This is a genomic window from Mycobacterium sp. (genome assembly GCF_019247635.1).
Classification (GTDB): domain Bacteria; phylum Actinomycetota; class Actinomycetes; order Mycobacteriales; family Mycobacteriaceae; genus Mycobacterium.
The window spans coordinates 1-57671 of sequence record NZ_JAFBAR010000124.1; the positions used below are offsets into that span (position 1 = coordinate 1).

52 protein-coding genes and 1 pseudogene (1 of these 53 running past the window's edge) are annotated in these 57671 nt (G+C 64.6%); 25 read left to right on the plus strand and 28 right to left on the minus strand.

Annotation, left to right across the window (positions count from 1 at the left end; all coding sequences use genetic code 11):
* From JO236_RS20620 to JO236_RS20630, 3 genes and pseudogenes are all read right to left on the minus strand, one after another.
* Nucleotides 1-213 (minus strand): annotated as a pseudogene (locus JO236_RS20620) (HNH nuclease); the annotation flags it as partial.
* Between the two features lie 405 nt (nt 214-618).
* Nucleotides 619-3270: an FHA domain-containing protein gene (locus tag JO236_RS20625; protein WP_293335056.1), complete on the minus strand. Its 2652-nt coding sequence runs from the start codon at nt 3268-3270 to the stop codon at nt 619-621.
* Between the two features lie 84 nt (nt 3271-3354).
* The gene (locus tag JO236_RS20630) at nt 3355-4794 is read right to left on the minus strand and encodes a serine/threonine-protein kinase (protein WP_293334864.1); all 1440 of its coding nucleotides are present in this window, start codon (nt 4792-4794) and stop codon (nt 3355-3357) included.
* 554 nt (nt 4795-5348) lie between these two features.
* On the opposite strand from JO236_RS20630, the gene JO236_RS20635 reads away from it, so the two are divergent.
* Genes JO236_RS20635 through JO236_RS20655 form a run of 5 tightly spaced genes read left to right on the plus strand, consistent with a single transcriptional unit; the run spans nt 5349 to nt 8656 of the window.
* Nucleotides 5349-5993: a TetR/AcrR family transcriptional regulator gene (locus tag JO236_RS20635; RefSeq protein ID WP_293334867.1), complete on the plus strand. Its 645-nt coding sequence runs from the start codon at nt 5349-5351 to the stop codon at nt 5991-5993.
* The gene (locus JO236_RS20640; protein ID WP_293334870.1) at nt 5990-6508 is read left to right on the plus strand and encodes a VOC family protein; all 519 of its coding nucleotides are present in this window, start codon (nt 5990-5992) and stop codon (nt 6506-6508) included. The genes JO236_RS20635 and JO236_RS20640 overlap by 4 nt, the downstream gene beginning before the upstream one ends.
* Nucleotides 6505-7032, plus strand: coding sequence for a carboxymuconolactone decarboxylase family protein (locus JO236_RS20645; RefSeq protein ID WP_293334873.1), 528 nt, complete (start codon nt 6505-6507; stop codon nt 7030-7032). The genes JO236_RS20640 and JO236_RS20645 overlap by 4 nt, the downstream gene beginning before the upstream one ends.
* Nucleotides 7029-7838, plus strand: a complete 810-nt coding sequence (locus tag JO236_RS20650; protein WP_293334876.1) for an MBL fold metallo-hydrolase — start codon at nt 7029-7031, stop codon at nt 7836-7838. The genes JO236_RS20645 and JO236_RS20650 overlap by 4 nt, the downstream gene beginning before the upstream one ends.
* Nucleotides 7835-8656: an SDR family NAD(P)-dependent oxidoreductase gene (locus JO236_RS20655; RefSeq protein WP_293334879.1), complete on the plus strand. Its 822-nt coding sequence runs from the start codon at nt 7835-7837 to the stop codon at nt 8654-8656. Before JO236_RS20650 ends, JO236_RS20655 begins: the two co-directional genes overlap by 4 nt.
* Nucleotides 8657-8833: 177 nt before the next feature.
* Here JO236_RS20655 and JO236_RS20660 read toward each other — a convergent pair whose 3' ends face one another.
* From JO236_RS20660 to JO236_RS20680, 5 genes are all read right to left on the minus strand, one after another.
* A complete protein-coding gene (locus JO236_RS20660) occupies nt 8834-11044 on the minus strand; it encodes a molybdopterin-dependent oxidoreductase (protein ID WP_293334882.1) in 2211 nt (736 codons plus the stop codon).
* 102 nt (nt 11045-11146) lie between these two features.
* Nucleotides 11147-11485, minus strand: coding sequence for a P-II family nitrogen regulator (locus JO236_RS20665; RefSeq protein WP_293334885.1), 339 nt, complete (start codon nt 11483-11485; stop codon nt 11147-11149).
* Between the two features lie 9 nt (nt 11486-11494).
* Entirely contained in the window at nt 11495-12961 is a 1467-nt protein-coding gene (locus JO236_RS20670) for an ammonium transporter (RefSeq protein WP_293334888.1), read from the minus strand.
* 210 nt (nt 12962-13171) lie between these two features.
* The gene (locus JO236_RS20675) at nt 13172-13528 is read right to left on the minus strand and encodes a hypothetical protein (RefSeq protein ID WP_293334891.1); all 357 of its coding nucleotides are present in this window, start codon (nt 13526-13528) and stop codon (nt 13172-13174) included.
* A 78-nt stretch (nt 13529-13606) separates the two neighbouring features.
* Nucleotides 13607-14089 (minus strand): SRPBCC family protein, encoded by a 483-nt coding sequence (locus JO236_RS20680; protein WP_293334893.1) that lies wholly within the window; start codon nt 14087-14089, stop codon nt 13607-13609.
* Between the two features lie 137 nt (nt 14090-14226).
* Here JO236_RS20680 and JO236_RS20685 point away from each other — a divergent pair, with 137 nt between their 5' ends.
* Nucleotides 14227-15351, plus strand: a complete 1125-nt coding sequence (locus JO236_RS20685) for an FAD-dependent oxidoreductase (RefSeq protein WP_293334896.1) — start codon at nt 14227-14229, stop codon at nt 15349-15351.
* Nucleotides 15352-15360: 9 nt separating this feature from the next.
* Nucleotides 15361-15795 carry a nuclear transport factor 2 family protein gene (locus JO236_RS20690; RefSeq protein ID WP_293334899.1) on the plus strand — a complete coding sequence of 145 codons (435 nt, stop codon included), beginning with the start codon at nt 15361-15363 and terminating at the stop codon, nt 15793-15795.
* Nucleotides 15796-15811: 16 nt separating this feature from the next.
* Here JO236_RS20690 and JO236_RS20695 read toward each other — a convergent pair whose 3' ends face one another.
* Nucleotides 15812-16621 carry a SigB/SigF/SigG family RNA polymerase sigma factor gene (locus JO236_RS20695; RefSeq protein ID WP_293334902.1) on the minus strand — a complete coding sequence of 270 codons (810 nt, stop codon included), beginning with the start codon at nt 16619-16621 and terminating at the stop codon, nt 15812-15814.
* A gap of 323 nt (nt 16622-16944) precedes the next feature.
* Nucleotides 16945-17631 (minus strand): GAF and ANTAR domain-containing protein, encoded by a 687-nt coding sequence (locus JO236_RS20700; protein ID WP_293334905.1) that lies wholly within the window; start codon nt 17629-17631, stop codon nt 16945-16947.
* A 361-nt stretch (nt 17632-17992) separates the two neighbouring features.
* On the opposite strand from JO236_RS20700, the gene JO236_RS20705 reads away from it, so the two are divergent.
* The 6 genes from JO236_RS20705 (at nt 17993) to JO236_RS20730 (ending at nt 24372) form a co-directional block, all read left to right on the plus strand.
* Nucleotides 17993-19042, plus strand: coding sequence for a glycosyltransferase family 1 protein (locus JO236_RS20705; protein ID WP_293335059.1), 1050 nt, complete (start codon nt 17993-17995; stop codon nt 19040-19042).
* Entirely contained in the window at nt 19039-20277 is a 1239-nt protein-coding gene (locus tag JO236_RS20710; protein WP_293334908.1) for a glycosyltransferase, read from the plus strand. The genes JO236_RS20705 and JO236_RS20710 overlap by 4 nt, the downstream gene beginning before the upstream one ends.
* Nucleotides 20231-21139 (plus strand): glycosyltransferase, encoded by a 909-nt coding sequence (locus tag JO236_RS20715; protein WP_293335062.1) that lies wholly within the window; start codon nt 20231-20233, stop codon nt 21137-21139. The genes JO236_RS20710 and JO236_RS20715 overlap by 47 nt, the downstream gene beginning before the upstream one ends.
* Nucleotides 21136-21963, plus strand: coding sequence for a glycosyltransferase family 2 protein (locus JO236_RS20720; protein ID WP_293334911.1), 828 nt, complete (start codon nt 21136-21138; stop codon nt 21961-21963). Before JO236_RS20715 ends, JO236_RS20720 begins: the two co-directional genes overlap by 4 nt.
* A gap of 138 nt (nt 21964-22101) precedes the next feature.
* On the plus strand, nt 22102-23904 hold the full coding sequence (locus tag JO236_RS20725; RefSeq protein WP_293334914.1) for a thiamine pyrophosphate-requiring protein: 1803 nt from the start codon (nt 22102-22104) through the stop codon (nt 23902-23904).
* Between the two features lie 234 nt (nt 23905-24138).
* Entirely contained in the window at nt 24139-24372 is a 234-nt protein-coding gene (locus JO236_RS20730; RefSeq protein WP_293334917.1) for a CsbD family protein, read from the plus strand.
* A 93-nt stretch (nt 24373-24465) separates the two neighbouring features.
* Here JO236_RS20730 and JO236_RS20735 read toward each other — a convergent pair whose 3' ends face one another.
* Together JO236_RS20735 and JO236_RS20740 are read right to left on the minus strand one after the other, a co-directional pair.
* Entirely contained in the window at nt 24466-25152 is a 687-nt protein-coding gene (locus tag JO236_RS20735; RefSeq protein ID WP_293334920.1) for a UdgX family uracil-DNA binding protein, read from the minus strand.
* Nucleotides 25136-25549 carry a ChaB family protein gene (locus tag JO236_RS20740; protein ID WP_293334923.1) on the minus strand — a complete coding sequence of 138 codons (414 nt, stop codon included), beginning with the start codon at nt 25547-25549 and terminating at the stop codon, nt 25136-25138. The genes JO236_RS20735 and JO236_RS20740 overlap by 17 nt, the downstream gene beginning before the upstream one ends.
* A 212-nt stretch (nt 25550-25761) precedes the next feature.
* Here JO236_RS20740 and JO236_RS20745 point away from each other — a divergent pair, with 212 nt between their 5' ends.
* Nucleotides 25762-27222, plus strand: coding sequence for an aminotransferase class I/II-fold pyridoxal phosphate-dependent enzyme (locus JO236_RS20745; RefSeq protein ID WP_293334925.1), 1461 nt, complete (start codon nt 25762-25764; stop codon nt 27220-27222).
* Here JO236_RS20745 and JO236_RS20750 read toward each other — a convergent pair.
* On the minus strand, nt 27219-27584 hold the full coding sequence (locus JO236_RS20750; RefSeq protein ID WP_293334928.1) for a MerR family transcriptional regulator: 366 nt from the start codon (nt 27582-27584) through the stop codon (nt 27219-27221). The two genes, JO236_RS20745 and JO236_RS20750, sit on opposite strands and share 4 nt — an antisense overlap.
* 144 nt (nt 27585-27728) lie before the next feature.
* Between JO236_RS20750 and JO236_RS20755 the strand changes: the two genes are divergently transcribed.
* Nucleotides 27729-28178, plus strand: a complete 450-nt coding sequence (locus JO236_RS20755; RefSeq protein ID WP_293334931.1) for an Hsp20/alpha crystallin family protein — start codon at nt 27729-27731, stop codon at nt 28176-28178.
* Nucleotides 28179-28420: 242 nt separating this feature from the next.
* Complete coding sequence (locus tag JO236_RS20760; RefSeq protein ID WP_293334933.1) at nt 28421-29110, plus strand: PAS and ANTAR domain-containing protein; 690 nt, start codon at nt 28421-28423, stop codon at nt 29108-29110.
* Between the two features lie 13 nt (nt 29111-29123).
* On the opposite strand, the gene JO236_RS20765 is transcribed toward JO236_RS20760, so the two are convergent.
* Both JO236_RS20765 and JO236_RS20770 read right to left on the minus strand, forming a co-directional pair.
* Nucleotides 29124-29312: a hypothetical protein gene (locus tag JO236_RS20765; RefSeq protein WP_293334935.1), complete on the minus strand. Its 189-nt coding sequence runs from the start codon at nt 29310-29312 to the stop codon at nt 29124-29126.
* Between the two features lie 71 nt (nt 29313-29383).
* The gene (locus tag JO236_RS20770) at nt 29384-30538 is read right to left on the minus strand and encodes an NAD(P)/FAD-dependent oxidoreductase (RefSeq protein WP_293334938.1); all 1155 of its coding nucleotides are present in this window, start codon (nt 30536-30538) and stop codon (nt 29384-29386) included.
* Nucleotides 30539-30666: 128 nt separating this feature from the next.
* Between JO236_RS20770 and JO236_RS20775 the strand changes: the two genes are divergently transcribed.
* The 3 genes from JO236_RS20775 to JO236_RS20785 all read left to right on the plus strand — a co-directional run bounded on the left by JO236_RS20775 (nt 30667) and on the right by JO236_RS20785 (nt 35789).
* Entirely contained in the window at nt 30667-31848 is a 1182-nt protein-coding gene (locus JO236_RS20775) for a zinc-dependent alcohol dehydrogenase (RefSeq protein WP_293334941.1), read from the plus strand.
* A gap of 135 nt (nt 31849-31983) precedes the next feature.
* Nucleotides 31984-34134, plus strand: coding sequence for a glycogen debranching protein GlgX (gene glgX, locus JO236_RS20780; RefSeq protein WP_293335065.1), 2151 nt, complete (start codon nt 31984-31986; stop codon nt 34132-34134).
* Nucleotides 34135-34349: 215 nt separating this feature from the next.
* The gene (locus tag JO236_RS20785) at nt 34350-35789 is read left to right on the plus strand and encodes a WS/DGAT/MGAT family O-acyltransferase (protein WP_293334944.1); all 1440 of its coding nucleotides are present in this window, start codon (nt 34350-34352) and stop codon (nt 35787-35789) included.
* Between the two features lie 82 nt (nt 35790-35871).
* Here the strand turns inward: JO236_RS20785 and JO236_RS20790 are convergent, their stop codons facing one another.
* The gene (locus tag JO236_RS20790) at nt 35872-37347 is read right to left on the minus strand and encodes an MFS transporter (protein WP_293334947.1); all 1476 of its coding nucleotides are present in this window, start codon (nt 37345-37347) and stop codon (nt 35872-35874) included.
* A 114-nt stretch (nt 37348-37461) separates the two neighbouring features.
* On the opposite strand from JO236_RS20790, the gene JO236_RS20795 reads away from it, so the two are divergent.
* The gene (locus JO236_RS20795) at nt 37462-38067 is read left to right on the plus strand and encodes a hypothetical protein (protein WP_293334950.1); all 606 of its coding nucleotides are present in this window, start codon (nt 37462-37464) and stop codon (nt 38065-38067) included.
* A 112-nt stretch (nt 38068-38179) separates the two neighbouring features.
* On the opposite strand, the gene JO236_RS20800 is transcribed toward JO236_RS20795, so the two are convergent.
* From JO236_RS20800 to JO236_RS20815, 4 genes are all read right to left on the minus strand, one after another.
* Nucleotides 38180-40468, minus strand: a complete 2289-nt coding sequence (locus JO236_RS20800; protein WP_293334953.1) for an MMPL family transporter — start codon at nt 40466-40468, stop codon at nt 38180-38182.
* A gap of 156 nt (nt 40469-40624) precedes the next feature.
* Entirely contained in the window at nt 40625-40849 is a 225-nt protein-coding gene (locus JO236_RS20805) for an MbtH family protein (protein ID WP_293334955.1), read from the minus strand.
* 272 nt (nt 40850-41121) lie between these two features.
* The gene (ngg, locus tag JO236_RS20810; RefSeq protein ID WP_293334958.1) at nt 41122-42921 is read right to left on the minus strand and encodes an N-acetylglutaminylglutamine synthetase; all 1800 of its coding nucleotides are present in this window, start codon (nt 42919-42921) and stop codon (nt 41122-41124) included.
* Complete coding sequence (locus tag JO236_RS20815; protein WP_293334960.1) at nt 42918-44723, minus strand: N-acetylglutaminylglutamine amidotransferase; 1806 nt, start codon at nt 44721-44723, stop codon at nt 42918-42920. Before JO236_RS20815 ends, ngg begins: the two co-directional genes overlap by 4 nt.
* 426 nt (nt 44724-45149) lie before the next feature.
* Here JO236_RS20815 and JO236_RS20820 point away from each other — a divergent pair, with 426 nt between their 5' ends.
* A complete protein-coding gene (locus JO236_RS20820; protein WP_293334963.1) occupies nt 45150-45524 on the plus strand; it encodes a hypothetical protein in 375 nt (124 codons plus the stop codon).
* A 50-nt stretch (nt 45525-45574) separates the two neighbouring features.
* Entirely contained in the window at nt 45575-46255 is a 681-nt protein-coding gene (locus JO236_RS20825) for a glycoside hydrolase (protein WP_293334966.1), read from the plus strand.
* Nucleotides 46256-46358: 103 nt separating this feature from the next.
* Here the strand turns inward: JO236_RS20825 and JO236_RS20830 are convergent, their stop codons facing one another.
* On the minus strand, nt 46359-47651 hold the full coding sequence (locus JO236_RS20830; RefSeq protein ID WP_323802185.1) for an MFS transporter: 1293 nt from the start codon (nt 47649-47651) through the stop codon (nt 46359-46361).
* A gap of 443 nt (nt 47652-48094) precedes the next feature.
* Here JO236_RS20830 and JO236_RS20835 point away from each other — a divergent pair, with 443 nt between their 5' ends.
* The 3 genes from JO236_RS20835 to JO236_RS20845 all read left to right on the plus strand — a co-directional run bounded on the left by JO236_RS20835 (nt 48095) and on the right by JO236_RS20845 (nt 50867).
* On the plus strand, nt 48095-49708 hold the full coding sequence (locus tag JO236_RS20835; protein ID WP_293334969.1) for an MFS transporter: 1614 nt from the start codon (nt 48095-48097) through the stop codon (nt 49706-49708).
* A gap of 37 nt (nt 49709-49745) precedes the next feature.
* Nucleotides 49746-50294, plus strand: coding sequence for a hypothetical protein (locus JO236_RS20840; RefSeq protein WP_293334972.1), 549 nt, complete (start codon nt 49746-49748; stop codon nt 50292-50294).
* A 261-nt stretch (nt 50295-50555) separates the two neighbouring features.
* Nucleotides 50556-50867, plus strand: a complete 312-nt coding sequence (locus JO236_RS20845; protein WP_293334975.1) for a DUF4333 domain-containing protein — start codon at nt 50556-50558, stop codon at nt 50865-50867.
* 76 nt (nt 50868-50943) lie between these two features.
* Here the strand turns inward: JO236_RS20845 and JO236_RS20850 are convergent, their stop codons facing one another.
* From JO236_RS20850 to JO236_RS20880, 7 genes are all read right to left on the minus strand, one after another.
* Nucleotides 50944-51453 (minus strand): hypothetical protein, encoded by a 510-nt coding sequence (locus tag JO236_RS20850; RefSeq protein ID WP_293334978.1) that lies wholly within the window; start codon nt 51451-51453, stop codon nt 50944-50946.
* Nucleotides 51454-51683: 230 nt separating this feature from the next.
* Nucleotides 51684-52574, minus strand: coding sequence for a 3-hydroxyacyl-CoA dehydrogenase family protein (locus JO236_RS20855; RefSeq protein ID WP_293334981.1), 891 nt, complete (start codon nt 52572-52574; stop codon nt 51684-51686).
* Nucleotides 52571-53470 carry a 3-hydroxyacyl-CoA dehydrogenase gene (locus JO236_RS20860; RefSeq protein ID WP_293334984.1) on the minus strand — a complete coding sequence of 300 codons (900 nt, stop codon included), beginning with the start codon at nt 53468-53470 and terminating at the stop codon, nt 52571-52573. Before JO236_RS20860 ends, JO236_RS20855 begins: the two co-directional genes overlap by 4 nt.
* A 234-nt stretch (nt 53471-53704) precedes the next feature.
* Nucleotides 53705-54655: a 3-hydroxyacyl-CoA dehydrogenase NAD-binding domain-containing protein gene (locus JO236_RS20865; protein WP_293334987.1), complete on the minus strand. Its 951-nt coding sequence runs from the start codon at nt 54653-54655 to the stop codon at nt 53705-53707.
* A gap of 24 nt (nt 54656-54679) precedes the next feature.
* Nucleotides 54680-55462 carry a crotonase/enoyl-CoA hydratase family protein gene (locus tag JO236_RS20870; RefSeq protein ID WP_293334990.1) on the minus strand — a complete coding sequence of 261 codons (783 nt, stop codon included), beginning with the start codon at nt 55460-55462 and terminating at the stop codon, nt 54680-54682.
* Nucleotides 55463-55466: 4 nt separating this feature from the next.
* Nucleotides 55467-56699 (minus strand): CaiB/BaiF CoA transferase family protein, encoded by a 1233-nt coding sequence (locus tag JO236_RS20875; RefSeq protein ID WP_293334993.1) that lies wholly within the window; start codon nt 56697-56699, stop codon nt 55467-55469.
* Nucleotides 56700-56714: 15 nt separating this feature from the next.
* Nucleotides 56715-57671: the 3' portion of an acyl-CoA dehydrogenase family protein gene (locus JO236_RS20880; protein WP_293334996.1), read on the minus strand. 264 nt of this gene lie beyond the right edge of the window; only the last 957 of its 1221 coding nucleotides appear in the window; its start codon lies off the right edge, out of view — the gene reads right to left on this strand; the stop codon is at nt 56715-56717.

The window sequence follows — 57671 nt, forward strand, 5'->3', positions numbered from 1 at the left end:
ATCGGGGGGCTCAGCGATCTCGGCGAAGATCCGATACATCAGCCCCCGGTTCGTGCGCTCCTGGGTTTCCAGCCGTTCGGCCACCTCCACCCGAAAGTCATTGCCCGCCAGATCCGAGGGGGTATCCCGCAACACCTGATGGGCGGCATCGATCGCCTGCAGTGCGGCGCTGATGCGTTCGCGTGCCTCTGGCGGACTGACCCAATTACCCACCCCCCAAAGATATCGAACACACGTGCGAACAACACCCGACAACGGCCGATCTGTGGATAAACCGCAAACTGTGGATAAAGCGGCCCCACCGTCCCGTCGACGTTCACGTTTGTCAGTGCCTCCCCCGATGCTCAGGCCATGGCGAACATCGCGACTTCTATACGCGGCGCACCCAAGGACCAGACAATCGGAAGTACCGGACGGGAAATCGATTTCAAAGTCGTGAGTAGCTGGGCAGCGCGGTTGGCACCGCGGCGGTGGCGATGGCGCGAAAATGCACGCACGCGCACTCCGGACGACGGGGGGCCCCTTCAGCATCGCGATCGACGAGGCCGGCGCCCAGAATCCCCTGAACCCGTCCCTCACCGTCAGGAGGGAGGCACCGACCTCTATCACCCGGGGCGGTCAGCCGCCCTTGAGGCGGATCTTCCATCGCACGAAGCTCAGGTAGAAGACGCTGATTACGGCCAGCATGGCGATGTCGAACCACCACGCCCCCGCCGTGTGATGCCAGTGCGAGTCCTTCGGTGTGAGTGGCCCGGGCACCAGTTTGGTCAGGTCGACGGTCGAGGCCGACGCTGCGAAACCCCATCTGGCGGGCGTGGCCCACGACATCTGGTCCAGCCCGATCCGGGCGGTCACCGGGATCATGCCGCCGGAGAAGACCAGCTGCGACATCACCGCGACGACCAGCAGGGGCATGATCTGTTCGTTGGACTTGGCCACGGCCGAGAGCGCCAAACCGAGCATCGCAGAGGCGACGCACGTCGCCGCGACGTCGACAAAGAGCTCGAGACCCGGGATGCCCAAGGCCACGGCTCCCTGGGTGGGGCCGCCCTTGCCGTTGAGCACAATGATGGTCACGATCGCCGATTGGACGATCGCGAACACGGTATAGACGCAGACCTTGGCCAACAGATACGCACTGGTGGACAGGCCGACCGCCTGTTCTCGGCGGAAGATGGGTCGCTCACCGATGAGGTCGCGGATCGTCAGGGCGGTCCCCATGAACACCGCGCCGACGTTGAGCAACACCAGAATCTGCCCGGGTTCGTTGGGGGCGTTGCCCATCGGATTAGGTGTACCGAAGCCGACGTCGCCGGGCACCGACATCGACAGCGAACCCATGATGAACGGCAACAGGGCCAGGAAGACGAAATAGCCGCGGTCGGAGATGATCAGCCGCAGCTGCCGCCTGGCGATCGTAGAGAACTGTCTGACCAGGCTCGTGTGCGACGGATCGCCCAGTTCGGCCGGTTGCTCCGTCGGTGGCGCCGGGGGTGGCGGACCGGTCCGTGCGAGGTACCTCGCCTGCGCGCCGTCCGGGTCGTCGGCCACCGTGCTGAAGATGTCGGCCCAGTTCGTCGTCCCCATGGCCGGACCGATCTGGCTGGGCGGCCCGCAGAACGCCGTCTTGCCGCCGGGTGCGAGCAACAGCACCTGGTCACAGACGTCCAGGTAGGTAAGGGAGTGGGTCACCACCAGCACCACACGACCGGCGTCGGCCAATTGCCGCAGCATGGTCATGACCTGCCGGTCCAGCGCCGGGTCCAGGCCGGACGTCGGCTCGTCGAGGATCAGCAGCGACGGCCCGGTCAGCAGCTCCAGCGCCACCGACGCGCGCTTGCGCTGACCACCCGACAGCTTGTCGACGCGGGTCTCGAGGTGCTTGGTCATCTCGAGTTCCTCGAGGACCCGCGCGACCACCTGTTCGCGGTCCTCCTTCGTGGTGTCCGGCGGCAGGCGCAACTCAGCGGCAAACATCAGCGCCTGCTTCACCGTGAGCTGACCGTGCACGACGTCGTCCTGCGGCACCATGCCGATCCTGCTTCGCAGCGAGGCGTATTCGGCGTGCACGTTGTGCCCCTCGAACGTCACCGTGCCGCTGGTCGGGTGCGTGTAGCCCGCGACCAGCCTCGCGAAGGTCGACTTGCCGGCACCGGACGGGCCGATGACGGCGGTGAGCATGCCGGGACGGGCGGACACCGAGATGTTGTCCAGCAGCGTCTTGTTGCCCTCGATCGTCCATGTCACTCCGCGCACGTCCAAGCCGCCGGTGCGGGTCTCCAGCAAGCTCTCTTCGCGACGCGCGAGCGTGCCGTTGGCGAAGACGAGGTCGATGTTGCCGATGGTGACGACGTCACCGTCGTGCAGCACCGCCGTTTCGACTCGGGTGCCGTTGACGAAGGTGCCGTTGATGCTGCGGTTGTCGTGGATCTCGGTGCCCGTGGCGGTCGGGACCAGGGTGGCGTGGTGGCGGGAGGCCAGTACTTCAGGAATGACGATGTCGTTGTCGTTGGCCCGGCCAATCTTGATGGCGCCCGGCGACGACTCCGCGACCCCCTTGCCCGGCCGCAGGATCTTGAGCATCGAGGTCGCGATGTTCCCCGTCTCGCCGGCCATGCGGCCGGTCGCCTCGACATGCGGCGGGATGGGGTGGGCGCCTGTGGGGGGCCGGTAAATCTGGGGCGCCTGCTGAGGTCCGCTGGTGTGCGGTCCCGTGGGGTGCGAGGCGGTGACCGGGCGCACCGGCGGGTTGCTGGCCGGTGGTCGCTGTTGGGGGCCCGACGGATAGTGCGGGGGCGAGGACGGTGGACGCGGTGTGCTCCCCGGTGGCGGTTGCGGTTGCGGCGGCCGCGACGGCGGGGCCGAAGGAGGCGGGCCCTGGGGCGGCAGAAGTCCCGTCGGCGCGTTGGACAGCTGTATCGACGTCGTCTGCGGCGGGCGTCCTGCCAAACCCTGGTGGCGCCCGACCTCGAAGGTCACAGCCGGCCCATCGGGATTGCCGAGATTGATCCGCTGGCCGTCGTGGATGTCGACGACCGGCACGCGTCGGTTGTTGAGGAAGATCCCGTTGAGGCTGCCGTTGTCGACCGCAATCCATCGGCCCTGGTCGAAGCGCACCAGCAGGTGGGCCCGGGAGATCAGGGGCTGCGCCACTCGGACGTCTGCACGCAGGTCGCGCCCGATGACAACATCGTTGCCAGCGGCGAACGTACGTTCAGACCCCTCGTACCGCACGGTCAGCACCGGCGGGGCTGGTGTGCTCATCGGCACCAACTGTATCGGCACGGGGGCCAACTGCAGGGCAAGGGCGCAAAAAGGATTACCGGCGGGTGCCGAGGGTGGGTCGGTGGGGCGTTACGGCCAACCGCGGCTGCGCCGAATGTCCTGCCAGCAATCGCGCCGGGTCTGCCCGGTCTGCTGCATACATACTCTGATCGGCGATTCCTGCTCGGTGGGCACCGGCGTTTCGTCGGGTTCCGGCGTGGCCGTGACGGTCGGACTGGCGACGGTGCCCTCGGTCAGCGACCAGATGGTCGTGTTGGTTCCCTCCAGCGTCGAGCAGTAGGCGGTGGCCCCGGTCTTGGTGCTGCCGGTGCTGCCGAGCTGTGCACAGACGGCACCAATGACCACGGGGGCCGGCGCGGGCGGCTCGGATGCGGTTGTCGACGCGCCCCCTGGGGTGGTCTGGGGCGTGGGCGAGGGCGCAGCTGTCACCGAGGCGGTGGCGGGGGCCGTGCTGGTGGTGGCCTTGCCGGCTCCGGTCGGCGGTGCGGCGTGCTCGTCGTCAGCGCGCTGGAACTCGAGCACGCCGAAGGCAATTGCGACGAGAAGCAGCAATGCCAGCACCGCCGGGACGACGATCGCGGCTCGCAGCACCGAAGGCCGGGCCGGCGCGGTTGCGATGGGCTGGGACAGAACCGTCGCCTCCAGTTCCGGGGCGTTGACACCGTCGAGGTGCGCGCCGAGTGCCCGGGCGAAGTCGATGCACTTCTCGTAGCGGTCCTTGGGCTCCTTGGCCAGCGCCTTGGCCATGACGGGATCAATCGCGGCCAGTTCGGGAACGCGATCGCCGATTGCCGGTGGAGACGCGTTGAGGTGCTGGCTGATCACCACGGCGGCGTTGGAGTTTTGAAACGGTGGGCCGCCCGTCAGCAGGTGGTACGCGGTCGCGGCCAGTGCATACTGGTCTGCCCGTCCATCGAGCTCGTGGCCCATCAACTGTTCGGGGGCAGCATAGGCGACGGTGCCCACCGTCATGTTGGTCGCTGTCAATCCGCTGGGGTCATCGACCAAGCCGGCGATCCCGAAGTCGGCCAACATGATTCGACGATCGCCCGACTCGGCGGCAGCCGGCCGGGCGAGCAGGATGTTGGCGGGCTTGACGTCACGGTGTAACAGCTTGTGTTGATGGGCGTAATCAAGGGCTTCGGCGACCGCGGTGATGAGCTTGGCGACCTCGGCGGCCGGCATGCCGCCCGGATATTGCTCGTGCAGCAAGCGCCCGGCGTCGGTCCCGTCGACATAGTCCATGTCGATCCACAGTTGGCCGTCGAATTCGCCGCGGTCGTGCACGGCGACGATATGCGGGTGCCAAAGGGACGCGGCGACGTCGGCTTCGCGGTTGAAGCGTTCCCGATATTCGCCGGTCGCCGACACCTCGGCCCGCAGCACCTTGAGCGCGTCCTGCCGGGGCAGTCGTGGGTGCCGGGCCAGGTAGACCTCCCCCATGCCGCCCGATCCCAGTCTCCGAACAATGGTGTAGCCGGCAAACGTCGAACCATCGGCGAGCGGCATGGCGGCATCGTAGCCCGCGATGGCGCCGAAGTTGCGAGTCAGGTCTTCCGCACCGACAGCATCGACACCGCCGAACGCACCGAACGGCGAAATACGGGCGTGCGCGCCCCGCGGCCCTCGCCCCGCGCGCCGCGGCCCGGCGCGGTGGCCCCACCGCGCGAATGCCTCGGCTCACCCGCGCTACGCGTTGGTGATAAACGCGAAGTGGCGCAACAACATCCGGAACGTCACAGGCATCTCCATGTTGGCGAAGCGGCCCCGATGCAGCGGTGCACATCCCCGCCGAAAGGCACCCACAGCGCGGAGCCGGCGGCGCCGTAGCGGCGAGCCAGGGGGCCAATCGCGCGGTACATCGAAGCACCGTCCATCGTGCGGCGACCGACCGAGCGCGTCTTGCGTTTCCGTGCGCCGACCTATAACTTGTTGGTCAACAAGTTAGTTAGGTAGACGGCGATGTTGCGTGCGCGGATGACAGGGACCCACGTCGCGGCAACGGCCGCCTTCCTGGCCAGCAACCAGGCCGTCGGCCAGGTTGTGGTGCAGACCGGGCAGGCGTGAGCGACGATCCCCGCCCGCGGCGCACCCAAGAGGAGCGTCGCGCCGACGCCGAGCACCGACTGCTGGACGCCGCAGCCGAGCTGATCACCGAAATCGGTCCCGCCCGTATCACTTTGGCCAACATCGGCGAGCGTGCCGGCTACAGCCGCGGCCTGGCGACCCATCACTTCGGGTCCAAGGGGGCGATGATGCAGCGCCTCGTCGACGCGGTCACCGCGCAGTTCCGTGCAGCGGTCTTCGCGAACAGTCAATCGGATTCGGTCCTGGACGAGGCGTTGGGTCTGATCGATACCTATTTCGCGGCGCTGGCACATCCGGCGCCGATCAACCGAGCCCGGCTCATGTTGTGGGCCGACGCCGTGGTCGCCGGCTCACCCGAAGTCGCACCGACGATGCTCGCCGCGGATCGCGAATTCCGGGACGAATTGACCAAACTCATCCAAAGAGGCATCGCTTCAAGACAGTTCGCTGATTCCGTTAACCCCGACGGGCTGGCTACCGCAGTCGTCGGGATGCTGCGCGGCATCGCCCTCCAGCACCTGCTCGATCCGCAAGTGGATCTCGGCGCCGCGCGCGCCGAGGCCGAGCGGCTTCTGATCAACCGAGTTAACCCACCACAACAGAAAGAAGCCAACCTGTGAGCCGTATCTTCGGCGATATCGCTCAGCTCGGTTACGTCGTGCGCGATATTCAAGCCTCCCTGCAACACTGGGTGCGCCACGGCGTCGGCCCGTGGTTCTACGTTGAACGCGTCCCGCTTGACTACTTCCGCTACCAGGGTGCCGACAGTGATGCGCAGATCAGTGTCGCCCTGGCCAATTCCGGTGCCACCCAGCTCGAACTCATCCAGCAACGCAATGAGGCCCCGTCGATGTATAAGGACTTCCTCGACGCCGGCCACCATGGTGCGCAGCACATCGCCTACTGGACAGGCGATTACGACGCACTCTACGACAAAGCGATCGGCGAGGGTTATACCGTCGGCCAGGAAGGAAGCATCACCGGCGGACGCTTCGCCTACCTGCAGACGGAATGGGAACCCGGCACCACGATCGAAATCTCCGATGTGTCCGGACCCAAGGGCCAGCTGTTCGCCCACATACGCGCGGTCGCCGCCAATTGGGATGGCTCCGAACCGATTCGGGTGCTCGCATGAATGCCTCTCCGTTCAGCTATCCCGATCCTGAAGGGCTGCCAGCGGATCTGCGGGAGCGGGCGACCCGCCCAGGGGCGTTCAATATCGTTCGGATGATGATGCACACCCCCGGTTTGGCACCCGGCTTCCTCGCGATGGCCGGTGACATGCTGCAACACAATTCGCTGCCGCACGATTGGCGCGAGCTGGCCATTCTGAGGGTGGGGCACACCTACCGCGCCGGCTACGAAGTGCACCACCACAACAGGATCGGGCGCGCCGTCGGGCTCAGCGAGGCCGAACTGGAGGCCGTCACCGGAGACCCCGTCGAAGGCCTTACCCCGCAACAGGTCACGATCGTGCACCTCACCGATCTACTGCTGGCCCAGCACACCCTCACCGACACCCAGCGCGACGAGGCGCTCCAAGTGTTGACTGTCAACCAATTGGCCGACCTCGTGCTGACCGTTGGCTTCTACCAAATGGTCTCCAACTTCCTCAACACATTCGGCGTCACCCCGGACGGTGAGGAGGCCGCACAGTGAAGGTTCACCACCTCAACTGCGGCACCATGAACATGCCCACGGCTCCGGTGTGCCACGTGCTGCTGGTCGAGACCGATGACGGCCTGGTGCTGGTGGATTCCGGCTTCGAGACGGCGGATTGCTCGGCCCCCGCGCGTCGCATCGGCCTGGCACGTCATGCGTCCCGGCCGGTGTTCCAGCACAGCGAGACCGCCGTTCACCAGATTGAGCGCCTCGGCTTCGAGCGGACTGACGTGCGCCACATCGTCATCACTCATTTCGATTTCGACCATGTGGGCGGCATCTCCGACTTTCCCCATGCCCGTGTCCATCTCACCGCAGCCGAGGCGTTCGGGGCCATCCACTCACCGTCGAGGCAGGAGAAAATCCGGTACCGCTCTCAGCAGTGGGCTCACCGGCCAACGCTGGTCGAGCACAGCCCCGACGGGGAACCCTGGCGCGGCTTCGCGGCGGCCAAGGAACTCGCCGATATCGCGCCCGGGATCGTATTCATCGCCCTGCCCGGCCACACCCGCGGGCACGCCTGCATCGCCGTGGACGCCGGGGATCGCTGGATTCTGCATGCCGGCGACGCCTTCTATCACCACGGCGCCCTAGACGCCGTCTCCCCCATCCCCCGGGCCCTGACACTGATGGAGAACCTCGTCGCCTTCGACCGAAAGCAGGTGCGCGCCAATCACGCTCGCCTTGCCGAACTGTACGCCCGCAACGAACCAGACTTACTGATCGTCTGCGCACACGACCCCGAGTTGTACCGTCGGGCCGACGCTGACACGACACCACATCGCAACCGGAGGCACCGTTGACCGAACCCCTCCTTTCCGACCGGGTGGCCGTGGTAACCGGCGGCGCTGGCGGCATCGGCGCGGCGACCGCGCTACTGTTCGCCCAACATGGCGCCATCGTGGTCGTCGCCGACATCGACCGCGACCGCGCGCATCGGACCGCCGACGGAATCGGTGGCGCGGCGCTGGCCGTCACCGTCGACGTCCGCGACGCCGGCCAGGTCAGCGCCTTGGCACGCACCGTGTTGGACCGCTTCGGCCGGGTGGACGTGCTGGTCAACAACGTTGGCCACTGGGTGCGCCATCCGGGTCCTTTCGCCGGCACCGACCCGCAACTGTGGGACGAGCTGTATCGGGTGAACCTGCATCACGTCCTTCTCGTCACCCGTGCGTTCCTGCCGGCGATGATCGACCGGAAGTCCGGTGCCATTGTCAACGTCTCCTCGGTGGAAGGATTGCGCGGCTACCCCGAAGACCCGGTCTATGCGGCCTTCAAGGCGGCGGTCATCCACTTCACCCGCAGCCTGGCGGTCCAGGTAGGCCGAGACGGAGTGCGGGTGAACGCGATTGGCCCCGATGTCACCGAATCCCTCCAGGTGCCCTACTCGCGGTGGCTGTCCCCCGACGAGCAGACGCAGTGGCCGCAATGGGTTCCGGTCGGGCGAATGGGTTTACCCGAGGACCAGGCCCGCGTGATCCTCTTCCTGGCCTCGGACCTGTGGGCGTTCATCACCGGCCACACGATCCCGACCGACGGCGGCACCGGCGCGGCCGGCGGATGGTTTCGCTCCGCACGCCGCGCCGACCGTGACTGGACGAATCGACCCATCGCGCCCTGATCAAGCGGATCTGACACCGCGTCGATCCGACCGCATCATCGTCGGATCCGAGGGCAAAAGCGTTGCAGGAGCTACGATCTCGAGTAAGTCGACGAAAGCTAACGACGCCGTCAGATGGATCCGTCGAAGAAACGCCGGCGCTGGTTTGTCCTGTTCAGTCCTTCCGCGACTCGACCGTCAGCCGACCGTGACCGGGATGCCATTGAGGACGCCATTGCCGGATGGCTCGTCGATAAACGTCGGCGGCGACAGCACGTTCGTGTTGGCCCCAGGCGAATTGTTGGCCACCGACATCCGGGTGCCCCGGCGGCCATGCCCCCAGCCGTGTGGCATCGACACCACGCCGGGTTTGATCGCGTCCGTGATCTCGACGGGCACTTGGATCGCGCCGGCCTCCGATTTCACCGTTACGACGTCGTTGTCGGCAATGCCGCAGCGGTCCGCATCCTGCGGGTGGATCAGCAGCGTGCACCGGTCCTTTCCCTTCATCAATCCGGGAACGTTATGCAGCCAGGAATTGTTGGAGCGCAAGTGCCTACGGCTCACCAGCACCAACTGCTCGGCGGGCCGTTCAATGCGCGCGGCCAGGCGCGGCAGGTCATCGAGCAGGTATTGCGGAGCCAACCTGATCTTCTTGTCGGGGGTACCGAGGACGTCGGGCAGCTGCGGGACCATGGGCCCGAAGTCGATTCCGTTCGGGTTGGCTTTGAGTGAGTCCAGTGTCAGCCCACCGGGATTCTTGCCGTACTGGTCGCCGAAGGGCCCGGTTCGCAACGTGAGGTCCAGTATGCGCTCCGGGCCGCCTTGCAACCCGGCATCGTAGTAGAGCTTGCGTATCTCGCCGCCGTCCACTCCCCTGGTGAAGGCCAGGTAATCAAAGAAGCCGTCGTCGATCGCGGCGACGTCCACATCCTCGGCCGGTGTGCCGGTGCACAATCCGGTCAACCGGATCAGGATCTCCCATTCGTGCGGACGATCACCCGGATCAAACACGGGCGCCGAGTAATTCGCGAAGCTGCGGATCGCGAATTGCAGCACCAGGTCGTCGTGGTGCGCCTGCTCCAGATGGGACAGCCCGGGCAGGATCACGTCGGCGTGCCGCGTCGTCTCGTTGAGCCAAAGATCAACGGAGATCATCGCTTCCAGCATCGGCAGGGCCTCGTCCAGCTTGTCACCGCCGGGGGTGGACAGCACCGGGTTGCCCGCGACGGTGATCAGCGCCTTGAGCTGGCCGTCGCCTGGTGTCGCGATCTCTTCGGCCATGCACGACACCGGAACCTGGCCAAGAACCTCCTTGGCGCCGCGGACCCGGGTACGCCAGCGACCGAATTCTGGGATGCCGCCCTCCAGGCCGGGCAGCGGTTGCGTGGTGATCGACCAAGCCGCCGGACGCGGGAACATCGCGCCGCCGGGGGTGTCGAAATGACCCGTTAAGATGTTGATCACGTCGACCAGCCAGCTGGCCAGGCTCCCAAACTCCTGGTTGCACAAGCCGATTCGGCCATATACCACCGACTTCTCGGTACCGGCGAGTTCACGGGCGAGCCGGCGGATGCGGTCCTTGTCGATCCCGGTGACGGCACTCACCCGCTCCGGTGGCCAGTCCGCGACGACACGCCGAATCGTGTCGACACCGTCGACGTGCGGCCCAGATTTGACCAGGTCCTCCTTAACGAGCGTATGCGCGACGGCCAGCAGCAACGCCGCGTCGGTGCCGGGGACGATCGGCAGCCACTCGTCGGCGCTTGCGGCGGTGAGGGTGCGCACCGGGTCGATGACAATCACCTTGCCGCGCTTGCGAATTCCCTTGATGAGTCCCATGACGTTGGGGGCGGCCAGCAGCGAGCCCTGCGAGGCGGCCGGGTTGGCGCCCATGATGACGAGCAGGTCGGTGCGTTCGATGTCGGGGACCGGGAAGCTCCACCAGCCGCCGTACATCAGGTGCGACGACAGGTTTTTCGGCCATTGATCGACGGTGCCGGGTGAATAGGTGACCGGCATCCCCGACATGCCAAGCAGCACGCCGGTGTAGCGGGCCAACGAAAACGAGTGCGCCAGCGGATTGCCCGTGTAGGCGGTGACCGCACCGATCCCGTATTTGTCGATCACCGGTTTCAACAACTCGGTGCAGCGGCGAAACGCCGCGTCCCAGCTGACCTCGTGCCAGCGTCCGCCGATCTTGATCAGCGGACGGCGGATGCGGTCCGGGTCTTCGTGCACCGCGCCCAGCGACACGCCCTTGGGGCAGATGTGTCCGCGACTCCATACGTCGTCGCGGTTGCCACGGATGCGCGCGACTCTGCCGTTCTGAACGTGAATCTCCAAGCCACACATGGCTTCACATAATGGACACGTATGCAGATGGCTGCCGTCCTGCCCAGTCGTCATCCGCTCACTCTATTCCGCTACGTACGGTAGCGGAAGGCCGTCACGTGGCCGAGGGCCGATGCGCCGGCCTTACCGATGCGGGTGAGGCATCCCGGCGGCGCACTATAGGGCGTCCGCACCACGTTCGCCGGTACGTACCCGGATCACGGAGGTCACCGGCGTGACCCACACCTTGCCGTCGCCGATCTTGCCGGTGCGTGCGGCGCCAATGATGGCCGCGATCACGGCGTCCACCTGCTCGTCGTCGAGCACGACATCGATGCGGATCTTGGGGATGAAGTCCACCTGGTATTCGGCGCCCCGGTAGACCTCGGTGTGCCCCCTTTGCCGGCCGTAGCCTTTGACCTCGGAGAAGCTCAAGCCATGCACACCAGCCTGGTCCACGGCGGCATGCACCTCTGCGACCGTATGGGGCTGGACGATGGCCGTGATGAGCTTCATGGCGGCGCCTCAGCTTTCCGCGAGCTCGGTCGGCCTCTTGGTGCCCGGGGGTTCGCTCTCGAAAGTCCGGTCGACGCGCGCGCCCACGATCGAATCGTCGGGGTAGGCCTCTTCGTCGTGCACGGCAAGGTCACCGCCTTCTAGGACGTCGTCGGGAGCGCGCAGCTTCATGAACAAACCGAGGAACTTCAGAATGGCGAAGGTGACGAGCGCGTCCCAGACGATGACGGTCAGCGCGGCACCCAGCTGGATCAAGATCTGGAAGGGGTGGTGGCCCCACAACCATCCCGCGCTCGTCACATCGGAGACGTCCGCGCCGTTGCCGAGGTACTCCACGACGTGGGGGTCGGCGAGCACCCCGACGAGCAGACCGCCGACGAGGCCGGCCACCCCGTGGGTGTGGACAACGCCGAGGGTGTCGTCGACCTTCCGGAACGGCTTGGTGCGGCCCAACCAGTTCCACGACATCCACACCAGCGAGGACCCGACCACACCGATGATCAGGGCACCGAAGCTGTTGACGAACCCGGCCGCGGGGGTAATGCCGACCAGCCCGGCGATCATGCCGTTGACCGCGCCCAGGAATGTGGGCTTGCGCTGGCGGCTGGCGAAGAGGTCCCAGATCACCCACGTCAACAGTGCCGCCGCGGTGGCCAGATTGGTGTTGAGCACCGCCAGGGACGCGTTGGCGCCGGAAAAGTAGGGGTCACCGCCGTTGAAGCCGTTCCAGCCCAACCACAAAATGCCCGCGCCAACGGCGGCCATCGGAAGGTTGTTCGGCACCGAGCGGTCGCGGTCGCGGGCCAGGCGCGGCCCGATCACCGCCGCGGCCACAAAGCCGGTGGTGCCCGCCGCCAGATGGATCACGTAGCCGCCGGAGTAGTCCAGCGCTCCCGTGGTCCACGCGCTGGTGATGCTCGGGTGCGCCTGGCCCCACCAGCCCCCGCCCCACAGCAGGAAAGCATTCACGCAGTAGGCAAACGTTGACCACAGCGGCACGAAAATCAGCCACACCTTGAAGTTCATCCGCCCCACCACGCTGCCCAAGAACAGCAGCGGAGTAATGGCCGCGAACACGAACTGGAAGTAGGCGAGCGTGGACTCGGAGAACTTGAATTTCGGCATGGCGCCGTCCAGCAGGGGGATCACCGCCTGATGGGTGTTGTCGGTGCCCAGGATTGACCGCGGCTTGCCTATCGCCGACTGCAGAATTCCCGGGCCCAGCTTGAGCGGGTCCCCAAAGCCCATCTTGAAGCCCCACAACACCCACACGACCAGCACCAGGGAAAAGCCAGTGAAGGCCATCAACATCGTGTTGACGGCCCACTTCTTCTGGACAATGCCCGCATACAGAACGGCAATGCCCGGAAGGCTCATCAGGCCAACCAGAGTCGCGGCTACCAACTGCCAAGCGTTGTCGCCGGGGCTGAGCCAATCGGGGTAGGGATTCATGCGGTAACCCTTCGTCGTCGTCACACCGGCCACGTAAGTCGCCACATTGTGTCGCGGGAAAGTTTCTGCCGAATTATTGATTGTTACGTCTGGATTTCTGATGGATCGAGATCGGTTCGCGGTTCATGGCACATGCTGGCGACGAGCCGGCCGCTTCCCTCAGCAATCGCGAGGCCACACAGTCAAAGCCCACCCAGTCAAGCCGGCCGCCGCCGTCTAGTTATCCACGCAGTTCTAGGGCAGAATCCCCGCAACGCGGCATTGCTCCTGGACCGCTACGGCGTGCGCGTCGTGCTGGGCGTAAGCGGCACGACACCAGACCCGCGCTGCCGGGCCACACGCGTGTTCGACGGCACCCCCCATCGAACTGGGCATCGTGACGTTCACGCAGCCGTCGCCGGACCGATCGTAGGACGACGAGTGGCTGGTCATCATCCAAACCGTGCCGCCCGCCGCGAAGGCACCGACGACGACGCCGATCGCGATCAGCATCGCGCGGCGTTCACGAGGTGTGAGCGGGTCGGTAGGTGGGGTCTTGCCTGTGCTGACCGTCGGCGGCTCCTCTGTCCGGCGAGTTCGATCGGCCCACATTATGCGCATTTTCGGGCTTTGCACACTCTGCTGTTGTGACCGGGCGAAACTACCTGTGACAGCAGGCAATCCACGGGGTTATCCGCGTTGATAACCCCGTCGCACCGTGCGGTCGAGAATGCCCAGCGTCGCCCGCAACGCCCCCTGCGAGATGACCGGGAAGATTCCCGCCTCGCGCCATTGCGGGTCGATGTTCGACCAGTCGTAGAACGAGGTGACGACGGTGGACCCGTCGTCGGTTGGCGTGAGCCGGTAGCCGTAGACGTGGCCGATCGGGGGCCGGATCTGCCCGAGGACCGTCCATGAAATCAGCCGATCGGGTTGGTACTCCTCGATCGTGACGGTGACGTCGTACTTGCCAAGTTGCGGAAAGTCGTTGAGCGACTCGCGGTCCATGTGGACGACGAAGCTGTCGCCGGCGGCGCTCACCCGGTCACCTTCGGCGTCCTGCAGCATCCCGGATGAGTCGATCGCGACGTGACCCTGCGGATCGCACAACAGCGCGAAGATCTCGGACGCCGGTGCGGCGATAGTGCGCTCGATTTCGATGCGTTCGGTCATGAGTCCTCGCGCCGCCTTAACTAATCGCCGGTGAGACGGGCCTTACTCTACGACGCCCCGTCGCCGCGAGGAGCGGCTCGGCAAATTCTAGAACGTGTTACCGTTTGCCCATCCCGCGCATCGGGAGGCCAAACCACATGACTCGCAAGCGCATCGTCGTCGCGGGACTGGGCGACGTAGGCATCCTGACCGCGATCCGGCTCTCCCGTCACTTCGACGTCGTCGGCATTTCGGTCAAACCCGGCTTGGTCAGCGGGCAGGAGCTCGGCACGCGGCTATCCCGCCCGGGCGATTGGGCCCGCGACTTCTGGATACCGTTCGATCGGTTCCGCCGTCTGGACCAGGTGCGGATCGTGCACGCCACCCTCACGGGAGTTGACCTGGTGGCTCGAAAGGTCTTCTGCCGAGACTACGTTGGCGCACCAATCGAAGAAAAGTACGACGCGCTGGTCATCTCGACTGGGGTCGCCAACGGCTTCTGGCGCCGGCCGACGCTGCAGTCGGCAGCTGATGTTGGCGACGAGCTGCACGCGGCGCACGACCGGCTGGCTACCGCCGGCTCGGTGATCGTCGTCGGCGGCGGTGCGGCCGCGGTCAGCAGCGCCTTCAACATGGCCACCACATGGCCAGACAAACGCATCGACCTCTATTTCCCCGGCGAACGCGCGTTGGCTGAATACCACACCCGGACCTGGGACCGCATTCAGCAGCGACTGACCCAACTCGGCGTGGGGCTGCACCCGCGACACCGCGCCGTGGTCGCCGACGGCTTCGCCGGCGACGAGATAACCAGCGAAGCGGTCAGCTGGAGCACCGGGCAACCGCCGGCCTCTGCCGACGCGGTGCTCTGGGCGATCGGCCGGGCCCAACCCAATACCGAGTGGCTGCCGCCGGGACTGCTTGACCAGCACGGGTTCGTTCGGACCACCCCGCAGCTGCAGGTACCCGGTCACCCGGGCGTGTTCGCCGTCGGCGACGTCGCTGCCACCGACCCGATGCGCAGCTCCGCCCGTAATCGTGGAGATGCGTTGGTGGCCAACAATATTCGGGCCGAGTTCGCCGGTCGACGCTTGCGGCCCTTGCGGACTCCGCGACGACGCTGGGGCTCGTTGGTGGGTATCCAGCCCGATGGGCTGGAGGTGTTCCTACCCACCGGTCACGCGTTTCGCTTCCCGGCGTGGTCTGTCGAACGGGTGGTAATGCCTGGATTCGTCCGTTGGGGCATGTATCACGGTGTGCGAGAAAACAATCCGCTCGGCTAGGAGCGCAACGTGAACATGTGGGAGCTGATCGCCCGAGAGCAGATCCGAGACACCCTGGCGCGATACAACTGGTCGGGGGACGCCGGCCGGATCGACGACCTTGCGGCGACGTTCTGTGCCGACGGCGTCCTGGAGATACGCGGCCTGGAACCATTGCGCGGACGGTCCCAAATTGCGGCGTTCCTCGCCGGCCTAACGGGAAAAGTCGCCGTCAATGCCGACGTCAAGCCGGTCGTCCGACACAACCTGACCAACGTGCTGTTTACCTCTTTGACGCCCGATCAGGCAAACGTCTCGTCGTACTTCACGGTGTTCACCCACGTCGGGCTTGACCACTTCGGCCGGTACCGCGACACCTTGGTGCCAGACGGTGACACCTGGTTACTCAGCCACCGCACCGTGTCGACCGACTGGGCCGCCGCCGATTCGGCCATGGCGAGGTAAGCCGACCGACTGACCGTCAATCAAGTTGTTGGCGTAGGGATTGCAGGGTGGTTGACAGGATGCGCGACACCTGCATCTGGGAAACCCCGAGGCGTTGCGCAATCTGGCTTTGGGTCATCGATTCGAAGAACCGCATGAACAGCACCTGCCGTTCGCGTGCCGGCAGCGCAGCGACCAAGTCGCGCACCGCTTCCCGGTTGGTGATGTGGTCGATCTGTGGGTCGATGTCGCCGACAGTATCGGCGATCATCCGGTCTCTGCCCGAACCGCTGTCGCCGACGGGTGCGTCCAGGGAGTCGAGCCGATAATTCTCGCCCGCGACGAGGCATTCGACGATTTCTTCGTGGGGCACTCCCAAAAACTGCGCCAGCTCGCCCGCCGTGGGCGCTCGCCCCAGCTGCTGAGTCAAATCCATGGTGGTTCTCGAGATCTGGACGTGCAGTTCGCGCAGCCGTCGCGGCACGCGCATGGCCCAGCTGTGGTCTCGGAAATAACGCCGAACCTCGCCCATCATCGTCGGAATCGCAAAGCCGACGAAACTGGGCCCCTTCGCGCAGTCGAAGCGGTTAATTGCGTTCATCAGCCCAAGCCGCGCGACCTGCACCAGGTCGTCCAGATTTTCGCCGCGACGTCCGAAGTGTTTGGCAACGTGGTCCGCCAACGGTAGACACCGCTCGACGATGCGTTCCCGTTGGCGTGCGTACTCGTGTGATTCGGCCGGCATTTGGCGCAACACGAACAGCATGTCGACGACATCGCCATAGGAATCATCGGAACGCACGCGATGCGACCGAGTAGGCGGCGGCGCAGCGATCACATCGGTCATAGGCTCAACTGCCTCTCCGGCCCCGCGGTCTCGCGTAAGCGGTTATGTGCGAACACTCCCCGAGCGACCTCACAGGCGTTGTGCGGCGAGGCCTCGCTGGTGCGCGCACAGTCCTTTCGAGCGGACTGTTAAATCAGCCGCACGCGGTAACCATGCGTTGGGCGAATACGACGCGGCGCAACTCACAGCATGTGAAGCTGATCGGCCGCTTTGAGCTAAACGGCGAGATGTCCAGAGCGGACTCCGCCACCAACAGTACCCCTCGTCCGCGACATCCGGTACGGCGTCTTTTCGCATGCGATGCGGAGGCCGCCCTCTGACAGCTACCCGCGGCCGCTGGCGATCAACCGCCGAGCGATTTGCGCGAGGGGGACGTTCGTGTCCTGCGAGAGGCGTTTCAGCAGGTCGAACGCGGCCACCGCGTCGACGTTGAAGCGTTCCATGATGACGCCTTTGGCCTGGCCGATCACATCGCGGCTGGCCAGCGCGCTGCGGAACTGATCGCCAAGCCGCACGCTGTCCCAGGCGAGGGCCGCATGGGTGGCCAACACGTAGCCGATCTCCTCCGCGGCGCCGTCGAAAGCATGCTTGCAGCGGGAGTAGACGTTGAGCGCCCCCAAAGTGGTGTCGGAGGTGAACAACCGAAATGAGAGCACCGCACGGATGGGAGTCTCACGCAGCGCATCGCGGCAATAGTTCGGCCAGCGAGGATCGGTTTCCATGTCATCGAGAAGCACCGCGTCGTTCAACCACGTCGCACTCAGGCACGGACCTTCCATGTGCCGTTGCTGAATATCATCGAGGATCTGTGGAATTTCGTGTGTGCTCGTGAGTGTTTCGACGCGGTGACCGTGGTGGGTCAATGTGATGCCGGCGTACTCGGCGCCAGGAATCTCCTGGACGGCGTGCTTGACGACTTCCGAGACCACCGCGGCCTCGTCTCGGGGGCTGCCGTGAAGTTCCCTGGCCAGCGCCGCGATCCGCTCGTGCACATCCGCGCCGACATCCATCGCGTCTCCGCCTGTTTCTCAAACGAAAGTGGCCTGTTCGAGGGTACGCCTGCGGGGATACCGAGGCCACGGCTACAGCAGCGACGCCTGTGCGCGACAGTGCACCAGACGCGGATGCAGTTGGATGCGGGGTCGAGGACGTGTACCGCAACGTGTAGCTGGCGGTCCCACGTGCCGGGCAGCGGCACTGGCTGACTCGTTTTCAGGGATCGTTTCGCCGACCCGGCGCCGGGTACCACGGGTGCAGAGCATTCTTCAGTCAGCAGGAATGCCGTCGGTGACTTGTGCCCTGCACGTGCGTCAGACCGGCTTCTTCTGTACTCGCCTTGAGAAAGGTTTTCCGTTGTTGCGGGTCGCCTCGGTGCCAGCGTCGCATGTCTACGTTCGCCATCTCTCGGCGCCGAATAGAATGAATAGCGTTGTGCGACTGAAGGATCCGGCTCCCAGCGACGGACGCACCGTTCCGGGGGGTTGGTGGCCGCCACTTATGCTGGAACCGGGTTGGGTTCGCCAGCATCGCGACGCGTTCGAGGTGTTTCACGTGCACTTCGGCTTCGACGCGATTGGTCCCGAGGTGCTGACCCAGGTCGTGCACGAACTCAAAGCGTATGACAAACCATTGCTCTATACGGTGCACGACCTGCGCAACCCCCATCATCCTGAGCCGCAGGCACATGCCGACCAGCAGGATGTGCTGATCAGGGCCGCTGACGAACTGATCACCCTGACACCCGGTGCCGCACAAGCGGTCTCGCAACGTTGGGGACGGAAATGCCGCGTCCTTCCGCACCCACATGTGGTCTGCAGGGATCGGATTGAACGGAAACGCGATCTGGGTGAGCGCTTCATAGTCGGCCTGCACGCCAAGAGTCTGCGCGCGAACATGGACCCCCTGCCGATCCTGGATGCGCTCGTCGGCATCGTGTCCGTCCTGCCCAAGGCCGTGCTGCAGATCGACGTCCACGACGAAATCTTTGACCCTGCCAACCATTGGTTCGCCCCCCGTGCTGGATCGGCACTTTTGAAATACGACCGGTACGACCATGTGCGAGTCGAGGTGCACCGGTACTTTTCTGATACCGAGCTCTGGGAGTACCTCTCATCTTTGAACGTCTCGGTGTTGCCTTATCGGTTCGGGACTCATTCCGGTTGGCTTGAGGCATGCTTTGACCTCGGTACTGCCGTCATCGTGCCCGACTGTGGCTTTTACGATCAGCAACGGCCCTGCGGCGTATTCGATTTCAGCGAAAGCCATTTCGATGAGGAGACGCTGCGACGCGCGGTCGAGGAAGCGTACTCTGCGTGGGCCTGCGCGGAACCTACGCCGCGGGCGACATGGGCAGCGCGGCGCAGTGAACGCCTTGAACTTGCCGCCGCCCACCGGCGCATCTATGAAGACGCGCTCGCATGAAAAGCGCCCTTCGGATCGCGCTGATCGCCTCTAGCCGTTTTCCCATCAGTCAACCGTTCGCCGGCGGCTTGGAAGCGCATGTGTGGCACTTGGCCCGCGGGCTCACGGCTTACGGCCACGAGGTGTCGGTGTTTGCCGCCCCGGGCTCCGATCGAGACCTTGATTGTCACACACTGCCCGTTCGACCCTTGGCAATGTCAGACGCTGCCCGGGGGGACGTGTCCATGCCGCCGGACGCGTTCATGGCCGATCACCACGCGTACCTGGCGTTGATGTTGCAGCTCGCCGGCGCCTCGCGGGACGACTTCCACATCATCCACAACCACAGTCTGCATTATCTGCCGGTCGCCATGGCCCGCATGCTGCCCACCCCCATGCTGACCAGCGTCCACACCCCGCCGACTCCGTGGCTGGAGTCGGCGATCGACGCGTCCGGCGGTGCGGGAACGCAGTTCGCGGCCGTCTCGGCGCACACGGCGGCCGCGTGGGGTAAGGCCCTCGGGCATATCGCTGTGGTGCCCAACGGGATTGCGACCGACCGTTGGCCGCTTGGCCCGGGAGGCGGTCCGTTGGTGTGGTTCGGACGGATTACCCCTGAGAAAGCGCCTCATCTGGCGATCGCAGCCGCCCGGCTTGCTCGCCGCCCGCTCGTCCTTGCCGGTCCGATCGCAGACCAGCGTTACTTCACCGCTGAGGTCGCACCCAACCTCGACGAGGAGATCCGGTACGTCGGCCACCTCAACCACAACGAGCTCGCGCGGCTCGTCGGCGGATCCGCAGCGGCGCTGATTACTCCGGTATGGGATGAACCTTATGGGTTGGTAGTCGCCGAAGCGATGTGTTGCGGCACACCCGTGGTCGCCTTTGCCTGTGGCGGTATACCGGAGCTCCTCGCGCCCCAAGCAGGTCGGCTCGTTCCGGCGAAGGATACCTCCGCGATGGCCGATGCCATCGCGGAGGTGGTGCGCATGCCACGAGACCAGGTCCGCGACCACGCCGTCCGCCACTGCTCACTGGAGGCAATGCTGGCTGCCTACATCAACTTGTACAGACAGATCATCGACAACCGCAGCGAGGTCCGCCATGATCGGTTACTACGTACACCATCACGGTTACGGACATCTGGCGCGGGCGATCAGCATCGGCGCAGAAATGTATCGGCCGATGACGGTGCTGACTTCGTTGGACATCCCACCGCCGCACCCCTTTACGGCGGTCGTGAAACTACCGCGTGACGACCAAGCGGAGCAGGTGAGCGAACCCACGGCACACGGCGCACTGCATTGGGCGCCCTACCATGACAAGGGTTTTCAAGCGCGAATGCACGCAGTAGCCCGCTGGGTTGCCGACGCCCGGCCGGAAGCCTTCGTAACGGATGTGTCGGTGGAGGTCGCCGTATTTGTTCGCCTGTTGGGCGTACCCGTGGTTGTCATGGCCCTCCCAGGCAAACGTATTGATCCCGCGCACTTGCTCGCACATCGACTCGCCGATCACATCATCGCCGCGTGGCCGCAGGAGTTGTGTGTCCCAACGTGGTTGCGCCCCTTTGCAAATAAGACGAGCTATGTCGGCGGGATCAGCCGGTTCGACGGGCGGACCAGTTTGGTGTCGTGCCACGACGCCGCAACAACGGGTGTGCGCGTACTCGTGCTTGGCGGGGCCAGTGACGGATTCGGGCTCGACATGAGCGCATGCGCTCAGCAGTGTCCGGGGACGACGTGGACGATGCTCGGCGGAAGTGGCGGCCGTTGGACAGCCGACCCGTGGCCGCACATCGGCACCGCCGACGTCGTCGTCACCCACGCCGGCCAAAGCAGTATCGCCGACGTCGCGGCGGCGCAGCGCCGGGCAGTCGTAATTCCCCTGCCGCGTCCGTTTGACGAACAACGGGCTACGGCGGCGGTGCTGCGGAAATACCGGATCGCAACCGTGGTGCAGGACTGGCCTGACGTGCGTGCGTGGCCGGGATTGCTTGCGGACGCGCTGGCCCGGGAGCCCACACGGTGGGCGCGGTGGCAGGTTCAGGGAGCTGCCCGACGCGCCGCCAGCGCGATCGAAGCGACCTCGCGGCGCTGCGCAATGGTGGGTGCGCCGTGAAGACGGCAGTGATCACCACCGTCCGCGGCAGAAGTTCACACTTGCGGCGGCAGCTGCAGGGATTGGCACGCAGCAAAGAGCTTCCGGATGTGCACGTTGTAGTCGCGCTCGGCGACCCTGTCGTCGCCGAGACAGTTGCAGCGGAGGACTCGCCGGCCAAGGTCGTCGACGTGGCCACTGCCGCGCCCCTGCCGATTGCGCACGCGCGCAACCGCGGCGCGACCGTTGCCTTGGCCGAATCAGCCGAGCTGTTGGTGTTCCTCGATGTCGACTGCATTCCCGGTGCCGAGCTAATCGGGCGGTACCGGTCCACGGCAGCCCGTCCCGAGCATTGCAACGCGCTGCTGTGCGGGCCGGTGACCTATTTGCCGCCGCCGGGTCCACGCGGCTATGTCATGAGCGAATTGGAGGCGCAGCCCAGTCCACATCCCGCGCGTCCCGCACCGCACGACGACGACGTGCTGGCCACGACTGAGTATGAGTTGTTCTGGTCGCTGTCGTTCGCGGTGACCGCGGAGACCTGGGACGGTATTGGCGGTTTCTGTGAGCGATATCGAGGCTATGGCTGCGAAGACACCGATTTCGCGCAGTGCGCTGCGGCACAGGGGGTGTCAATGCGCTGGGTGGGCGGCGCCCACGCATTCCACCAGTTTCATCGCACTACCGATCCACCGGTGCACCATCTGGACGACATCCTGCGTAACGCGGCGATTTTCCGCCAGCGGTGGGGCTGGTGGCCGATGCAAGGATGGTTGGCAGCGTTCGAGGCGAACGGCTTAATTCGCCGTGATGCTGCGGGGTTTTTCTACCGGATAGCTCGATAGCTGCGAGTCACTCGTGCCCGGCGTCTGCCCGGCGTCCTTGACCGCCGGCGATGCCCGACCGCGGACTCCCGTCTACATGGCCGCCGAACGGGTAACTCGTCATGGGAAGACAGCCGAGACTGCGAAACGAGGCGTGCAATGGCGGCGAATGAGGTCAGCGACTTCTTGCTGGAACGACTACGCGACTGGGGGGTAGAAAAGGTATTCGCCTACCCGGGCGACGGGATCAACGGCCTGCTCGCGGCCTGGGGGCGCGCCGACAACCAACCGACCTTCATCCAGGCACGGCACGAGGAGATGGCCGCTTTCGAAGCGGTGGGTTACGCGAAATTCAGCGGCCGCCTTGGCGTATGCGCGGCGACCTCGGGGCCCGGGGCAATCCACCTGCTCAATGGCCTCTACGACGCAAAACTCGACCACGTGCCTGTGGTGGCGATCGTCGGGCAAACCAACCGCAGCGCGATGGGCGGCGCATACCAGCAAGAAGTCGACCTTTTGAGCCTGTACAAGGACGTGGCCAGCGATTTCATCCAAACGGTCATGGTGCCCGAGCAGCTGCCGAACGTGCTGGATCGCGCCATCCGCACGGCGTTGACCAGGCGCGCGCCGACCGCGCTCATCGTTCCCGCGGACGTTCAGGAACTCAAGTATTCGGCGCCGGCACACGAGTTCAAGATGGTGCCGTCCAGTCTCGGATTTGAGCAACCCGTAGTCGAGCCCGCGCGCGAGGGTCTGCACAAGGCCGCCGACGTGCTCAATGCCGGCGAGCGGGTCGCGATGCTGATCGGTTGCGGTGCGCGCGGTGCGGTCGCCGAGGTCACCCAACTCGCCGATGTGCTGGGTGCCGGCGTCGCCAAGGCGCTCCTGGGCAAAGATGTGCTTTCCGACGAATTGCCTTGGGTCACAGGCGCAATCGGCTTGCTGGGCACTCGGCCGAGCTATGAGCTGATGCGCGATTGTGACACGTTGCTGACCATCGGGTCGAGCTTTCCCTACTCACAATTTCTTCCGACGTACGGCGCGGCGCGCGGCGTACAGATCGACATCGACCCCGCGCTGATCGGGATGCGTTACCCGAACGAGGTGAACCTGGTCGGCGACGCCGCCGCGACGGCACGTGCGTTGTTGCCCTTGCTGCAACGCAAATCCGACCGCTCGTGGCGAGAGACGATCGAGAACAATGTGGCGCGCTGGTGGGAAACCATGGCGAAGGAAGCCAATGTTGCCGCCGATCCGATCAATCCGATGCGGCTTTTCGCCGAGCTGTCGCCAAAGCTGCCCGACGACGCAATCGTCACTGCCGACTCGGGCTCGGCGGCGAATTGGTATGCGCGCCAACTGAAGTTCCGCGGGAACATGCGCGGCTCGCTGTCGGGAACGTTGGCCACCATGGGACCTGGCGTTCCCTACGGCATCGGCGCGAAGTTCGCTCATCCCGGGCGCCCGGTCATCGTCTTCGCCGGTGACGGTGCCATGCAGATGAACGGCATGGCCGAGTTGATCACGATCGCCCGCTACTGGCGACAGTGGGCGGATCCGCGAATGGTGATCGGCGTGCTGCACAACAACGATCTCAACCAGGTGACCTGGGAGCTGCGGGCCATGGGTGGGGCCCCGAAGTTCGCCGAGTCCCAAACCCTGCCGGAGGTCGATTACGCCGGTTTCGCCGCCAGCTTGGGCCTCGGCTCGGCGACACTGACCGAACCCGATCAGATCGCGCCGGCGTGGGATCAGGCGTTGCGGGCCGACCGACCGACCGTGCTGGACGTGCACTGCGACCCGAATGTCCCGCCGGTACCGCCGCACGCCACTTTCGACCAGATGAAAAGCGCCGCTGCCGCCGTCCTTAAGGGTGACGAGGACGCATTCGGGCTCCTCAAGGAGGGCGTCAAGATCAAAGCGCAGGAGTTCATGCCGCACCGGGAAAGCAGCAGGCGATGAGCGAAGCCGGTGGCGCCGCGCGACTGGCGCCGCTAGCACCGCTTTCCGGCATGCACGCCGCCGTGGTGACCGATGCCACATGTTTGAGGAAGGGGTCATCCGGAAACACGCCTACCGGGGTAGTCCTGGACCGTGGATGCGGGTGAGTCCGCGTCGCGATCCAGCCCTGCGGCTGAGTGCACTTGAACGAGCGCGGTCGCCAGGTAAGTGAAAACAGCGACAGGGAGGAAGTAAATGGGCGAGAAGAGTGGACCCAAGGAAGCAGTCGAAGGCGTGGTCGAAGGCGTCAAGGGTAAGGCGAAGGAAGTTATCGGCGCCGTCGCGGGTCGCGACGACGTGAAGCGCGAGGGCGAGGCGCAACAGGACAAGGGCGACGCTCAGCGCGACGCGGCGAAGAAAGAGGCCGAGGCGGAATCCGCCCGCGGCGGGGCTGCGGCGGCCGAAGAGCGTCAGAAGGCGAATCAGTAGCCTGCTAGGCGAATTGGGCCCAGTCCGAGACTCGGACTGGGCCCAATTCACTTGGGCGGGCACTCTTCAGCCTGCAGCGCGATAAAGCCAGCGTCAGCGGGTTTCGAATTGTAGCCGGGTCTGTGCACTGCGCAGGTCATCGACGAACGATTCGTACGTCTCGTCACGGCGGTCGCTACGATCACGCAGAACGGCCGACGGGTGCAGCGTAGCGGTGACGAGTGGTTTCGCGTCCACCTCTGCGGCCAGCGTCGCGGGCAGGCGCAGGAGTTCGCCGCGATGCGCGGTGACACGAAACGCTGTGCCCAACAACGATTGTGCGGCGGTGGCTCCAAGACAGACGATCAATTGCGGTCGCAGCGACTGGATCTCAGCGAACAACCATGGCTGGCATGCGACCACTTCGGTGCGGCCGGGTTTCTGGTGTATGCGCCGCTTGCCCGCTCGGTTGAACTTGAAATGCTTGACCGCATTGGTCTGATACGTGCAAGCGGGATCGATTCCCGCGTCACCAAGCGCCCGCATCAGCAGCCGCCCGGCCGGACCGACGAACGGCAGTCCTTCCAGATCCTCCCGGTCCCCTGGCTGTTCGCCCACGAGCATGATCGGTGCGGCGGAGTCGCCATGGCCGAAGACGGTCTGGGTGGCATTCTCATAAAGTGCGCAACCGCGGCAACCGCTGGCCGCGCGTTTCAGCGAACTTAGCTCGCGGTCGTCGGGCAGATAGCGTGTCGCTCCGCGTGCTGCTGAAAGATCTTTGTCTTCAACGGCTTCGGGCACGACGATTTTGTTTCTTAATCGCGGCGACGAGTTCAGATTTGTTCATGGTAGAACGGCCGTGGATATCGAGTCGCCGGGCGATATCGAGCAGATGTCTCTTGCTGGCGTTGGCGTCGACGCCCTCTTCCGAGGGCAACGGGTTGTCCAGGCCGCCGCGCTCGGCGCGCTTATCGGAGGGCCCCTTTTCCTCCTTCGCCTCCCAGTGGTCGCCGACTTTCTCGAAACTGTGCTTGACGGCGGCGTAGGCCACTCGGTGCGCACGCTCCTCGCTGCCGTATTGATCCGCGGCCGAGTCGTGCGCTTTGGCAAACGTGCGCTGCGCCTTGCCACTGGAGCGCCGCAACGTGCTGGGCAGCTCGCTTTTCTTTGCGTCGCCGCTCTTGGTGGTCTTCGGCATCCGATCCCCTCACATTTCGGTTGGCTCGTGCTGCACCGCGTCATCGAGGCGGCGTGAACTGGTTGCCCGGTTCGATCCGGTTTGATTGGTTCTACGCCGGGCTGAGTGTGCCATTTGCCGGTGCTACCCGGTGCCGTTCAAGCCGAAACGCAAAGTCGGCCTGACCTGCACGGGCGGATTGGTGTCGCAATCTCCGGGGTACCCGGACCGTCATGGATCAGTCGCAGGCGCCACTACTGGATGCGTTGCTCGACTATCACCGCCGTGGGCGTTACGGTTTCACCCCGCCTGGCCATCGCCAGGGTGCCGGCACCGACCCGCGCGTGCTCGCCGTGCTGGGCAAGGACCCGTTTCGCAGCGATGTGCTTGCCACCGGGGGGCTCGACGATCGGTTGACCCGGGGGAAGGTTCTGGCGCGGGCAGAGGAACTGATGGCCGAGGCGGTCGGGGCAAAGACAGCGTTCTTTTCCACCTGCGGCAGTTCGCTGTCGGTGAAGGCCGCGATGATGGCCGTGGCCGGTGGCGCCGATGGTGGGCTGCTCGTTGCCCGCGACAGTCATAAGTCGATCGTTGCCGGGCTGATCTTCTCCGGTGTGCAACCCAGGTGGATAACCCCGCGGTGGGATAGCGAGCACCATTTTTCCCATCCCCCGTCGCCTGAGCAAGTGCGCGCCGCGTGGGAGGACCATCCCGACGCGGCCGGTGCCCTCATTGTCAGCCCCAGCCCGTACGGCACCTGTGCCGACATCGCGGCCATCGCCGATGTCTGCCACGAGCGTTCCAAGCCGCTGATTGTCGACGAGGCATGGGGAGCGCATCTGCCCTTTCACGAAGATTTGCCGACGTGGGCGATGGATGCGGGCGCCGACGTCTGCGTGGTCAGCGTCCACAAGATGGGTGCGGGCTTCGAGCAGGGATCCGTGTTTCACCTGCAGGGTGATCTGGTCGACCCGGAGCGTCTGTCGTCGTGCGCGGATCTGCTGATGACCACGAGCCCCAATGTGATGGTTTACGCCGCCCTTGACGGTTGGCGGCGCCAGATGGTCGAGCACGGGCATGACCTGCTGTCCGCGGAGCTGGACCTCGCGGCTGATCTGCGCGCACGTCTGGTCGAGATCGCTGACGTGGAAGTTCTGCAGGACGAATTGTTAGGGGCCGAAGCTTCCTGCGATCTCGACGTCACGCAAGTGTTGATGGATGTCTCGGCGACCGGGACATCGGGATACCAGGCCTCGGACTGGTTACGCGAAAACTGTCGACTCGACCTCGGCCTCAGTGACCACCGCCGAATCCTGGCGACCATGTCATTCGCCGACGACAAACACACCGCAGACCGACTCGTAACTGCGATGACCGAATGGCGCAGCGCTGCAGAGGATTTCGAGCACCCGCCATCGATACAACTGCCGTCGCCGAGCCAACTGCAGCTGGAGAGCGTTCAACTGCCACGCGACGCGTTCTTCGGACCGACCGAGATGGTGCCCGCGGCAGAAGCCGCCGGCCGTGTGGCGGCAGAGCAAATCACTCCCTACCCCCCGGGCATTCCCGCTGTTGTTCCCGGAGAACGCCTCAACGACGCGGTGATTGACTATCTGCGGTCGGGAGTACAGGCGGGCATGACACTGCCCGATCCCGCCGACAAAACCGCCCAGAATTTCCGGGTGGTCGCCTAACGCCGTAAAGACCCGGCGGCACGATTCCGCTTCGCGGAGTTGCGCAAGCTGCGGTTGCTCGATCTCAGGTCGGTGTTGTCCGCCGACAGCGCGGCGTTGTCGTCCTCGAGGGCAAGGATGCGGGCCACGCCGGCGAGATTGATTCCCGCGTCGATTAAGGCGCTGATGCGCTTCAACCGAGCCAAGTCGTCGGCGCTGTAACGTCTCGTTCCACCCTCGCTTCGCGCCGGTGTGATAAGTCCATATCGCTCATAAAGGCGCAGCGACTGCACCGCGATGCCGGACAGTTCGGCGGCCACGGAGATGTTGTACACGCCGTGGCCGGGTGCGGGCGCACCGGTATCAGCGGGACGATCGGTCATCGAGTAATCTCCCTGCTCGCCTTCGTACAGAAAACCTGTTTATCATACTTGCGCTGCCGTGTCGACAGTGTTATAAGAAGTCTATGTCATCTGACATAGAAAACGAGTACCTGCTACAGCAGATTGGAGTGAGAGGTGACCGCGATGCTGATGCGTACCGATCCGTTCCGTGACCTGGACCGTTTCGCCCAACAGGTGCTGGGCACCGCCGCCCGCCCGGCCGTAATGCCGATGGACGCATGGCGCGAAGGCGAAGAGTTCGTCGTGGAGTTCGACCTTCCGGGCATCGATGCCGACTCGCTGGACATCGACATCGAGCGCAATGTGGTGACAGTGCGCGCCGAGCGACCGGGCGTGGATCCCGATCGCGAAATGCTGGCCACGGAGCGGCCACGAGGGGTGTTCAGTCGCCAGTTGGTGCTCGGTGAAAACCTCGACACCGAACGGATCGAGGCTTCCTATCAGGAAGGCGTGCTGAGACTGCACATCCCGGTGGCCGAAAGGGCCAAGCCGCGCAAGATCTCCGTCGGCCGCGGCCAAGGGCATCAGGCCATCAACGGTGACGCGGCGAAACGCGAAGTTATAGACGCCTGAGAACCCGTTCGCAGCGCGGCGACCGCAAGTCCGCCCGGGTTGACCGACCAATGAAGCCGGCATTTGCGGTCGCCGCCCGGCGGCGGGTGTCGCCAGGAAGTTCCCCGAGCGCCATTGCGGCGCAATACGTTTAGATCGTTCTCGGCGTTCAGCAGTCAGCGCCCCTCCCACCGACGCCGCCGTCGTCTGCCTGTCTGATGTTCGGTCTGCAGCACTGAACTGAACCCCAGGAGAACACGACCATGAAATGGGATCTCGACGGCCAATCTGCCGACGTCGAACAAGCGTTGGCGGGCGGTGCGCCGCAGCGAGTGGGCTGGTTTCGGTTCTATTTTGCCGACCAGCGGTGGGAATGGTCAGAGCAGGTGCAGCGGATGCATGGTTATGAGCCCGGTAGCGTGGTCCCGACCACCGATCTGGTGCTCTCCCACAAACACCCGGATGACCGCGGGCAGGTCGCGGCCACTATCGACGACATCCTGCACACCCATGAGGCATTCAGCACCCGCCACCGGATCATCGACACCAGTGGAGGTGTGCACCACGTCATCGTCGTCGGTGACCAACTTCGCGGCGAGTGCGGCGAGGCGATCGGAACCCATGGCTTCTACGTCGACGTGACACCGGAGCCGGCGCAAGCGCACGAAGACCTCGTCACGACCAGGTTGGCCGAGATCACCGAGCAGCGTGCCGGCATCGAGCAGGCGAAGGGCATGCTGATGCTGATCTATGGGTTGGATGATGCTGCCGCGTTCAACTTGCTCAAGTGGCTGTCCCAGGAAGCAAATGTCAAGCTCCGCGCGTTGGCCGAGCAAATCGCGAAAGAGTTTCGCAACGCCGGTCCCAACTTCACTTCGCGATCCGAGTTCGACCAATTGCTGCTCACGGCTCACCAGCGCATAGGTGGAGGCGCTTTAGCAGCAAAGCAATGACACTGAGCACCGCTCAGCTCGATGACCCTTCGGTGTCATCGAAGAACGACCAGTCCCCGTCGTCATTGACCTCCATACGCCAGCCCAATTCCGAATTGTCGGCGACGGAGTCGACGAACCATGCGTGCGCGTCCGCTGCGGTCTCAATCTCCTTGGTGGCAACGACCTGTCCGCGCGGGTCGATAACTCTGTACTCAGCCATGCGGTAGGGGTTATCCAGGACGCGACGTTTCAATCGCGAGCACTGAGATCTTGGCCAGGTCTAGCGGTGCTTCATTGCATCGGAACCGGTGCGGGCTTCCCCTCGGCGATCAACCGCTCGCCCAATTCGTAGTTGTCGTCGGAGTTGCAGGTGAGGACGCCGACCACTGCACCCCCAGCCTCGTACCAGACCGTGAACCCGTCGGAATGCTCCTGCATCCGGCTGCGTTCGTAACCGTCTCCCCAGGCATGGTATTTCACCGTAACGTCGCCGATGGACGTCCAAAACCCTGGTACACCATCCCATCTCGCAGACTGGGCCGCCGCACATGCCCCCGCGACTGCGCCCTGGTCCGTGGCGTCTTGCCAATGTTCGACGGCCAAGTGGCGTCCAGCGACGTCGTGGCGGGCCAACGCGACGTCGCCCGCGGCATAGATTCCGCGCCGCGAGGTCGCCATATCGGAGCCGACGACGACTCGGGAGTCACTTACCCGAAGTCCGGCCTCGGCGGCAATACGACTTTGTGGCGTGACACCGGTGGCCGCGAGCACCAGATCGCAGTCGATCGTGACACCGTTGTCCAAGCGCACGCCCGCCTCGGTGATGGCCTCGACGGCGACCCCGCCGACATGACGGGCGCCCGCCACGGTCACGAGGTCGCGCAGGCGTTCAGCGGCCTGGCTGCCCAGCCGCGCTTCCTGCGGAAGGGGTTCGGGCGCAACCAGGGTCACCGCCACCCCGCGCAGTGCCAACGACGCCGCGGCCTCGCAACCGATGAAGCCCGAGCCGATCACGACGGCCGAGTCAGCGACCCCGGCGGCTTTGCGCAGCACGTTGGCGTCGGAAAACGAGCGCAACAGAAGGGCCCGTTGCCCGCCGGGTATCGCAGGGGCAACGGGGGCGGCGCCAGTGGCCAAGATCAGGGTGTCGAACCCGTGGCGTTGATCGCCGACGTACACGGCGCGCTCGTCGAGATCCAACCGGTCCACCGCGGCACCCAAATCGAGCTCGATCGCCCTGTCGTCGAACCATTGCGCGGAGTGCAACGCGACGTCGTCCGTCTCGCCGCGCAGGAATTCCTTACTCAATGGCGGACGGGCGTACGGCGGGTCGGTGTCGGCACTGAGGATTCGCACCGATGCGTGGGCGTCGTGTTCGCGAAACGACTCAGCGGCCGCTACCCCGGCCGGGCCGCTGCCCACGATGACGACGGCGGGTTGGTTCATCGACCAGTGATACCCGCGTCGCGCAGACCCAACCTCAGTGCCGGTGATGAGCGCGCGGCTGTGACGTTTCGACCCGCCGCGGACGGGTATCACGCACCATCTAACCAACTGTTCGGGCGGGAGTTTCGATGAAAGCTGTTACATGGCAGGGCAAACGCGACGTGCGCGTGGAGACCGTGCCCGACCCTAAGATCGAAAATCCCACCGATGCCATCGTCGAAGTGACGTCAACGAACATCTGCGGGTCCGACCTGCATCTGTACGAGGTCCTTGGCGCGTTCATGAGGGCGGGCGACATCCTTGGCCACGAGAGTATGGGGATCGTCCGCGAGGTGGGCGGCGAGACGGGTGACCTGCGGCTCGGAGACCGCGTCGTCATACCCTTCCAGATATCCTGCGGCAGCTGTCACATGTGCGACCGGCACCTCTACACGCAATGCGAGACCACCCAGGTGCGTGATCAAGGCATGGGTGCGGCGTTGTTCGGCTATTCGGAGCTGTACGGTGAAGTCCCCGGCGGCCAAGCCGAATTGCTGCGCGTTCCGCAGGCGCAGTTCACTCACATCAAAGTGCCTCAAGGACCGCCAGATTCGCGGTTTGTGTACCTGTCCGACGTCTTGCCGACCGCGTGGCAGGCGGTCGCCTACGCGGATATCCCGGAGGGCGGCTCGGTTACCGTGCTCGGGCTGGGCCCCATCGGAGACATGGCCGCCCGCATCGCCCATCATCTCGGTTTCCGCGTCATCGCCGTCGACCTGGTATCGGAACGGCTTGCCCGGGTGGCTCGGCGCGGCATCCACACCATCGATCTGAGCCGTCTCGATGCTTCCCTCGGTGATGCGATTCGGGACCTGACCGATGGGCGGGGCACGGACTCGGTGATCGACGCGGTCGGCATGGAGGCGCACGGTTCCCCGGTGGCGCGCCTCGCGCAACAGGCGACCACGCTCCTACCGGATGCGCTTGCCAAGCGGATGATGCAGACCGCCGGCGTGGACCGGCTCAGTGCGCTGTACTCGGCCATCGATATCGTGCGGCGCGGCGGGACGATCTCATTGGTCGGCGTGTACGGCGGTATGGCCGACCCCTTGCCGATGCTCACACTCTTCGACAAGCAGATAACGCTGCGAATGGGTCAGGCCAACGTGAAGAAATGGGTCGACGACATCATGCCGTTGCTGACCGACGACGATCCGCTGGGCGTCGACACTTTTGCCAGCCACGTGCTGCCCCTGCACGAGGCTCCTCACGGTTACGACATCTTTCAAAAGAAGCTTGACGGCGCTGTCAAAATCACCCTCCGGCCGTAACAGTCCCGCGGGGGCATGAGACGGTTCAACGGTGCGCAACACTGGTCGCGGCGATCGCCGGTATACGCGCTCCTCCGAAATTCGGTGCGCGTCAGACACAAGTCAGGAGACAGGGTGGCTAATGACGTCCGTTCGTTGAGCACCGCTCCTGCGGCCGCAACCCCGACTGACCACGAGGAGGTCTGGCCCGGAAAGGCCTACCCGCTGGGAGCCAGCTACGACGGCTCGGGAACCAACTTCGCCGTCTTCAGTGAGGCTGCCGAGCGGGTCGAGCTGTGCCTGTTCGACGACGAAGGCAACGAAACCAAGGTGGTCCTGCCCGAAGTCGACGGATTCGTCTGGCACGCCTTTTTGCCCAGTGTCCAACCCGGTCAGCGCTACGGGTTTCGGGTCCACGGTCCCTACGATCCGTCCAACGGGCAGCGATGCAATCCCAACAAGCTGCTGCTGGACCCGTACTCGAAGGCGATCGACGGGGTCTTCCAGTGGGGCCAGTCATTGTTCAGCTACAACTTCGGCGATCCCGACAGCCGCAACGACGAAGACTCCGCGGCCGGCATGCCCAAGTCGGTGGTGATCAACCCCTACTTCGACTGGGGCGTGGATCGCCCACCCGGCCACGAGTACGCCGACAGCATCATCTACGAGGCCCACGTCAAAGGCCTGACCCAGACGCACCCCGACATCCCCGAACGCAGCCGGGGCACCTACTCGGCGATCGCGCACCCGTCGATCATCGATCACCTCACCGGCCTGGGCGTGACCGCGATCGAGTTGATGCCGGTGCACCACTTCGCCAATGACTCCACGCTGATCGAGAAGGGACTCACGAACTACTGGGGCTACAACACAATCGGCTTCTTCGCCCCCGACTCCAAGTACGCCGTGGCCGACACCCCCGGCAGCCAGGTCCAGGAATTCAAGACGATGGTGCGAACGTTGCACGAGGCCAACATCGAGGTGATCCTCGACGTCGTCTACAACCACACCGCCGAGGGCAACCATCTGGGACCCACGCTGTCGATGCGCGGGATCGATAACGCCGCCTACTACCGCCTCGTCGACGACGACCGCAAGTTCTACATGGACTACACCGGGACCGGGAACAGCCTCAACGTCGGCCATCCGCATGCCCTGCAACTGATCATGGACTCGCTGCGGTACTGGGTGACCGAGATGCATGTCGACGGGTTCCGGTTCGACCTGGCGTCCACCCTGGCCCGCGAGTTCTACGATGTCGACCGGCTGTCGGCCTTTTTCGAACTCGTGCAACAGGATCCGATCGTGAGCCAGGTCAAGCTGATCGCCGAACCGTGGGATGTGGGGCCAGGCGGATACCAGGTCGGCAACTTTCCGCCACAATGGACCGAGTGGAACGGCAAGTACCGCGACACTATTCGCGACTTCTGGCGCGGTGAGGACGCCATCCTCAGTGAATTCGCGTCCAGGCTCACCGGGTCGGCCGACCTGTACGAGCAGACCGCACGGCGGCCGGTGGCGTCGATCAATTTCGTCACCGCCCACGATGGGTTCACGCTGCGAGACCTGGTGTCGTACAACGAGAAACACAACCAAGCCAACGGCGAGGACAACAACGACGGTGAATCGCATAACCGGTCCTGGAACTGTGGCGTAGAAGGCCCGACGGACGACCCGGATGTGAATGCGCTGCGCGCCAGGCAACAACGCAACTTTCTGGCGACGACGATCCTGTCCCAAGGCGTTCCGATGATCTGTCACGGTGACGAGCTCGGCCGCACTCAGAATGGCAATAACAACGGCTTCTGTCAGGACTCCGAACTCACTTGGATCCACTGGGACGACGCCGACACCGACCTCATCGAGTTCACCAGTTCGGTTGCCGCTATCCGGGCCGCGCATCCGGTGTTTCGCCGGCGACGCTTCTTCACGGGGGCCCCGGTACGCCGTCGAGGCTCTGCCGGCATCCCGGACATCTCCTGGTTCCGGCCCGACGGCACCGAGATGAGCGACGACGACTGGGACGCGGGTTTTGGCAAATCGGTCGCGGTTTACCTCAATGGCCTGGGCATTCCCGGCACCGACGCGCGCGGACAGCGAATCACTGATGACTCATTTGTGTTGTGCTTCAACGCTCATCACGAACCGATCGACTTCGTCCTGCCCCCTGACGAATTCGGCGAGGGCTGGATATCCGTCCTCGATACCGCCGGTGCCGAGCACCCCGAACCCGTCGGGGCCGGGGCCACGGTCACGATCGATGCGCGTTCGGTCGTGCTCCTGCAGGCCACGGACCAACACCCCTGAGGGCGAGCAGACGCAAACGTCCCCGCAAACACGCATTTTCGGGGACGTTTGCGTCTGCTCGTCGGCGAAGCTGAGCCCTGGCTGCCGCACTGGGGATGGGACTTGCGGTGTGCACGAACTGGTTTCGGCGTCGTCTTACAGGTTTCCTGGCCTTTGTTGACACAGGTGATTGGATTGAGCCATAGCGCGGGCGTCACAGGGGACGAGGTGGGGCAATGAAGCGGCTCAGCGGCATGGACGCCATGCTCTTGTACAGCGAGACGTCCAACCTGCACACACACACGCTCAAGGTCTTGGTCATCGACGCGAGCGAGTACGACGGCGAGTACACGTTCGAGGTGTTCCGCCGCGCGGTCCAACGTCGATTGCATCTACTGGAACCACTGCACTACCGCCTGGTGGATATCCCGTGGCGGCTACACCACCCGATGTGGATGGAGAACTGCGAGGTGGATCTGGACTACCACCTTCGGCGGGTCCACGTGGTCAGTCCGGGCACCCGCCGTGAACTCGATCAGCTGATCGGCGATATTGCCAGCACGCCGCTGGACCGTGGCCGCCCGCTGTGGGAGTTCCACTTCGTCGAGGGGTTGGCCGATGACCGCTTCGCTCTGATCGGCAAGGTGCATCACGCGCTGGCAGATGGAGTGGCTTCCGCCAATCTGCTTGCCCGACTGATGGATTTGGTGGGGCCGGACGATCCTGACGACGGCCGGGCGGGCAAGCCTCCATGTGCGACGCCGACCAAGCCTCAGTTGCTCTGGGCAGCTCAACTCGATCACTTCCAACACATGGCCGCCCTCCCCCAGCTGCTCAGCGACGCCGCACGCGGAATGATCCGATTGCGGCGCCGGTCACGCGAAAGACGCGACCAGCCAGAGATGGCGCAAATCTTCAACACGCCGCCGACCTTCCTGAATCACGTGGTATCTCCGCGCCGGACGTTTGTCACCGCCGCGTTGTCGCTGGCCGAAGTCAAGGAGACTGCCAAGCAGCTGGGGGTGACGTTCAACGATGTCGTGCTCGCGATCGCTACGGGAGGATTGCGGGAGCTACTGTTGCGATATGACGGCAGGGCCGATCGGCCCATCCTGACGAGCGTGCCGATCAGCACCAACAAGTCGGCGCAACGAATTGCGGGCAACGAGATCGGCGGCCTCATGGTCTCGCTGCCCGTGCACGTCGACGACGCCTTGGAGCGGGTACGGTTGATAGCGCTGTCAACCTCAATCGCCAAAGAGGACAACGAGTTACTGGGCCCGGAATTGCAGAGCCGGATGATGGAGTATCTGCCGCCGCCGTTTGCGCCGGCCATGTTCCGACGCCAGGGTAAGCGCACCGCGCACAACAGACTGATGAATGTCGCCGTTTCGAACGTGCCCGGTCCTCGCGAACGCGGTCACATCGGTGGGGCGCCGGTCACCGAGATCTACTCGGTCGGCATCCTTTCCGCCGGCAGTGCATTCAATATGACGGTATGGAGTTACGTCGATCAGGTTGATGTCGCGGTGCTGTCCGACGACAAGACGTTCAACGATCCCCACGAGGCCACGGATGCGATGATTCATGCGTTCGCTGAAATACGGAGTGCTGCCGGCTTTTCCGGTGCATCCACTCGACTCGCGACCGCAATGGCGCCGGCCACCGCCGGCTGAGGGTGTCATCGCTCGACCAGCCGGACCCACCGGCAAGGACCGCGCCTTTATCGGTGTGGGCGAACTCGATCTAGATCGATGCTTAACGGGTTGTCGCTTCCGGCTGCTCCGCGTCGGCAACGGTCAACGGCAGCGCCAGTTCTTCCAGTGGGCGCCGTTCGGCCGCAACGCCCAGCCACAACTCGACCAGTCCCGCGGCCGCCATCACCACGGCACCGATGAGGAACGACCAGACCACCTGACCGCGCTGCCCGGAATTGATCAGCTGTCCGAAGAGCAGCGGCCCGCTGATGCCGCCGATCGCGGTTCCCACGGCGTAGAAAAATGCGATCGCCAGCGCCCGGGTTTCCATCGGAAAAATCTCGCTGACGGTCAGGTACGCCGCGCTGGCACCCGCCGATGCGAAAAAGAACGCGACCGCGAGCACGGCGATGAACGTCCAGGCGCCACCGGTCTGGGTCACGAACAGCACCGCGAGAACAACGGCGACGACGGCAGAACCGAGGTAGGTCATGGTGATCATCGGTTTACGGCCGACGGTGTCGAACAGGTGGCCGAGCAACAGGGGGCCGGCGAAATTGCTCAGCGCCCACAGGATAAAAAATAGCGGCACCCTGCCGGATGGGACTCCGTAAAACCCGCTCAACAGCGTGCCCAGATTGAACGTCACGCCGTTATAGAGAAACGCCTGCCCGGTGAACAGTGCCAGTCCAAGTGCCGCCCGGCGCGGATAGAGCGTAAATGCCACCCTGGCGATTTCCCGGAACGAGATCGTCTGGCGCTGCCGAATTTTCAGCGGCTTGCCGTGTGGCTCGGGTAGCGGTTGCCCGGTTTCCCGTTGTACCGCCTCTTCTATTTCGCCGACGGTCCGCTCGGCTTCCTGATCGCGTCCATGAATGAACAGCCACCGTGGGCTTTCCGGGACGTTGCGCCGTACCAGGAGCACAAATATGCCGAAGATGGCACCGATCCCGAACGCGAGCCGCCATCCGATGTTGGCCGGGAAGTTCGACGTGTCCAGCAGCACCAGCGCACCGGCCGCGCCCGCGGCCGAACCCAGCCAGTACGTCCCGTTGATCACCAGGTCCACCCGGCCGCGGACGCGAGCGGGGATCAATTCGTCGATCGCCGAGTTGATTGCAGCATATTCGCCACCGATGCCAGAACCGGTGAAGAAACGCGCGACGAAGAAATACCAAGGCGCGAAGGCGAAAGCGGTCGCCACGGTGGCGGCCAAATACACCGCCAGGGTGAGGATGAACAGATTGCGGCGCCCAAAGCGGTCGGTCAGGTGGCCGAAGAATAGGGCACCCAAGCAGGCGCCGGCGATGTAAAACGCCGCCGCCACGCCGATCTGTGCGGGCGTCAATTCGATGCCGCTGCCCTTCTCCGTGAGGCGAGACGACACGTTACCGACCATCGTGACCTCGAGCCCGTCGAGAATCCAGACACCGCCCAGGCCGATAACGACGCGCCAATGAAACCGCGACCAGGGCAGCCGGTCCAGCCGCGCCGGGACGTGCGTTGTGATGATTCCGGTTTGTACGCCTTCGCTCATCGTTGCTCCGTTCTGGTCGGAAGAGATCTACCCGCCACCGCGTACCGGCAAGCCTTGCAGCCCTCGTCGGGCCTGCGTGTTCACGTCGAAGTCGACACGCTTTACTATCCCCCCATGCCGATCCTCGGGAATGCCACTGTCGTCGCAGCAGAAGTGAAACGCTCGGCCTCCAACGCGTTGCGCGTACAGCTCACCACCGCCGACGGCACCCAATTGGCACAGGCCCAGCAAAAAGGCGGAGCGGCCGTGTTACTGGGGTTCAAAAACGGCGGCAAAAGCGCATACACCCTGTCGTGCGCCAACGGCGAGCAGCTCGGGCTCGCTGTGGCAGGTACGACGACCGTCAGCAACGGCGGAGCTCCGGTGGGCAGAATCGTGCCGGCCGACGGCGCTGCGCGTCTGGAAAGCGGTACCGGCAGCGTCCTGGCCGTGCTGAGGCCGCACAGCGGAACGAAGGCGGACAGCGCCTGGCACCATCAGATCCTGTCCCCTTCCGGTCACGAACTCGGCGTGCTCACCCTGATGACGACCCATTTCGGCTGGACCGACGTCCAAACCGAGGCCACTCAACTGCTGCTGAACCAAAACGTCGGCAGCCTGAAGACGCCATCGGCCGGTGCGATGCTCAGACTGTCCGCGCCGGCGACCTCGGAATTGGGCGATATGTTGGCCGCGGCCTGCGTCGACTTCGCCGTGCTACCGCGCGGATACGTCGCCTGACCTTCGACGACGTCTCGACAGCGGATAGGTTGCCGCCCAACGCTTGCCCCATCGTCACGAATCCTGCGAGATTCTTGTTCTCGCCCGCCCTCGGTGAGCCCGCGGCAGCCTGTCAGCCCGGTTCGCCTTCGGGTACCAAATCAATGGTGCGCGAGGGTGTTTGGGCTCGCAGGGCCTGCCGCCCGGCGCGTTCGTTGAACCCGAACCGGGCATGCAGCCGGGTCAGCGGGTTGGGCGCCCACCAGTTGACCCGGCCGAGCACATGCATGAACGCCGGCACGAGCAGCATTCGCACCAGTGTGGCGTCGGCCACCACCGCTACCGTCAGGCCGAACCCGAACAACCGCATGAACGACACCTGTGAGGCGGTCAATGCCGCGAAGGAGATCGTCATGATCAGGGCCGCCGCCGTGATCACCCGCCCGGTATGGGCCACACCACGCGCAACGCTCTCGTCGTTGGCCCCCCAGCCGTGGTGCGAGGCCAGCCAGTACTCCCGAATCCGCGACATCAGGAACACCTCGTAGTCCATCGAAAGGCCGAAAGCGATGCAGAACAACAACACCGGCAGCTCCACTCCGACCGTGCCGGTCACCGTGGTACCCAGCCCGCCCAGGTGCCCCTCCTGAAAAACCCACACCAGCGCACCAAACGCCGCGGTCAACGACAGGATGTTCATCAGCACCGCCTTGACGGGCAATACCACGCTCCCCGTCAGCAGGAACACCAGCACCAGGGTGATCACCGCGATGATCGTGAGCACCAGCGGCAGGCGCGAGGCGATCGCGTGCACGCTATCGCGATTACTCTCTGCCTGGCCGGCCAGCTGCACCGGTCTGCCGGCCGGAGTCGGAACGGCGTGCAACCGGTCGAGCTGCACGGCCGAGGCGGCGGTGTACAGCGGCGCCGTGGTAGCCACTGTCAGGAAGCCGCTACCGCCTCTGATCCCACTGGCCGCCGCCGGCGGTCCGGGCTGCATCGCACCCCTGACGAAAGTGCCTCGCGGGGAGGAGACCGACGACACGTCCGGCACCCGTGAGAGGGCGGCGGCGTAGGCATCCAGATCCGGAAGGCTCAAATCGGTCGCGTTCGGGAGAACGACGGTGACCGCGGGGATCCCGTTGCCGGGGAAGTCGTTCCGTAGCTGGTCTCCGACCTGGCGTGCCGACGCCGAGGTGGGCAGTATTCGGTCGTCGGCGAAGCCCCACTGCACATGGCGGAAGGGTGTCCCGAGCACCAGCAGCACTGCTGTGACGACCATGCCGATCGGAATAGCATCGCGCATAACGGCTTTCGTCCATCGGTACCAGAACCATTGCTCGACGGGCACGGGTTGCGGTTCTCGGCGCCGCAGGATGCGTCGGATCACCCCACGCACATCCAACGCATCGAGACGCCCGCCCAACAGTACGATCGCGGCGGGCGTCACAACGATCGCCGCGACCGAGGCGAAGGCGACCACCGTAGCGCCCGCATAGGCGAACGACTTCAAGAAGTATTGTGGGAACACCACCATCGTCGCCATCGACAACGCGACCGTCATCGCCGAGAACAAGACCGTGCGGCCGGCTGTGGCGATGGTGCGGATCACTGCCGCATCACGAGTCTGGCCCTCTGCCAACTCATCTCGGAAACGGCTGAGAATCAGCAACGTGTAGTCGACGGCCAGCGCCATGCCCATGGCAACGGCCAGGTTCAGCGCGAAGGTGGACACGTCGGTGAACAGCGAGATTGCCCGCAGCGACGCCATCGAGCCGAGAATCGCAAAGATGCCGAGGGTCACCGGCATCGCCGCGGCGATCAACCCGCCGAAAACCCAGACGAGCGCGAGAAAACTCAGCGGCAGCGCCAGCGATTCCATGAACAAAAGGTCTTTTGCGGTTTGCGCGTTCACCTGCCAGGCGACGGTGGCGTCTCCGCCGGCGCGCACGGTGACGCCGTCGCGGTCGTGAACGAGCTCGTCGGACAGGTGCTTGGCGTCGTTCGGGGCATTGATCTCGTCACCGGAGATGGCGGCGACGATCAGTCCCGTCCTTCCATCCTTGCTGATCAACGAGTGCGCCGCGGCGGGCGGCGCACTCCATGGCGATAACACCTGCGCGACGTTGCGCGAATGCTGCAGCCGCTGAACGAGATCGGTACCGACTGCGCGGGCCTGGGGTCCTAGTGCACCGCCCGCGGAGTTGACCGTGATCAACAAACCCATATCGCCCTGGTCAAACTTGCGGGAGAGCAGATCCGAGGCCCGCGACGATTCAGCGCTGGGATCGAGCCCTCCACCGGCCGACAACACGTGGATGACCGGGATGCCGAAGATCGCGGCGCCGATCATGACCAGCACCGCCGTGGCGAGCACCCGGCGCGGGGCGGCGATGGCTAGTCGAGCGATTGCGGTCAGCACGACACTCCTTAGCGCGGGGCGAGTTCATGTTCGATCAGTTCGCGGAAGATAGGCATGCGGAGAGGGTCGGTGGGCAACGACGAGAACGCTGCGCTGCCCCCGTGCCCGCAGCAGGTTAGTCATGACGTGCCCGCCGACCCCCGGACGGTTTGCGAGTCAGGAACCCGTGCCCTGCGCCAACCTCTCGCGCAGGCTCTTCGGCCGTATGTCGGGCCAGTTCTGTTCGATGTAGTCCAGGCACGCGGCCCGGGTGGCCTCCCCGTAAACCACTCGCCAACCGGGCGGCACGTCAGCGAATACCGGCCAGAGGCTGTGCTGCTCCTCGTCGTTCACCAACACGAAGAAGCTGCCATTGTCGTCATCGAAGGGATTGGTACTCACTCGTTCTCCTAACCGCTAGTAAATGGGTCAAGACCAGACCGGCGAGCGCGGAACCGTTCACGAGGTAGAACGCTGTCTACAGATCACGGACCAGCGACGTCAACATAGCACCAGCAACCTTCATCAGAGGCAATCCGCACCGCTCTCGATTCCAACATCGGGCCGCGCGTTACTCCCGACACCACGTACGTTGCGGCACACCGCTTGTGACTTGTTCGCACATATCCTGCGGAATCCTCGCGTTTGCTCGCTGCGAATGAGCAGACGGGCGGTCAGTTGACGTCGGAGCGCGGCGACTCTTCCGGAGTCCAGGCCAACGGCTGTCCGGGATGGCCGGGAAACAGATAGTCGATGAAGGCCGCGGCCGTGGGTTGTGGTTCGTGATTGGCCAGTCCCGGGCGCTCGTTGGCTTCGATGAAGGCATAGTCGGTGCCAGTGACGTCGGGCACAACCAGGTCGATGCCGGTGACCGGGATGCCAACCGCCTCAGCCGCAACCACCGCGACCCGACACAGCTCGGGGTTGACCTTGGCCGTGACATCGTGGATGGTGCCGCCCTGATGCAGGTTTGCGGTGCGCCGCACACAGAGCCGATCTCCTTGGGGCAGAACATCATCCAGCATCCAACCGGCTTCGGCGACGGTGGCCTCGGTGATGTCGTCGAGCGGGATTCGGGACTCACCACCGGTGGCCGCGGAGCGCCGTCGACTCTCGGACGCAATCAACTCTCGCACGCTGCGGTCACCCGTGCCGATGATCTCGGGCGGCATCCGCAGCGCGGCGGCAACTACCCGGCCGTCGATCACCACCAGCCGAAGGTCGTCGCCGGGCATCCGCTGCTCAATCAGTACCTCCGGGTGTTGTTGGCGCGCCCGCGCCAGGGCGGCGGCAAGCTCGTCGGGACCGTTGTCGGCGGTAACGCCCACGGTGATGCCTTTACCCTGCTCGCCACGCGTCGGCTTGACGACGACCTCCCCGACCTCGGTCAAGAACTCGAAATCGTCCTCGTCGAAGGTCGCCAGGCGAGCGCGAGGCACGGTGACGCCGGCATCGGATACAAGGCGCCGGGTCAGGCGCTTGTCGTCGCACCGGCACATCGCGATCGCTGAGGTGAACTCGGACAGCGATTCCCTGGTGATCACACTGCGCCCGCCGTAAGTCAGGCGGATCTCGCCCGTCTCGGCATCAAGCACCTCAACCCAGATTCCACGGCGCAGCGCCTCGTCGGCGATGATCCGAGCATAGGGATTGAGATCGTCAACCGTCTCCGAATGCGCGGTGAACAGCGGCTCGTTGATCGCGTTCTTCCGTTTGATCGCCAGCACCGGAACCCGGCGAAAGCCCAGCTTCTCGTAAAGGGCTGTGGCAGCGGCATTGTCATGGGCTACCGACAGATCCATGTAGGCGCGGCCCTTGCGACGGAAATGCTCGGCCAACGCCCGGGTCAGGGCTTCGCCGACCCCGGGCAATGCGGCGCCGGGGTCCACCGCCAGGGTCCACAAGCTGGATCCGAGCTCCGGATCGGAAAACAACACTTCATGGTCGACGCCAGTCACCGTGCCCACGACTGCGCCGTCGTCGTCACGCACCGCGAGGAGGTATTCCACCGCATCCGAATGCAGATGGTTGTCCCAAATCGTGTCGACGGGCGCCGGGACCATTCCACAGCGAACGTAGACGCGATTCATCGCATCGGCGTCGACCGGGTCGTTCAGTGTGCGCACTGTGAAGCCCACGGGTGCGGGGCCCACGTCTTCGGGATGTGAGCCGGATGCAAAACGCAGCCGATACGTGTGGCTGGGGTCGATGAAGAGTTCGGTCGAGGCCCCCGCGACGACGACGTGCGATTCGCGTGCGTAGATGCAGATGTCGCGCCGGCCGGGCGCTTCCCGCCGCATCGCCTCGGCCAGCGTGTTCGAGTCGGCGAAGGTCTGGCCGAAAATGAGTCGGCCCCAACCTAATTCGAGTTCGACGTCCTTCGCCATCGCGGCCACCAGATCCGGCGGCGAGGCGTCGTGCAGCCCTAGGGTAATCGCCTCGGTGTGGTCGTCGGAGGGATCGATAACGCTCATGCGGCGGGCCCTGTCACGCCGTGGCGCTGCAACCAGAGCTCAAGCAGGGCGAGCTGCCAGAGCTCGTTGCCGCGCAGCGGGGTCAGTCTGCGGTTCGGGTCGGCCAACAGGGCCTCGACCGCATCGGCACGAAACAGGCCGCGCTCCTTGGCGATCGGCGCGTAGAGGGCGTCGCTGACCATATCGAGGTAGGGCCCCTCGAGGTGGGTCAGTGCCGGAACCGGGAAGTAGCCCTTGGGTCGATCGATGACCTCCGACGGAATCACCCGACGCGCGGCCTGTTTGAGGACGCCTTTGCCGTCGTGGGCGATCTTCAACTCCGGAGGGCAGGTCGCCGCCAGCTCGACCAGTTCGTGGTCGAGGAAGGGAACGCGTCCCTCCAGCCCCCAGGCCATGGTCATGTTGTCCACCCGCTTCACCGGGTCGTCGACCAACATCACCGTTGTATCGAGCCGCAGCGCGCGGTCGATGCCGGTCTCGGCGTTCGCCTGCGCGAAATGCTCGGTGACGAAGCGTTCGCTCGGATCGCCCTGCGCGACGTTTCCCGGCGCCAGCAGCGCCTCAACGCCGGCGACGTCGCGATCGAAAAATGCGGTCCGGTAGGCCGCGACCGATCCCTCGAGGCTGCTTGCGGCCGGCGAACCCATCGGGGGGTACCAGTGGTAGCCGGCGAACACCTCGTCGGCGCCCTGACCTGACTGCACCACCTTCACGTGCCGCGAAACTTCCTGACTGAGCAAGTAGAAGGCAACGCAGTCGTGGCTGACCATCGGCTCACTCATCGCGCCGATCGCCCCATCGAGCGCGGGCAGCATCCGGTCGGTTCCGATGCGGATCTGGTGATGGTCGGTGCCGAAGCGTTCGGCGATGATGTCCGAGTACTGGAACTCGTCGCCCTGGACGCCGCCGGCGGACTCGAAGCCGATGGAGAACGTCGAAAGCCCGTGCTGACCCGCCTCGGCAAGCAGGCCGACGATCAGGCTGGAGTCCACGCCGCCCGAAAGCAGGCAACCGACGGGCACGTCGGCGACCAGCCGGCGCTCGACCGCGACGCGCAGCGAGGACAGCACGGCGTCCTCCCAGTCGCGCTCGGACCAGTCCGAGCGGTCGTCTTGCCTGGTGAACTCGGCCGTCCAATAGGTGGTGGTCGTGCGCCGGCCGTCGGGCTCGATCGCGATGAGGGAAGCCGGCGGGACCTTACGCACTCCGCGCAAGATCGTCAGCGGGGCGGGCACCACGGAGTGAAACGTCATGTAGTGGTGCAGCGCGACATGGTCTATCCGGGTATCCACGCCACCCCCGGCGAGCAGCGCCGGCAGCGACGAGGCGAACCGGATCCGGTGGCTGTCCTCCGTCAGATACAGCGGTTTGATACCGAGCCGGTCCCGACCCAGCAGAACGCGACCGCTGTCTCGTTCGACGATGGCGAAGGCGAACATGCCTTTGAGACGGCTGACGAAATCGTCGCCCCAGCGGTGGTAGGCCTTGACCAGCACTTCCGTGTCGCTGTGCGAAAAGAACCGGTAGCCGTCGCCTTCGAGGTCGCGGCGCAGTTGCTTGTAGTTATAAATGCAGCCATTCCAGACGATCGCCAGGCCGAGGTCGGAATCGACCATTGGCTGGGCGCCGGCTTCGGTCAGGTCAATGATCTTGAGGCGACGATGCCCTAGGGCGACGCGGCCCTGTGACCAGGCCCCCGCCGCATCCGGCCCCCTGGGTGCCAGCACAGCAGCCATCGCTGTTACCGCCGCTAAATCAGGCACCCGGCCGTCGAGTCGCACCTCACCGGTGGCTCCGCACACCTCCTTGACCATACCGGGGGCGATTCCGACACGCGCGCTGCGGGCGGCACACGGCTAGACCACGGACTACCTCGACTCCTCGTACGGGACTCAGACACCGGTACCGATGGACACCCGGGTGCCGGAACCGGCAGCCAGTAAGCACACCGGCACCCCAAGAATGCTCCAAGGCGTGTGCCGCAATGTCGCTGTCTGGTGGTGAGGAATTCACGACAGTCAGGCTGCCGCGCTTTGATCGACAGGGCGTGGGACGTGTGACACTCAGCCTGTACTCCCGACATGAGCCTGAGGGAACAATGGAGCAGTATGAGGAACATCGCTGGCACCGCAGCCATGATCGCTGGGTTGGCACTAACTTTGGTTCCGCTTGCCGGAGCTGACCCCGCAGCAGGGCACGGCACGTACGTGAGAATCCAGTCACCACCGATGCGTTGCGAAGTGGGCTCGGACGACAGCGGCCCGGTTCCCGGCGTTCCCGGCATGGGCCCCAATGTCGTTTGTCAGACAGCGGGTTTCCCCAACTCCCCGATGGACCCTCCCCCATCACCCGACTGGACGGGAGACCCGCTGGTGTTGCACCAGGACCAGGCCATTGTCACCGCCTCGGGCCAATTCAATTGGCGGACAGCAAATCTCGGCATGGCCCTGCCAGGTCAGCCCGATACCGTTGTGGTGGAGGGCCAGACGTATCAGCTGCAGGGCTGGACGGTAGTGGCGACCGGCAACGGCATCACCTTCACCAACGACGCGACCGGTCACGGCATGGTCATTGACAGCAGCTACAACGTCAACAGTTTCTGACTGGTGCGAACTCCCACCAAAGCTGTTCGCCACGATCTACAGTGCTCTTCATGAGCAGAACCGCGGCGGTCAGGGGCCGGGGCCGCTGGCTGGCCATCGCGGCATCGTTGGCCGTCTCTGCCGCCATGATCTACGCGCAGGGCACGAAGCATCCGTGCTGTGCTGCGCCCCCGGCGGCGGCCCCGGCGGCAACCCCGACAAGCGCGGCAGCTGCCCCCTCCGGGACGCCGAACGTCGCCAATCCCACGGAGGCCCAAGCGTTGGCGGCCAACGCGCCCATAGGCGCCCAGGACTTCCGGTTCGCGTTACCCCCCGGCAAAGGGTCGGAGGAGAGGTTGCAGGTCAAAACGATCTGGGCGGAGCGTGCCATCAGCTTGCTGTTTCCCCAGATCACCACCATCTACGGGTACCGGCAGGATCCCCTGCCGTGGCATCCCAACGGGTTGGCGATCGACGTGATGATCCCGGACCATGAGTCCCCCGAGGGTATCGAGCTGGGCAACCAAATCGCCGGGTATGCCTTGGCGAATGCGAAGCGCTGGGGCATAAACCATGTGATTTGGCGGCAAAAGATCTACCCAGGCGTCGGTGCGGGAAGCTGGACGGCGGACATGGGCTCAGAAACCGCCAACCACTACGACCACGTCCACATCGCCACCAACGGCGGGGGATACCCAACCGGAAAAGAAACGTACTACATTGGCTCGATGACTCCTATGCCGCCGGATTGATCAATCCATTCGCCGCACTCTTTTGTTGCTGAAAATGTAATGCCTGCACGGTGTTTGGTCTCCACTGTGGTGACCGCGACGTTGACCTGCACTAGTCGGTCACCTAGTTTGGCAGCACCTCGCCGCGTGTCTCAGGCGCCAACGGAATGATGAAGAGCCCGATCACAAAGGCGACCGCCGTCAACGCGACGGGCAGCCCCAACGTCTTCGTGTGCAGCACCGCCGCGCCGAGCGCGAAGTTGACCCCGGCGCCAACAAAACGGCCGAACGACGTGCAAAACGCGAACGCCGTCGCGCGCACGCGAGTTTCGAACTGTTCGGGCAGCCACAGGCTGAACAGCGCAAAGTTGCCGCCGAAGAAACCGAGCACAAATAACCACGCAATGAATGGCCCGAGCCCATTCGGAAGATAGAACGCCCAGCCGAAGCTGCCGGCGATCGAGACCGCCATCCCCGCAAAATAGATCGCAAGCGTCTTCCTGCGGCCCACACGTTCGGCGATCAGCGGCAGCGTCAGACAGCCCAGTATGGTGCCGATCGACAACAGGCCGGTGGCCCACGATGCGGTTCTGGTCGCGTCGCTCTTACCCAGACCCGCTTTCTGGGCCAGTTGAATCACCGCCGACGGTTCGTACACCGCGCCTGCCCATAGCCCCACGATGGCAATCGTCACCAGGCCACAGGCCACCCAGGTGCGCCGCCGGTAGCGTGGCCCGAGAATTTCACGCAACGGTTTCGCGTGGGCCTTGGCATCCGCCTCGGTCTTCCTCCACTTCTCGGTTTCCTGCACGCGCGTCAAGATCAGAATCGCGACGACGACGGGCACCGCGCCCGTCAGGAACATCGCGCGCCAGCCGAAATGCACGCCGATGGTGTAATTCAATGCCGCTGCCAAGAAGAAACCCGCGTAGTAACCGGTCTGCAAATAGCCTGCACCCATCTTCCGCCGGTCCTCCGGCCATGCCTCGGCCACGTACGTCCCCGCCAGCGCCCACTCCCCACCGATTCCGACACCGGCGATAAACCGGAAAGTGGCGAGCTCCCAAACGTTTTGGGCCGCGGCGGAAAGCCCGGTGAAGATTGCGAATGTGAAGATCGTGGCGGCCAGCACCTTGGTCCGCCCGAAGCGGTCGGCGATCGGCCCCCAGATGAACGACAGGCCCCAACCCACCAAGAACAGGGCGAACAGGATGGATCCGGCCAGCCCGAGGTTGCCCGGTGTCGCGGCATAACCCGACCGGGGCAGTAGCTCGGTCAGCGCCGGGGTGAGCACCAGGGCGTAGATGAAGGAGTCCATCCCGTCGAGCGTCCAGCCGGTCCATGCGCCCCAGAAACCCGCTATCTGCGAACGGTTCAGTGGCGTGCGACGCCGCGTTGGTTTCGACCGCACAGTCATCGGCTCATCTTGCGCCTTGGTGGTTGTCGCCCGGCCCGCGAGGTGGTGCGGACAGCGCGGGAGCGCTCGACAACGCCGCGTGCAAGGATGAGCACCGTGCCCGGAGTTGGTCGGATGCGGAAACGGTCGAATCGCGCTGCTGCTTCCGAGCGGATGAAGCTCGAAATGGCGATGAGTGCGCCTGTCCGCGTTGGGTTGCGGACCAAGCTGGCCAGATTCGGGGGTTCGCCAGGCTATCGGCCGCGAGCCGGCTTGCAGACCCGCGCAGGAGCACGCGCCGTGAACGGCGGACGCCTGCGCCGTCGCGCCTCCACCCGCCTACCCTTCGCGTTCGCGCTGTCGGCGCGCAGTGCCGCGGGGCCGGCGATAGTGCGGTCAGGAATGGCACACCATCGGCACATTGTGTCCAGTCGCAATAACCAAGAGCGCCTACCATTTCACTGGTGACGCAGCGTCCTGAGGGTGCCGACAACAACGGGCAACTGTCGGCATGGGCACCGTTGGGCAATCGTGTGTATCGCGACCTATTCATCGCGCAGCTCACGTCCAACATCGGGACGTGGATGCAAAGTGTGGCGGCCCAATGGTTCTTGGTGGAACAGCACAGCAGTGATGTCATCGTGGCGCTGGTCCAGACCGCCAGTCTCGGGCCGACGCTGCTGTTGGGGTTGTTCGCCGGCGTACTTGCCGATCTGTTCGACCGGCGACGGTTGCTGATATTGCTGCAGTCCTATGCAGTGCTGGTGACGCTGGCTCTGGCAGTGCTGACATACATCGGCCGACTTACCCCGGTATCCCTGTTGATCTTTACCGTGGCCATCGGCTGCGCTGGTGCGCTGACGGGGCCAGCGTGGCAGGCGATTCAGCCCGAGATCGTGCCGCGGGAGCAGATACCGGCCGCCTCGATGTTGGGCAGCGTATCGGGCAATGCCGCACGGGCGATCGGACCGGCAATCGGTGGCGTGGTCGTGGCGTTGGCCGGCGTGGCGGCGGTCTTCACGATCAACGCAGTGTCGTTCGCGGCAATAATCGTTGCGCTGCGGTCGTGGAAGCGACCCAAGCAAAAGGCACCACTCGAGCGAGAACACTTCGGCCACGCCATCCTGACCGGCCTGTCATACGTTCGTAACGGCCCGGATTTCCGCAGAATCCTTTTGCGCGCAGCCCTTTTCCTGTTTCCCGCCTCGGCCGTGTTGGCTCTTTTGCCGGTGGCTGCCGCCCACAGATGGCATTTGGGAGCGGATGGCTACGGTGTGGCGCTGGCGGCCATCGGTTTTGGCGCCGTGCTCGCGGTTGTGTTTGCCGGACCGTTACACCGCAGATTGTCGGACAACCTGCTGCTGGCGGGCTCTGCCGCCGTGTACGGCCTTGCGCCGCTGGCGGTTGCCTGGCTGCCGTTTGCTATGGCGACCCCTATTTTGTTGTTGTCGGGGATGGCGTGGCTCGTCACGTTGACAACGCTGAACGCCGCAGCGCAACTGTCCCTTCCGCGCTGGGTTCGGGCGCGCGCGTTGTCGGTGTATCTGTTGGTCGCCACGGGATCTCAGGCGATCGGCGCCTACGTCTGGGGTGCCGTCGCCACGCGGGCGGGTCTTCACACCGCGCTGCTGTGGTCCGCTGTGGTACTGGGTGTTGTTGCCCTCAGCGTCGCCGTACTTCCGTTGCGGCCTTGCACCGGCAAGCTGAGTCTCGACGTGTCCACTGCCTGGCCGACACCGACGGTGGTATTTGAACCATGCCCGGAGGACGGACCCGTCCTGGTCACGGTCCGCTACCGGGTGCCGCCCGAGAGCCTCGCAGAATTCAAGGGGGCAATGGCCGCAGTCAGGCAATCACGACTGCGAACTGGTGGCCACAGTTGGCGGCTGTATCACAGTGTCGGACAACCCGACACGTTCCTCGAGAGGTTCACTGTGGGCTCATGGACCGAATTCGAGCGCCAGCGCACCGAGCGCTGGCTGGAACACGACACCGATGGTGTCGCCAAGGCGATCAGCTATACCGTCGACCGCAACCGCCAACACGAGTACTTCCTTGCGTTGCGCATACCCCGATGAGTTTTGCGGCACCGTCCGTTTTGGGTAGACACGCCGCATGTCCGCGTCATTCATGTCCGACGCCGAGATCGCCAAGATGACCCCGGTCGAGCGGCGCGCGTTGATCGTTCGGTTGGAAAAGCCCTTGGACGAACTTGTGCCGCCCATCGTGCAGGCGCGCCACCGGCGGTTGCGTCTGGGCCTGATGATCGGCGGCGCGACCGCGCTTCTCCCCTGGCTGGTGTTTATGGCAATCACACTGCCGTCCACCTACGTTGCCCATAACTGGCCGGCCACCTGGGTAGGTTTCGACGCGATACTGATCGGCTTCATGGTGGCTACTGTGGTGCTCGGCCTACTGCGTCGCCAGCTGCTACTGCGCACAGCCTTCACGACGGGGGTGCTGCTGATCTGTGACGCGTGGTTCGACGTCATGACCGCCGGACCGGACACCTTGTGGTTATCGGTAGCCACGGCCGCGCTTGCCGAGCTGCCGCTGGCGGCCCTGATGATCAGCGGAGCGGTGCGGATCGTGCGGTTGACGGTGACGCGGCTATGGCTTCTTGAACCCGGGATGTCCCTGTGGCGGTTACCGCTGATGCCGTGAGTCCGCCCGCAGGCTGATCGTCCGGTAACAAGTGGCAGCCGTAGCGTCGGCCCCACCAGCTCGCGACCTGGATCAACGGCGCCGTCCTTCCGGTAGCCGGGGCCCGAACTAACCGCCGCCAATTACCCGCGTGCTGGGCGGCACCTGGCCTCGGCCCGAGCGGGGCGGCAGTTGATCAACGCGCCGGCCCACCCGCCGCCACCGCCGACAGCAACCTTATTTGCTTGACGTCTTACCCGGCCAAGAGCAAAATCTGACCCCATGAGGCAAACGTTCTACGGTTGCTACGTCGCGACCGTGCTCGTCGGCGCGATGGTTCTCGGTGTCGCCGGTTGCAGCAGCAAAATGGTGATCAAGCCTGAGGTAGCCGCGAAATCTGTCGTAAACCTGGAGTCGCAAAAGACCGGCTTCACGCCGACTGACGTGCGCTGTCCCTCGGGCGTCGAGGCCAAAGTGGGCGCAACATTCGACTGCCACTTCACCGGCCCAGATGGGCCCTACACCGCACACATGAGAGTCACGAAGGTCGACGGCCAAGATCTCACGTTCGACATCAAGACCCAGCGCAGCTAGCGAGTAAGTTCGATTACCGCGACGTCGCCTTCTAGTTCCTGCTGAATCCGGGCGAGCAGACCAGCGGCACTGGTATCTAATCCGACGACTTGCCGGACTTGCCGGACTTGCTGGAGCTGTCGGAGTCGTCGGACTTGTCGGAATCCTCGGAGTCATCGGAGTCCTTGGACTTGTCGGAATCCTCGGAGTCATTTGAGTCCTTGGACTTGTCGGAATCCTCGGAGTCATCGGAGTCCTCAGACTTGCCGGAATCCTTCTCGTCGGAGTCCTCAGACTTAGCGGAATCCTTAGACTTATCGGAATCCTCAGAGTCATCGGAGTCCTCAGACTTGCCGGAATCCTCAGAGTCATCGGAATCCTTGGACTTGCCGGAATCCTCAGAGTCATCGGAATCCTTGGACTTGCCGGAGTCCTCGGCCTCGTCGACCTTGTCTGCGTACTTCGTCAAGAGCCCAGCTAGTTCACGGGCCTCGTCCGGTGTTAGCACATCGTCGAAGACCTGTTTGTTGCTCGCGGAGATGCGCTCGAGGTGAACCGCATCGTCCTCAACACCGACGTCCCACCGACCGCCCTCGTGATCCGCCATCCAATGCCGCCTTCCGACTAGTTACCTGATTGCCAACCTGGCGCCCCGCCGCTGTGTGTTTGTTTACCCATTTCTGCTGGACACAACGGTCGTGATTTGTTGAATGTTCGGGACAACCACGCGGGCGCACACCACGGGCTCCGCATATCGCAGATTAACGTGCTACCGATAGTGAATTGCCATGGTGCCGCGGTCGCTGTCACAGCGATACACCGCGCGGTGCTCTGGTTTCAGGAAGCGATTGCCGAGCCGGCTGCGCGTGGGTAGTCGTCGTAAAACCCCGCGCCGGATTTGACACCTAACCTTCCCCGCTGCACGTAGCTGCGCAACAGCCGGCGAGGGCCCTCGGGGTACTCCGGATGCTCAGCGCAGTAGTGCTCTTCGATATCCAACACGACGTCTAGGCCGACCTGGTCCATCATCCGGAACGGGCCGACCGCCGAGCCGGTGTTGATCACAAACATCCGGTCGACCTCCTTCGCCGTGCTGACACCTTCGGCAACCACCTCCAGGGCCTCCCGTTTTACCGCTGCCCATATCCGGTTGAAGATGAAACCCGTACTCTCCCTGCGTGCCTCGAACGGGTAGAACCCGAACCGCGGCAGCGTCGCCAGCACGAAATCAATGACGCGGCGGTCGGTCTCGCCGCATGACATGACGTCCACAGCATTCTGTTTCGGCGGCATGTAGAAGTGCATGTTCAGCACGCGTTCGGGATGCTCGACCTGGTCCAAGAACATGCGGCTGGCGTAGGACGATGAATTGCTGGCAAGGATGGCGTCGGGGGCCGAGAGCTGGTCAAGCTGTCCGAATACCTGTTGCTTCAGCTCAAGCCTCTCGGGAACCGCCTCGATCACCAGCCACGCGTTGCGCACCGCCACGCCGAGGTCGGCTTCCGGGGTCACGTGACTATGCACACGACCATAGATCCGGTGTTCCTGAGCGTTGAGGCCGTCAGTTACATAGTCGACGGCCGCCCCGCGCTGCTCCTCGCTGAGGTCATAGATCCGCACATCGGCGCCATGCGCGGCGAACATCAGCGCGATGCGGCGCCCGAGTGTGCCGGCGCCGATCACGGCCACCGGTCGAGTTAGGAAGTCGGTTGGCACGTTGAAAGTCATGGCGTGCATCCTCCGGGTAGCTGGGCGTAGGCGATGCCCGTCAGGTTGCCTTGCACAGCCCGGATAGGGCGATTACCGGATCCGTCCAGTGCTGCTGCCCACACGTTGCCTCCCAAGTCGGTGACGAACATGCGGTTATGGGCTGGATCGAGCGCAATACCTATGCCTTCCATCAAGTGGGTCAACACGATTTCGGGTTGGCTGAAGCCGATGGTGTCCAGCCGAGCCCGGTTGACGGTGTTGCCGTGTGGCGGGTCACCACGATCGGTCCAGTACAGCGTCCGTGAAGTGCCGTCGATTTCGAGGTCGATCGGTTCGGGCAGGTCCTTGAAGATCACCTCGATGTCGCTGCGGTTGGATGCCGTTTGGCTTGTGGGAAGGTCGATTCCGGCACGCAGGATCCTGCCTAAGCCGGCATCGCTGGGACCCTTCTGCGTCCAATAAAGATGCCCGCCGACGTGGTCGACAGCGACCCCGACGCACCAGTTCGTCTCGTCGCGGCGGTCCTCGTCGCCGTGCCCGGTCTGCACCAGAGTCTCGACGTTGGAACCGTCGAGGTCGCAACGCATCACCCGCATCCCCTCCCGGTCCGACCAGTACAGCTTGCGGCTGACAGCATCGAAATGTAGTTGCTTGGGTGTGTACGTGCCGCCGCTGGCAACGATGGTGGTGCGGTTGGCGCCGTCGAGGTCCACACGTTCTATGGAGCCGTCATTGGCCGGCGGAGTTCCCATGTTGGTCCAGTAGATGTGGCCCGCCTCGACATCGACCGCGACACCATCGGGGACGGGGCATCCGGTGACCAGAAATGTCTTGTCGGAGCCGTCGGGGTTGATGGAGAACAGCCGCCCGCCACCGCTGGCCTCGAGGACGAACAATTTATTGGTCAGAGTCATGATTTAATCCTTTCGATTTGAAATCTGTGGCGAGTCAACATATTTGGCATGCCGCGTAGCGAATTACGTTATGGCTAACGGCTGAAGCGTGCTGCCGATGTTCGGCGCAACTCAGGGACGCGATACCAGTACGTAACCGGCAATACCGAAGGTGATGGGCGTCATTGCCATCAATCCGTACAGCACGCTCAGCATCGTTGTCTCCTTAGCTCACAAAACCGCTCACAAAATCGCTCACGCCAGAGACGCCCCGTGCTCGGCGCGCACCGCCAAAAGCCCGAACAGCATTTCGTCGCGTTCGGCGCCGAGCTCCTCGATCGATCGGCCGTCCGCCTCTTCGAGGACGCCTTTGATGACCTGTTGCTGGAGCTCCGGAGTTAACTCCGGGTGGCCCAGCCCCGGCCATCCCGCGACCATGCGGGGCATCAGGTGGTCCATGAAGTGCTGGATGCCGCCCGAGCCGCCGCCGAGGTGCCACAGCAGGTTTGGTCCCATGACCCCCCAGCGCAAGCCGGGCCCCCACGACACCGCGTCGTCGGCGTCGGCGACGTCAAGAACTCCTTGCCCGATCAGGTAGACCACTTCCCGGTACAGCGCCGACTGCAGGCGGTTGGCGACGTGGCCGGGTAGTTCCTTCTTCAAATGGATGGGCTTCTTGCCGATCGAGGCGTAGAACACCATCGCGTCCTGGATGGTTTCGGGCGCGGTCTTGGTCCCGCCGACCACTTCCACCAGCGGGATCACGTGGGGAGGGTTGAAGGGGTGGCCGATCACGGTCCGCTCCGGACGTCGGCACTCGGCCTGCATCACGCTCATCGTGATGCCCGATGAGCTCGAAGCAATGATCGACTCGGGTGGCGTCGCGTCGTCGATGTCAGCGAACAGCTTGACCTTCAGTTCCGGGCGCTCGGGCGCGTTTTCCTGGACGAAGTCCGCGTCAGCGAGGGCCGAATGCATGTCGGAGGTGAACGTCAGGCGGTCGGGCGAGGCGCCGGGCGCGAGCCCCAGCGTCTTGACCCCCTCCCAGGCGGCCGCCACATAGGATCGCAGTGCCGCCTCGGCTCCCGGTGCGGGATCGGTCGCCGTCACATCGAATCCGTGGGCGAGATAGTGCGTGGCCCAGCTCGCACCGATCGTGCCGGTACCGACAATTGCTATGCGCTGCACAGGCTTTAGTGCATTCATGATGGTTACTCCCTTACTTGGTTGTCAGCGCCCGCGCCAGACGGGTGCACGTTTTTCGGCGAAGGCCAGGGCTCCCTCGTGCGCGTCCTCGGACTTCAGCAGACTGGACGCGTCCTCGGCCTGACGGGCGAACGCCTGGGAATCGTTGAGGCCCTGCGTGTCTCGCAGGACTTGCTTGACCCTCGCCAAGGCAAGCGGGGCGTTGCCCGCAATGCGCTGAGCAAGCTCATGTGCTTTTTGCAGCGCGGCTCCAGGAGCGGTCAGCTCACTGACAAGCCCGTACTGCTTGGCATCTGTGGACGAGAGCGGCTCGCCCGTGAGCAGCACCTTGAGGGCGACGTGGTAGGGGATGCGCCGCGGCAGGCGGATGACACCGCCCTCCCCCGCGATGAGTCCCCGTTTCACCTCGGGCAGCCCGAATTTGGCGTTTTCGGCGGCAACGATCAGGTCGCAGCCCAGCGCCATCTCGAACCCACCACCGAGCGCCCAGCCTTCCACGGCCGCGATCAGCGGCTTGCGCACCACAGCTTGGGTGACTCCGCCGAATCCGCGACCCGGAAGGATCGGGGTCTGCCCGTTGGCGAACGCCTTCAGGTCCATGCCCGCGCTGAATGTCCCGCCGGCGCCGGTGAGGACACCCACCGACAGCGACGGATCGGAATCCAGCAGATCCAGGGCGGACGCTACTGCGACGGCGACCTCGCGGTTGACCGCGTTCTTCTGCGCCGGCCGGTTGATGGTGATCGTTAAGACGCCGTCATGACGCTCGACGAGTACAAGCTCGGTTGCTGCTTCCACTGTGGTCATTGCACTATTCCTGTTCTGCCCCAACGGGAATCGCTCCCGTGGCTTGTAGTTGGCTGATGTCATCCGCGCTAAAGCCCAGTTGCGCGAGGATTTCATCGTTGTGTTCTCCGTGCTCGGGTGCGCGCCGCGCCGGGACCCGTGCCAGCCCCCGAAGGGTGAGCGGGTTATTGACCGTGTAGTCCAGATCAGCGGCACCCTCGATCGGCACGACGATGTCGTTGGCGCGCAGTTGCGGATCCTCGGCCGCCTCCTCAGGCGTCTGGATGACACCGAATGGAATGCGAGCCTCGTCGAGGACCTCCTTCCAGTGCGCCAACGGTTGCGCCCTGAATTCGGCGTCAAGCAGTTCGGCCAACTCCGCGGCATGCTGACCGATGGTCTTCGCATCGCTGAAGCGCGGATCGGACAGTAGGTCCGACCGACCGATGGCGTTGGCCAATACCGGCCATGCCGATCGCTTGGCGGCCAGCATGATCCAGCGCCCATCGCCACATGCGTACGGATTCGTCAGCGCGTTGACGGGCGTGTTGCGGTCATGCAGCTCGTACGGCTTGCCGCCGGCCAACGCCGCCGAGACCAGCGTTCCCGTTGCCCACACCCCGGTGGCCAACAGCGACGTGCCGACGTTGGCACCCCGCCCCGTGCGTTCGCGGTGATACAGCGCGGTGGTGATCGCTGCGTAGATCGCGACGGCCGTGGTGTAATCGCCGCTGCCCCACGGCGGCGCCGTAGGCGGAGCCCCGGCGTCGCGGGTGGCGGCAAGCAGTCCGCTGCGCGACCAGAAGGCGGTCAGGTCGAACCCGGGCAGCTTTGCATCGGGGCCGGTGTCACCGAAACCGGTGATGTCGGCGTAGATAATCCGAGGATTCCATCCCGACACTTCTTCATAGCCCAGGTGCAAGCCCTCGCGGGTGCCGTGTGGGAAATTGGTGATCAGCACGTCGGCCCATTCGACGAGACGCTTGAGGATCTGTGTCCCGCCCTCGGATTTCAGGTTGATCGACATTCCGCGCTTGTTGCGATTGGCCAAGTGCCAGCTGTAATTCCCCAGCGCCGCCGGGCTCGGCGGTACCGAGCTCAGCAATCGCTGCGGGTCACCCATCCCCGGCGCCTCGACCTTGATGACGTCGGCCCCGAAGTCCGACAGCATCGTCGCGGCCGCGGGTGCGGCGATAAAGCTCGCCAGTTCAACAACTTTGAGGCCGGAAAACACGGATTGCGTTGCTTGTGTGGTCATTATTGTCGTCTCCCTTTAAACGAACGCGCTCAGGCCGGTGACGGACTTGCCCACGATCAGAGTCTGCATCTCGCGGGTGCCCTCATAGGAGTACAGAGCCTCCGAGTCGGCAACAAACCGGCCGATGTTGTAGTCGAGCACAATGCCGTTGCCGCCGAACAACTCCCGGGCCCAATGCACCGTCTCGCGCATCCGCACGGTGCAGTAGGCCTTCGCCAACGCGGACTGCTCGTCGCGGTACACGCCCTCGTGCTGCAACTGGGCCAGACGCGCCATCATCCCGGCACACGCCGTGGCGTTGCCGAGCATCTTGACCAGCAGGTCCTGAACCATCTGGAACTTGCCGATCGGGCGACCGAACTGGGTGCGTTCCTTGGCGTACTGCAGCGCGAGCTCGTATGCGGCGAATTGGACGCCCACCGCCTGCCACGCCACACCGCTACGCGTCCGGCGCAGGATTTCGGCGGTGTCCCTAAAGGAGTTCGCGTTCTGCAACCGGTTGGCCTCAGGAACCCGGCACTCGTCGAGCACGATGTCGGCGTTCTGCACGATCCGCAGCGCGAACTTGTTCTCGATCTTCGTCGCGGTGAAACCAGGAGTTCCCTTTTCCACCACGAAGCCCAGCACGCGATTCGTCTCGACGTCGCGGGCCCACACCACCACGACGTCGGCGAACGTGGCGTTGCCGATCCAGCGTTTGGCACCGTTGAGCACCCATTCGTCACCCTCGCGGCGGGCCGTGGTCTCCATGCCGCCTGCCACGTCGGAGCCGCCGTGCGGCTCGGTCAGCGCGAACGCGCCGATTTTCTCGAAACGGCTCATCGCAGGCAGCCAGCGGCGCTTCTGGTCCTCGGACCCACAAGAGAGGATGGAGCCCATCGCCAGCCCCGAGTGCACTCCGAAGAACACCGAGAGCGACGGATCGGCGTGCGCCATCTCCATCGCGGTGATACCGGTCATCAGGTTGCTCGG

Bases quoted from the DNA above. Each gene is read 5' to 3' on its own strand.
- JO236_RS20630 (WP_293334864.1), bottom strand. From the start codon at position 4,794: ATGCCGCTCGCCGATGGTTCGACGTTTGCCGGCTACACCATTGTTCGG.
- JO236_RS20645 (WP_293334873.1), top strand. From the start codon at position 6,505: ATGAATGCCTCTCCGTTCAGCTATCCCGATCCTGAAGGGCTGCCAGCG.
- JO236_RS20660 (WP_293334882.1), bottom strand. From the start codon at position 11,044: ATGACGACTGGGCAGGACGGCAGCCATCTGCATACGTGTCCATTATGT.
- JO236_RS20665 (WP_293334885.1), bottom strand. From the start codon at position 11,485: ATGAAGCTCATCACGGCCATCGTCCAGCCCCATACGGTCGCAGAGGTG.
- JO236_RS20675 (WP_293334891.1), bottom strand. From the start codon at position 13,528: ATGTGGGCCGATCGAACTCGCCGGACAGAGGAGCCGCCGACGGTCAGC.
- JO236_RS20680 (WP_293334893.1), bottom strand. From the start codon at position 14,089: ATGACCGAACGCATCGAAATCGAGCGCACTATCGCCGCACCGGCGTCC.
- JO236_RS20685 (WP_293334896.1), top strand. From the start codon at position 14,227: ATGACTCGCAAGCGCATCGTCGTCGCGGGACTGGGCGACGTAGGCATC.
- JO236_RS20695 (WP_293334902.1), bottom strand. From the start codon at position 16,621: ATGACCGATGTGATCGCTGCGCCGCCGCCTACTCGGTCGCATCGCGTG.
- JO236_RS20700 (WP_293334905.1), bottom strand. From the start codon at position 17,631: ATGGATGTCGGCGCGGATGTGCACGAGCGGATCGCGGCGCTGGCCAGG.
- JO236_RS20710 (WP_293334908.1), top strand. From the start codon at position 19,039: ATGAAAAGCGCCCTTCGGATCGCGCTGATCGCCTCTAGCCGTTTTCCC.
- JO236_RS20725 (WP_293334914.1), top strand. From the start codon at position 22,102: ATGGCGGCGAATGAGGTCAGCGACTTCTTGCTGGAACGACTACGCGAC.
- JO236_RS20730 (WP_293334917.1), top strand. From the start codon at position 24,139: ATGGGCGAGAAGAGTGGACCCAAGGAAGCAGTCGAAGGCGTGGTCGAA.
- JO236_RS20740 (WP_293334923.1), bottom strand. From the start codon at position 25,549: ATGCCGAAGACCACCAAGAGCGGCGACGCAAAGAAAAGCGAGCTGCCC.
- JO236_RS20745 (WP_293334925.1), top strand. From the start codon at position 25,762: ATGGATCAGTCGCAGGCGCCACTACTGGATGCGTTGCTCGACTATCAC.
- JO236_RS20750 (WP_293334928.1), bottom strand. From the start codon at position 27,584: ATGACCGATCGTCCCGCTGATACCGGTGCGCCCGCACCCGGCCACGGC.
- JO236_RS20755 (WP_293334931.1), top strand. From the start codon at position 27,729: ATGCTGATGCGTACCGATCCGTTCCGTGACCTGGACCGTTTCGCCCAA.
- JO236_RS20760 (WP_293334933.1), top strand. From the start codon at position 28,421: ATGAAATGGGATCTCGACGGCCAATCTGCCGACGTCGAACAAGCGTTG.
- JO236_RS20765 (WP_293334935.1), bottom strand. From the start codon at position 29,312: ATGGCTGAGTACAGAGTTATCGACCCGCGCGGACAGGTCGTTGCCACC.
- JO236_RS20770 (WP_293334938.1), bottom strand. From the start codon at position 30,538: ATGAACCAACCCGCCGTCGTCATCGTGGGCAGCGGCCCGGCCGGGGTA.
- JO236_RS20775 (WP_293334941.1), top strand. From the start codon at position 30,667: ATGAAAGCTGTTACATGGCAGGGCAAACGCGACGTGCGCGTGGAGACC.
- JO236_RS20785 (WP_293334944.1), top strand. From the start codon at position 34,350: ATGAAGCGGCTCAGCGGCATGGACGCCATGCTCTTGTACAGCGAGACG.
- JO236_RS20790 (WP_293334947.1), bottom strand. From the start codon at position 37,347: ATGAGCGAAGGCGTACAAACCGGAATCATCACAACGCACGTCCCGGCG.
- JO236_RS20795 (WP_293334950.1), top strand. From the start codon at position 37,462: ATGCCGATCCTCGGGAATGCCACTGTCGTCGCAGCAGAAGTGAAACGC.
- ngg (WP_293334958.1), bottom strand. From the start codon at position 42,921: ATGAGCGTTATCGATCCCTCCGACGACCACACCGAGGCGATTACCCTA.
- JO236_RS20820 (WP_293334963.1), top strand. From the start codon at position 45,150: ATGCGTTGCGAAGTGGGCTCGGACGACAGCGGCCCGGTTCCCGGCGTT.
- JO236_RS20825 (WP_293334966.1), top strand. From the start codon at position 45,575: ATGAGCAGAACCGCGGCGGTCAGGGGCCGGGGCCGCTGGCTGGCCATC.
- JO236_RS20830 (WP_323802185.1), bottom strand. From the start codon at position 47,651: ATGACTGTGCGGTCGAAACCAACGCGGCGTCGCACGCCACTGAACCGT.
- JO236_RS20840 (WP_293334972.1), top strand. From the start codon at position 49,746: ATGTCCGCGTCATTCATGTCCGACGCCGAGATCGCCAAGATGACCCCG.
- JO236_RS20845 (WP_293334975.1), top strand. From the start codon at position 50,556: ATGAGGCAAACGTTCTACGGTTGCTACGTCGCGACCGTGCTCGTCGGC.
- JO236_RS20850 (WP_293334978.1), bottom strand. From the start codon at position 51,453: ATGGCGGATCACGAGGGCGGTCGGTGGGACGTCGGTGTTGAGGACGAT.
- JO236_RS20855 (WP_293334981.1), bottom strand. From the start codon at position 52,574: ATGACTTTCAACGTGCCAACCGACTTCCTAACTCGACCGGTGGCCGTG.
- JO236_RS20860 (WP_293334984.1), bottom strand. From the start codon at position 53,470: ATGACTCTGACCAATAAATTGTTCGTCCTCGAGGCCAGCGGTGGCGGG.
- JO236_RS20865 (WP_293334987.1), bottom strand. From the start codon at position 54,655: ATGAATGCACTAAAGCCTGTGCAGCGCATAGCAATTGTCGGTACCGGC.
- JO236_RS20870 (WP_293334990.1), bottom strand. From the start codon at position 55,462: ATGACCACAGTGGAAGCAGCAACCGAGCTTGTACTCGTCGAGCGTCAT.
- JO236_RS20875 (WP_293334993.1), bottom strand. From the start codon at position 56,699: ATGACCACACAAGCAACGCAATCCGTGTTTTCCGGCCTCAAAGTTGTT.